The sequence below is a fragment of the Amphritea sp. genome (assembly GCF_016744155.1).
Lineage (GTDB): Bacteria > Pseudomonadota > Gammaproteobacteria > Pseudomonadales > Balneatricaceae > Amphritea.
Genome location: NZ_JADGEW010000005.1, coordinates 113,266 through 170,936, shown reverse-complemented (window position 1 = coordinate 170,936; position 57,671 = coordinate 113,266). Strand labels below are relative to the sequence as shown.

55 protein-coding genes (2 of these 55 only partly in view) are annotated in these 57,671 nt (G+C 47.5%); 23 read left to right on the top strand and 32 right to left on the bottom strand.

Features of this window, described 5'->3' with window-relative positions; all coding sequences use genetic code 11:
• Nucleotides 1–95 carry the 5' portion of a 50S ribosomal protein L28 gene (gene rpmB / locus QZZ54_RS06705; protein ID WP_290700598.1) on the bottom strand. The gene continues 142 nt to the left of window position 1, outside the view, so 95 of the gene's 237 nt are visible here — the first part of the coding sequence; it begins with the start codon at nucleotides 93–95; its stop codon lies beyond the left edge, outside the window.
• A gap of 324 nt (nucleotides 96–419) precedes the next feature.
• On the bottom strand, nucleotides 420–1,094 hold the full coding sequence (gene radC, locus QZZ54_RS06700; RefSeq protein WP_290700596.1) for a DNA repair protein RadC: 675 nt from the start codon (nucleotides 1,092–1,094) through the stop codon (nucleotides 420–422).
• A gap of 237 nt (nucleotides 1,095–1,331) precedes the next feature.
• Between radC and coaBC the strand changes: the two genes are divergently transcribed.
• The 6 genes from coaBC to QZZ54_RS06670 are packed head-to-tail and all read left to right on the top strand — an operon-like array spanning nucleotide 1,332 to nucleotide 6,733.
• The gene (gene coaBC / locus QZZ54_RS06695; RefSeq protein ID WP_290700594.1) at nucleotides 1,332–2,540 is read left to right on the top strand and encodes a bifunctional phosphopantothenoylcysteine decarboxylase/phosphopantothenate--cysteine ligase CoaBC; all 1,209 of its coding nucleotides are present in this window, start codon (nucleotides 1,332–1,334) and stop codon (nucleotides 2,538–2,540) included.
• A gap of 3 nt (nucleotides 2,541–2,543) precedes the next feature.
• Entirely contained in the window at nucleotides 2,544–2,999 is a 456-nt protein-coding gene (gene dut / locus QZZ54_RS06690) for a dUTP diphosphatase (protein WP_290700592.1), read from the top strand.
• Nucleotides 3,000–3,046: 47 nt separating this feature from the next.
• On the top strand, nucleotides 3,047–4,477 hold the full coding sequence (locus tag QZZ54_RS06685; protein ID WP_290700590.1) for a phosphomannomutase/phosphoglucomutase: 1,431 nt from the start codon (nucleotides 3,047–3,049) through the stop codon (nucleotides 4,475–4,477).
• Nucleotides 4,461–5,375: an acetylglutamate kinase gene (gene argB, locus QZZ54_RS06680; protein ID WP_290700588.1), complete on the top strand. Its 915-nt coding sequence runs from the start codon at nucleotides 4,461–4,463 to the stop codon at nucleotides 5,373–5,375. The genes QZZ54_RS06685 and argB overlap by 17 nt, the downstream gene beginning before the upstream one ends.
• Nucleotides 5,375–5,965, top strand: a complete 591-nt coding sequence (slmA, locus tag QZZ54_RS06675) for a nucleoid occlusion factor SlmA (RefSeq protein WP_290700586.1) — start codon at nucleotides 5,375–5,377, stop codon at nucleotides 5,963–5,965. Before argB ends, slmA begins: the two co-directional genes overlap by 1 nt.
• The gene (locus tag QZZ54_RS06670; protein ID WP_290700584.1) at nucleotides 5,966–6,733 is read left to right on the top strand and encodes a sulfite exporter TauE/SafE family protein; all 768 of its coding nucleotides are present in this window, start codon (nucleotides 5,966–5,968) and stop codon (nucleotides 6,731–6,733) included.
• A gap of 33 nt (nucleotides 6,734–6,766) precedes the next feature.
• Here the strand turns inward: QZZ54_RS06670 and QZZ54_RS06665 are convergent, their stop codons facing one another.
• The 4 genes from QZZ54_RS06665 to gpmI are packed head-to-tail and all read right to left on the bottom strand — an operon-like array spanning nucleotide 6,767 to nucleotide 11,797.
• Nucleotides 6,767–7,681 (bottom strand): divergent polysaccharide deacetylase family protein, encoded by a 915-nt coding sequence (locus QZZ54_RS06665; protein WP_290700582.1) that lies wholly within the window; start codon nucleotides 7,679–7,681, stop codon nucleotides 6,767–6,769.
• Complete coding sequence (locus tag QZZ54_RS06660; protein ID WP_290700580.1) at nucleotides 7,678–9,015, bottom strand: S41 family peptidase; 1,338 nt, start codon at nucleotides 9,013–9,015, stop codon at nucleotides 7,678–7,680. Before QZZ54_RS06660 ends, QZZ54_RS06665 begins: the two co-directional genes overlap by 4 nt.
• A 53-nt stretch (nucleotides 9,016–9,068) precedes the next feature.
• Nucleotides 9,069–10,211: a peptidoglycan DD-metalloendopeptidase family protein gene (locus QZZ54_RS06655; protein WP_290700577.1), complete on the bottom strand. Its 1,143-nt coding sequence runs from the start codon at nucleotides 10,209–10,211 to the stop codon at nucleotides 9,069–9,071.
• 35 nt (nucleotides 10,212–10,246) lie between these two features.
• Complete coding sequence (gene gpmI, locus QZZ54_RS06650) at nucleotides 10,247–11,797, bottom strand: 2,3-bisphosphoglycerate-independent phosphoglycerate mutase (protein ID WP_290700574.1); 1,551 nt, start codon at nucleotides 11,795–11,797, stop codon at nucleotides 10,247–10,249.
• A gap of 266 nt (nucleotides 11,798–12,063) precedes the next feature.
• On the opposite strand from gpmI, the gene QZZ54_RS06645 reads away from it, so the two are divergent.
• From QZZ54_RS06645 to secB, 3 genes are read left to right on the top strand one after another with little or no spacing between them, the layout of a single operon-like run.
• Nucleotides 12,064–12,477 carry a rhodanese-like domain-containing protein gene (locus tag QZZ54_RS06645; protein WP_290700572.1) on the top strand — a complete coding sequence of 138 codons (414 nt, stop codon included), beginning with the start codon at nucleotides 12,064–12,066 and terminating at the stop codon, nucleotides 12,475–12,477.
• A 2-nt stretch (nucleotides 12,478–12,479) separates the two neighbouring features.
• Entirely contained in the window at nucleotides 12,480–12,734 is a 255-nt protein-coding gene (gene grxC, locus QZZ54_RS06640) for a glutaredoxin 3 (protein ID WP_290700643.1), read from the top strand.
• Nucleotides 12,735–12,759: 25 nt separating this feature from the next.
• Entirely contained in the window at nucleotides 12,760–13,248 is a 489-nt protein-coding gene (gene secB / locus QZZ54_RS06635) for a protein-export chaperone SecB (protein ID WP_290700569.1), read from the top strand.
• A gap of 313 nt (nucleotides 13,249–13,561) precedes the next feature.
• Here secB and trmL read toward each other — a convergent pair whose 3' ends face one another.
• The 4 genes from trmL to glnA form a co-directional block, all read right to left on the bottom strand.
• Nucleotides 13,562–14,026, bottom strand: a complete 465-nt coding sequence (gene trmL, locus QZZ54_RS06630; RefSeq protein WP_290700566.1) for a tRNA (uridine(34)/cytosine(34)/5-carboxymethylaminomethyluridine(34)-2'-O)-methyltransferase TrmL — start codon at nucleotides 14,024–14,026, stop codon at nucleotides 13,562–13,564.
• A 54-nt stretch (nucleotides 14,027–14,080) separates the two neighbouring features.
• Nucleotides 14,081–15,505, bottom strand: coding sequence for a nitrogen regulation protein NR(I) (gene glnG / locus QZZ54_RS06625; protein ID WP_290700641.1), 1,425 nt, complete (start codon nucleotides 15,503–15,505; stop codon nucleotides 14,081–14,083).
• Nucleotides 15,506–15,507: 2 nt separating this feature from the next.
• Nucleotides 15,508–16,569 (bottom strand): nitrogen regulation protein NR(II), encoded by a 1,062-nt coding sequence (glnL, locus tag QZZ54_RS06620; RefSeq protein WP_290700563.1) that lies wholly within the window; start codon nucleotides 16,567–16,569, stop codon nucleotides 15,508–15,510.
• Nucleotides 16,570–16,823: 254 nt separating this feature from the next.
• A complete protein-coding gene (glnA, locus tag QZZ54_RS06615) occupies nucleotides 16,824–18,227 on the bottom strand; it encodes a glutamate--ammonia ligase (protein ID WP_290700560.1) in 1,404 nt (467 codons plus the stop codon).
• A 439-nt stretch (nucleotides 18,228–18,666) separates the two neighbouring features.
• Here glnA and typA point away from each other — a divergent pair, with 439 nt between their 5' ends.
• The 4 genes from typA to QZZ54_RS06595 all read left to right on the top strand — a co-directional run bounded on the left by typA (nucleotide 18,667) and on the right by QZZ54_RS06595 (nucleotide 22,906).
• Entirely contained in the window at nucleotides 18,667–20,484 is a 1,818-nt protein-coding gene (gene typA, locus QZZ54_RS06610) for a translational GTPase TypA (RefSeq protein ID WP_290700557.1), read from the top strand.
• Between the two features lie 103 nt (nucleotides 20,485–20,587).
• Complete coding sequence (gene pip, locus QZZ54_RS06605; protein ID WP_290700554.1) at nucleotides 20,588–21,538, top strand: prolyl aminopeptidase; 951 nt, start codon at nucleotides 20,588–20,590, stop codon at nucleotides 21,536–21,538.
• A 21-nt stretch (nucleotides 21,539–21,559) separates the two neighbouring features.
• Nucleotides 21,560–21,997 (top strand): D-aminoacyl-tRNA deacylase, encoded by a 438-nt coding sequence (gene dtd / locus QZZ54_RS06600; protein ID WP_290700551.1) that lies wholly within the window; start codon nucleotides 21,560–21,562, stop codon nucleotides 21,995–21,997.
• 15 nt (nucleotides 21,998–22,012) lie between these two features.
• Nucleotides 22,013–22,906, top strand: a complete 894-nt coding sequence (locus tag QZZ54_RS06595; protein ID WP_290700548.1) for an AEC family transporter — start codon at nucleotides 22,013–22,015, stop codon at nucleotides 22,904–22,906.
• An 88-nt stretch (nucleotides 22,907–22,994) separates the two neighbouring features.
• Here QZZ54_RS06595 and QZZ54_RS06590 read toward each other — a convergent pair whose 3' ends face one another.
• The 12 genes from QZZ54_RS06590 to gyrA all read right to left on the bottom strand — a co-directional run bounded on the left by QZZ54_RS06590 (nucleotide 22,995) and on the right by gyrA (nucleotide 36,640).
• Nucleotides 22,995–23,276 carry a ComEA family DNA-binding protein gene (locus QZZ54_RS06590; RefSeq protein ID WP_290700545.1) on the bottom strand — a complete coding sequence of 94 codons (282 nt, stop codon included), beginning with the start codon at nucleotides 23,274–23,276 and terminating at the stop codon, nucleotides 22,995–22,997.
• 82 nt (nucleotides 23,277–23,358) lie between these two features.
• The gene (pyrF, locus tag QZZ54_RS06585) at nucleotides 23,359–24,066 is read right to left on the bottom strand and encodes an orotidine-5'-phosphate decarboxylase (protein ID WP_290700542.1); all 708 of its coding nucleotides are present in this window, start codon (nucleotides 24,064–24,066) and stop codon (nucleotides 23,359–23,361) included.
• A gap of 32 nt (nucleotides 24,067–24,098) precedes the next feature.
• On the bottom strand, nucleotides 24,099–25,274 hold the full coding sequence (lapB, locus tag QZZ54_RS06580; protein WP_290700539.1) for a lipopolysaccharide assembly protein LapB: 1,176 nt from the start codon (nucleotides 25,272–25,274) through the stop codon (nucleotides 24,099–24,101).
• 1 nt (nucleotide 25,275) lies between these two features.
• The gene (locus QZZ54_RS06575; protein ID WP_290700537.1) at nucleotides 25,276–25,581 is read right to left on the bottom strand and encodes a lipopolysaccharide assembly LapA domain-containing protein; all 306 of its coding nucleotides are present in this window, start codon (nucleotides 25,579–25,581) and stop codon (nucleotides 25,276–25,278) included.
• A 29-nt stretch (nucleotides 25,582–25,610) separates the two neighbouring features.
• Nucleotides 25,611–25,910 (bottom strand): integration host factor subunit beta, encoded by a 300-nt coding sequence (ihfB, locus tag QZZ54_RS06570; protein WP_290700534.1) that lies wholly within the window; start codon nucleotides 25,908–25,910, stop codon nucleotides 25,611–25,613.
• A gap of 68 nt (nucleotides 25,911–25,978) precedes the next feature.
• A complete protein-coding gene (gene rpsA / locus QZZ54_RS06565) occupies nucleotides 25,979–27,655 on the bottom strand; it encodes a 30S ribosomal protein S1 (RefSeq protein WP_290700532.1) in 1,677 nt (558 codons plus the stop codon).
• A 26-nt stretch (nucleotides 27,656–27,681) separates the two neighbouring features.
• Nucleotides 27,682–28,365 (bottom strand): (d)CMP kinase, encoded by a 684-nt coding sequence (gene cmk, locus QZZ54_RS06560; protein ID WP_290700529.1) that lies wholly within the window; start codon nucleotides 28,363–28,365, stop codon nucleotides 27,682–27,684.
• A 1-nt stretch (nucleotide 28,366) separates the two neighbouring features.
• Nucleotides 28,367–30,580 carry a bifunctional prephenate dehydrogenase/3-phosphoshikimate 1-carboxyvinyltransferase gene (locus QZZ54_RS06555; RefSeq protein ID WP_290700527.1) on the bottom strand — a complete coding sequence of 738 codons (2,214 nt, stop codon included), beginning with the start codon at nucleotides 30,578–30,580 and terminating at the stop codon, nucleotides 28,367–28,369.
• On the bottom strand, nucleotides 30,577–31,680 hold the full coding sequence (hisC, locus tag QZZ54_RS06550; RefSeq protein ID WP_290700525.1) for a histidinol-phosphate transaminase: 1,104 nt from the start codon (nucleotides 31,678–31,680) through the stop codon (nucleotides 30,577–30,579). The genes QZZ54_RS06555 and hisC overlap by 4 nt, the downstream gene beginning before the upstream one ends.
• A gap of 15 nt (nucleotides 31,681–31,695) precedes the next feature.
• Complete coding sequence (pheA, locus tag QZZ54_RS06545) at nucleotides 31,696–32,796, bottom strand: prephenate dehydratase (RefSeq protein WP_290700522.1); 1,101 nt, start codon at nucleotides 32,794–32,796, stop codon at nucleotides 31,696–31,698.
• A gap of 24 nt (nucleotides 32,797–32,820) precedes the next feature.
• A complete protein-coding gene (gene serC / locus QZZ54_RS06540; RefSeq protein WP_290700519.1) occupies nucleotides 32,821–33,903 on the bottom strand; it encodes a 3-phosphoserine/phosphohydroxythreonine transaminase in 1,083 nt (360 codons plus the stop codon).
• A gap of 85 nt (nucleotides 33,904–33,988) precedes the next feature.
• The gene (gene gyrA, locus QZZ54_RS06535) at nucleotides 33,989–36,640 is read right to left on the bottom strand and encodes a DNA gyrase subunit A (protein ID WP_290700516.1); all 2,652 of its coding nucleotides are present in this window, start codon (nucleotides 36,638–36,640) and stop codon (nucleotides 33,989–33,991) included.
• Between the two features lie 244 nt (nucleotides 36,641–36,884).
• Between gyrA and ubiG the strand changes: the two genes are divergently transcribed.
• The 3 genes from ubiG to QZZ54_RS06520 are packed head-to-tail and all read left to right on the top strand — an operon-like array spanning nucleotide 36,885 to nucleotide 39,057.
• On the top strand, nucleotides 36,885–37,610 hold the full coding sequence (gene ubiG, locus QZZ54_RS06530) for a bifunctional 2-polyprenyl-6-hydroxyphenol methylase/3-demethylubiquinol 3-O-methyltransferase UbiG (RefSeq protein WP_290700513.1): 726 nt from the start codon (nucleotides 36,885–36,887) through the stop codon (nucleotides 37,608–37,610).
• A 3-nt stretch (nucleotides 37,611–37,613) separates the two neighbouring features.
• Nucleotides 37,614–38,294, top strand: a complete 681-nt coding sequence (locus QZZ54_RS06525) for an HAD-IA family hydrolase (RefSeq protein WP_290700510.1) — start codon at nucleotides 37,614–37,616, stop codon at nucleotides 38,292–38,294.
• Nucleotides 38,295–38,316: 22 nt separating this feature from the next.
• On the top strand, nucleotides 38,317–39,057 hold the full coding sequence (locus QZZ54_RS06520; protein ID WP_290700507.1) for a YciK family oxidoreductase: 741 nt from the start codon (nucleotides 38,317–38,319) through the stop codon (nucleotides 39,055–39,057).
• Between the two features lie 66 nt (nucleotides 39,058–39,123).
• Here the strand turns inward: QZZ54_RS06520 and rluB are convergent, their stop codons facing one another.
• The 4 genes from rluB to QZZ54_RS06500 form a co-directional block, all read right to left on the bottom strand.
• Entirely contained in the window at nucleotides 39,124–39,969 is an 846-nt protein-coding gene (gene rluB, locus QZZ54_RS06515) for a 23S rRNA pseudouridine(2605) synthase RluB (protein ID WP_290700503.1), read from the bottom strand.
• A 112-nt stretch (nucleotides 39,970–40,081) separates the two neighbouring features.
• Complete coding sequence (locus tag QZZ54_RS06510; RefSeq protein ID WP_290700499.1) at nucleotides 40,082–40,468, bottom strand: H-NS family nucleoid-associated regulatory protein; 387 nt, start codon at nucleotides 40,466–40,468, stop codon at nucleotides 40,082–40,084.
• A 91-nt stretch (nucleotides 40,469–40,559) separates the two neighbouring features.
• The gene (locus QZZ54_RS06505; protein WP_290700496.1) at nucleotides 40,560–41,177 is read right to left on the bottom strand and encodes an L-threonylcarbamoyladenylate synthase; all 618 of its coding nucleotides are present in this window, start codon (nucleotides 41,175–41,177) and stop codon (nucleotides 40,560–40,562) included.
• A gap of 50 nt (nucleotides 41,178–41,227) precedes the next feature.
• Nucleotides 41,228–42,070 (bottom strand): PHP domain-containing protein, encoded by an 843-nt coding sequence (locus QZZ54_RS06500; protein ID WP_290700493.1) that lies wholly within the window; start codon nucleotides 42,068–42,070, stop codon nucleotides 41,228–41,230.
• A gap of 71 nt (nucleotides 42,071–42,141) precedes the next feature.
• Between QZZ54_RS06500 and QZZ54_RS06495 the strand changes: the two genes are divergently transcribed.
• The 5 genes from QZZ54_RS06495 (at nucleotide 42,142) to QZZ54_RS06475 (ending at nucleotide 44,651) form a co-directional block, all read left to right on the top strand.
• On the top strand, nucleotides 42,142–42,705 hold the full coding sequence (locus QZZ54_RS06495; protein ID WP_290700491.1) for a septation protein A: 564 nt from the start codon (nucleotides 42,142–42,144) through the stop codon (nucleotides 42,703–42,705).
• A gap of 10 nt (nucleotides 42,706–42,715) precedes the next feature.
• Nucleotides 42,716–43,015, top strand: coding sequence for a YciI family protein (locus QZZ54_RS06490; protein WP_290700488.1), 300 nt, complete (start codon nucleotides 42,716–42,718; stop codon nucleotides 43,013–43,015).
• A 123-nt stretch (nucleotides 43,016–43,138) separates the two neighbouring features.
• A complete protein-coding gene (locus QZZ54_RS06485) occupies nucleotides 43,139–43,756 on the top strand; it encodes an OmpA family protein (protein ID WP_290700485.1) in 618 nt (205 codons plus the stop codon).
• Between the two features lie 110 nt (nucleotides 43,757–43,866).
• Nucleotides 43,867–44,298, top strand: a complete 432-nt coding sequence (locus tag QZZ54_RS06480) for a DsrE family protein (protein ID WP_290700482.1) — start codon at nucleotides 43,867–43,869, stop codon at nucleotides 44,296–44,298.
• Nucleotides 44,295–44,651 (top strand): rhodanese-like domain-containing protein, encoded by a 357-nt coding sequence (locus QZZ54_RS06475; RefSeq protein WP_290700480.1) that lies wholly within the window; start codon nucleotides 44,295–44,297, stop codon nucleotides 44,649–44,651. The genes QZZ54_RS06480 and QZZ54_RS06475 overlap by 4 nt, the downstream gene beginning before the upstream one ends.
• 343 nt (nucleotides 44,652–44,994) lie before the next feature.
• On the opposite strand, the gene purL is transcribed toward QZZ54_RS06475, so the two are convergent.
• Nucleotides 44,995–48,897, bottom strand: coding sequence for a phosphoribosylformylglycinamidine synthase (gene purL / locus QZZ54_RS06470; RefSeq protein WP_290700477.1), 3,903 nt, complete (start codon nucleotides 48,895–48,897; stop codon nucleotides 44,995–44,997).
• A 113-nt stretch (nucleotides 48,898–49,010) separates the two neighbouring features.
• On the opposite strand from purL, the gene mltF reads away from it, so the two are divergent.
• Together mltF and QZZ54_RS06460 are read left to right on the top strand one after the other, a co-directional pair.
• A complete protein-coding gene (gene mltF, locus QZZ54_RS06465; protein WP_290700475.1) occupies nucleotides 49,011–50,525 on the top strand; it encodes a membrane-bound lytic murein transglycosylase MltF in 1,515 nt (504 codons plus the stop codon).
• 125 nt (nucleotides 50,526–50,650) lie between these two features.
• Complete coding sequence (locus QZZ54_RS06460) at nucleotides 50,651–51,679, top strand: M14 family zinc carboxypeptidase (protein ID WP_290700473.1); 1,029 nt, start codon at nucleotides 50,651–50,653, stop codon at nucleotides 51,677–51,679.
• Between the two features lie 32 nt (nucleotides 51,680–51,711).
• Here the strand turns inward: QZZ54_RS06460 and tadA are convergent, their stop codons facing one another.
• The 5 genes from tadA to guaB all read right to left on the bottom strand — a co-directional run.
• Complete coding sequence (gene tadA, locus QZZ54_RS06455) at nucleotides 51,712–52,206, bottom strand: tRNA adenosine(34) deaminase TadA (protein ID WP_290700471.1); 495 nt, start codon at nucleotides 52,204–52,206, stop codon at nucleotides 51,712–51,714.
• Nucleotides 52,207–52,400: 194 nt separating this feature from the next.
• A complete protein-coding gene (locus QZZ54_RS06450; RefSeq protein WP_290700470.1) occupies nucleotides 52,401–53,468 on the bottom strand; it encodes an acyltransferase in 1,068 nt (355 codons plus the stop codon).
• Nucleotides 53,469–53,512: 44 nt separating this feature from the next.
• Nucleotides 53,513–54,490 (bottom strand): acyltransferase, encoded by a 978-nt coding sequence (locus QZZ54_RS06445; protein ID WP_290700469.1) that lies wholly within the window; start codon nucleotides 54,488–54,490, stop codon nucleotides 53,513–53,515.
• A gap of 412 nt (nucleotides 54,491–54,902) precedes the next feature.
• Complete coding sequence (guaA, locus tag QZZ54_RS06440; protein ID WP_290700468.1) at nucleotides 54,903–56,483, bottom strand: glutamine-hydrolyzing GMP synthase; 1,581 nt, start codon at nucleotides 56,481–56,483, stop codon at nucleotides 54,903–54,905.
• Between the two features lie 131 nt (nucleotides 56,484–56,614).
• Nucleotides 56,615–57,671, bottom strand: the 3' portion of a protein-coding gene (guaB, locus tag QZZ54_RS06435) for an IMP dehydrogenase (RefSeq protein ID WP_290700467.1). Its footprint extends 413 nt past the window's final position; the window shows 1,057 of its 1,470 coding nt (coding positions 414–1,470); its start codon lies off the right edge, out of view; the stop codon is at nucleotides 56,615–56,617.

The following is a 57,671-nucleotide window of genomic DNA, read 5'->3' as shown; positions in this document are numbered from 1 at the left end:
TTTGGCAAAAAGCGACGACGTGTGCGGTTCAGTGCGTGGGAAACATTGTTCCCTGTTACAGGACGTTTACCTGTAACCATGCAAACTCGAGACATGTTAAATACCTTTTAACTTAGTTCATTTAACTTCTATCGGATACTTATTGGATCTGAAACCGTTATCCCAACAATAAACAGGGCGATCTCAATATCCTCAGGCGGAGCGTCCAAATCAAAGACAATAACCCGTACCGGTGGATAGAAGAGCGCGCATTGTACAGAAAGCAAACTCTATTTGCTACATAGCCCCCTACTTTATTTAGGCACTGTACGCACAAACCCTTTCCATTTACTTTTTCGAAGGTGCGAACAAGCCCTTACCTTGGGCAATACCGCTCTATTGCCCGTAGCTCTCCAACTAGGTTTAGCTTTTCTTCATTATCAGATCAAACCCCTTTCAGCCAGAGAAACGCTTACTCCTGCTCCCACCACCATATGATCCAGCAAACGAATATCCACCAATTGCAGCGCTTCCTTTATTCGTAGGGTTATGGACTGGTCCGCCTGACTTGGTTCAGCAACGCCTGACGGATGATTGTGCGCCAAAATCATCGCTGCAGCATTATGGCTCAAAGCCAACTTTACTACCTCCCGTGGATGTACAGCGGCACTGTCGATAGTGCCTTTAAACAACTCTTCATAGCAGATAACCCTGTGCTGACTATCCAGTAGCAAGCAGGCAAACACTTCCCGACTACGATCGCTTAACTGAAGCTGCAGATACTCCCGCACAAGGTCCGGTGACGTCAGGGCAGAATCTCGCTGCAGTTGCTCAGCCTGACAGCGTCGACTGATCTCCATCACTGCCTGCAACTGAACATATTTTGCCGGCCCCAGCCCCAGCTCCTGACAAAACGCTTGCTGATCTGCCCGAATAAGTGGCCGTAAGCCACCAAACCTCAGTAGTAAGTGTCGCGCCAGATCCACCGCGCTCTGACCTTTCACCCCGGTACGTAAAAAAATAGCCAGCAGCTCTCCATCAGATAAACTTGATGCCCCCTGCAGTAAAAGCTTCTCACGGGGGCGTTCAGCCTCCGGCCAGTCAGTAATAGCCATATCCACATCCTTGTGTTGTTTTATTTGCTTCTATTAACGATTAGATCAGGTATGAATAAGCCCCATCTGCTCTCTGCCTACAATCGAATAGCCTGCTGCACAGAGAACTTATTCACGTCTTTCTTAGCGATATCATTTTAACGAACTTAGTGTAGACCAACTTCAGGAATGTAACTCAATCATAGATAGTGGTATCTTATGCCTCCCGAATTACTGCAGATATAACAGTTACCTTGTATGCAGAGACTTACTAACAGACAGATCCTTTTAGGCATCACCGGCGGCATCGCTGCCTATAAAAGTGCAGAATTGACCCGACTCCTAAAAGGCGCAGGGGCTGATGTCCAGATCGTAATGACACCCGCCGCAACAGAATTTATCACACCGCTGACAATGCAAGCCTTGTCCGGAAACCCAGTGCATCTACACTTACTGGACCCGGAAGCAGAGGCAGGCATGGGCCACATTGAACTAGCCAAATGGGCTGACATGGTGCTAATCGCTCCTGCCAGCGCCGACTTTATGGCACGAATGGACAGCGGCCAGGGCAATGATCTGCTGACGACGCTTTGTCTGGCTACCGAAGCCCCCATAGTGTTGGCTCCGGCCATGAATCAAGCGATGTGGCGTGATCAGCAAACCCAGAAAAACGCAGCCAGTTTGCAAGCTAAAGGCGTTCGTCTTTTGGGCCCCGGCGTAGGCGAGCAGGCCTGTGGTGATACTGGCCCCGGCCGAATGCTAGAACCTCTGGAAATTGCCGAGCAGACAGCCGCTCTATTTGACCGGGGATTACTCAGCGGCAAGCAGGTTTTCATCACCGCAGGTCCTACCCGCGAAGCACTAGACCCAGTTCGCTACATCAGCAACCACAGCTCTGGAAAAATGGGCTATGCGCTGGCTGAAGCTGCGGTCGATGCCGGGGCACTAGTGACCCTGATCAGTGGCCCGGTAAACCTGCCAGCACCCTCTCGCTGCAAACGCATCATGGTACAAAGTGCCGAAGAGATGCTTGAAGCCTCTTTGCAGGGTATAGACCAATGCGATATTTTCATCGCTTCAGCCGCTGTGGCAGATTATCGCCCGGTATCGGTAGCTGAGCATAAGATGAAAAAAGGCAATGAAGAGATCATGGAGCTACATCTGGTCAAAAATCCGGATATTGTCGCTACCGTCGCAGCTCAACAAAACAAGCCCTATACCGTCGGTTTTGCCGCCGAGACCCGTGATGTGGTCAGCTATGCTCAGGGAAAACTTGAGCGCAAAAATCTGGACCTAATTATCGCCAACGATGTATCCCGCAGCGATATAGGATTTAACAGTGACGATAATGCTGTCACGGTTGTCAGTCATCAAGAAGTTAAACAACTACCTCTGAGCAGTAAACGTCAACTGGCAAGTAAACTCATTGAAATCATCGCAGCGGCTGAGCAGAAAGGGGACAACTAAAAAATGCAGAAACTTCAGGTTAAATTGCTGGATCAGCGTATCGGCAATAAATTCCCGCTGCCCCACTATGCGACTGAAGGTTCAGCCGGACTAGATCTCAGGGCGTGTCTTGATCAACTTATAACGCTTGAACCGGGACAGACTGAACTATTACCCACAGGCATCGCTATCCACATTGAAGATCCGAGCCTCTGCGCCATGATCCTGCCACGTTCAGGGCTGGGGCATAAACACGGCATTGTGCTGGGCAACCTCGTTGGTCTGATCGATTCTGATTACCAGGGACAGCTGATGGTTTCTTGCTGGAATCGTAGCCAAACAGCCTTTACGGTAAACCCGGGAGAACGTATCGCTCAACTGGTTCTGGTCCCTGTGGTTCAGGCTACATTTGAAGTGGTTGAAGAGTTTAGTGATAGTGACAGAGGCGAAGGCGGTTTCGGCTCCTCCGGCCGTCACTGAGAATCATCAAATTTTCTTAAAGCATCTAATAAGGACTACCTGATCCGGTGAGCATCAATCCTGCTATCTTTCGCGCCTATGATATCCGGGGGATCTACCCTCAGGATCTTAATGACGAAACAGCTCAGCTGATCGGCCAGGCGATCGGTAGTGAAGCCCTTAGCCGTAATCAGACTTCAATCTGTGTCGGCTATGACGGCAGGCTGTCCAGTCCGGCACTGAGTCAGGCATTAATAAACGGTTTATTGAAGAGCGGCGTATCCGTTATCGATCTGGGAATGGTACCCACTCCCGCCCTCTATTTTTCTACCCACGCTTTAGAAACCGGATCAGGCGTGATGATTACCGGTAGCCATAACCCGGCCGACTACAACGGTTGCAAAATAATGCTGGGCGGACACACGTTGTCTGGTAATGAGATAACCGAGCTCTATCAGCGAATAACTTCAAAAAAACTTTCGCAAGGGGCAGGAACACTGACGCATCAGGACATTTCAACGTCATATCTCGACCGAGTCCTTAAAAACCGGCGCCTTAAACGCCAAATTAAAGTCGTGGTGGATTGCGGCAACGGTGTTCCTGGCCCCTGGATAGTCCAACTACTAGAAACCTTTGGTTGCCAGGTCACCCCCCTTTATTGCGATATTGATGGCCACTTTCCAAACCACCACCCAGATCCAGAAAAGATGGAAAACCTGTCCGATCTGATCAATCAAGTACAACAATCAGACGCTGATATTGGTCTGGCACTAGACGGCGATGGTGATCGACTAGTCGTGATAGATAATCAAGGTCAGGTTATCACCCCGGATCAATTGATCTGCCTGTTCGCACAAGATCTGCTTAAGCGCCACCCAGGCGCTGATATAGTCTACGACGTAAAGTGCTCTATCAACCTTCCACGGTTGATTAATCAATTGGGTGGCCGGGCAGATATGTGGAGCTGCGGTCACTCAATGATCAAGAATCGAATGCAGCAGACTAAAGCCCTGTTCGGTGGTGAATTCAGCGGGCACCTGTTCTTTGCCGAACAGTGGTATGGCTTTGATGATGGTTTGTATGCAGCAATTCGACTGCTTGAGCTACTGAGTAACACCGATCAGTCAGTTACTGAACTTTTCAGCCCATTTACACCGCTACCCTCCACCCCGATGATTCATATTCCGGTCAGTGACGAAAGTAAATTCCAGGTAATTGAACAGTTCAGTCAACTCAATTTCGCCCCGGCAAAGGTCTATACAATAGACGGGCTCAGGGTCGAATATCCCGACGGATGGTTTGGTATAAGACCCTCGAACACCACGCCGATGCTGACCCTTAGAATTGAAGCTCTGACCCCTGACGCCCTGATTCGCATAGGTGCGCTTCTAGAAGAAAAACTAAAACTTATAGTTCCTGACTTGCAAATTCCTGAGTTAGCGTTTACAAACTACACAACCTCCATAGATAGAGAAGATACTAATGCCACTGTCACGTAAAGCTGCGATCAATACCGCAAACGTGCTAAGCGAAGCACTGCCTTACATTCAACGTTTTTCTGGTAAAACCGTGGTCATCAAATACGGCGGCAACGCGATGATTGATGACAAGCTTAAAGACAGCTTCGCCCGCGATATTGTGATGATGAAACTGATCGGCATTAATCCGATTGTGGTTCACGGTGGCGGCCCTCAGATCGGCGAACTGCTCGATAAGCTCGCGATAGAGTCTCACTTTGTTAACGGTATGCGAGTCACTGACTCGAAGACCATGGACGTCGTCGAGATGGTACTGGGCGGCATGGTCAACAAAGACATCGTTGGCCTGATTAACCGCAACGGCGGTAAAGCGATCGGCCTGACCGGCAAAGATGGCATGCTATTAGGCGCCCGAAAGCTGATAGTAAAGCATAAGACTCCAGATATGGTGGCTCCTGAAATTATCGATATCGGCCATGTGGGCGAAGTTGACCACGTTAACACCAGCGTTCTCGACATGCTCAGCAACTCTGATTTTATACCCGTTATTGCTCCTATTGGTGTCGGCTCTGACGGTGCGTCTTACAATATTAATGCTGACCTTGTAGCCGGTAAGGTCGCCGAAGTTCTGCAGGCAGAAAAATTGATATTACTGACCAATATCAGCGGCCTGATGGACAAAGAAGGCAACGTTCTTACCGGTCTATCGACGGCTGAAGTCGATGACCTGATTGAAGACGGCACTATCTATGGCGGTATGCTACCAAAAATTGACTGCGCTCTAAGCGCTGTAAAATCTGGTGTTACCAGCGCCCATATTATCGATGGCCGGGTAGAACATTCCTGCCTACTGGAACTCTTCACCGATGAGGGTGTAGGTACTCTGATCTCCAATCACTCTCCGAAGGCATCAAACTAATGGATGTTCAGGAAAAACCCTCACGCCGGGAGCAAATTTTGCAATCCCTGGCGATGATGCTGGAAAATGATCCGGGTGCGCGGATCACCACGGCAGCGCTGGCTAAGCATGTCGGCGTATCGGAGGCGGCGCTATATCGCCACTTTCCGAGTAAGGCCCGAATGTTTGAAGGCCTAATTGCTTTTATCGAGGACACCGTGTTCAGCCGGATTACTATCATCACCGGTTCTGATGCTAATGCTATGAAACAATGTGAGCAGATCCTCACCCTGTTACTGGCGTTTGTTGAAAAGAACCCAGGCATGGGGCGAATTCTCACCGGAGACGCTCTGTCTGGAGAAACTGATCGTTTGCGACAGCGAATCAACCAGTTCTTTGAACGCGTGGAAACCCAGTTAAAACAGATCCTTCGTACCGCTGAACAGACGGAAGGGTTGCGAACTGAACTCCCTGCTGGTGCGACTGCTAATCTTATGTTGGCATGCGCAGAAGGAAGGATACGACAGTTTGTACGCAGCGAATTCAAAGCCCGCCCGACGACAAACTGGGCCGATCAGTGGAGTGTGATTGCCGCTGCAGCCAGTCGCTAAGTGATTACTGAACAACTCAGCCTTCTACTAATTTCGTTACTGGCTAATGGCCTGTCAGCCATGGCCGGTGGCGGTGCAGGTTTACTGCAACTACCTGTTCTCCTATTTCTCGGACTTAGTTTTAGTAGCGCATTGGCAACCCACAAAATCGCTAGTGTAGCGCTCGGGGTCGGCGCAACACTACGTCATCTGCGAGAGAAATCTCTGGATTTGCGTTTCTGCCTATTCATCCTTGCCTGTGGTCTTCCCGGAGTCGTCTTAGGAGGCATACTTATCCTCCGATTGCCGGAAAGCCTGACCATCTTTTGTCTCGGCATTCTCACAACAAGCCTGGGCATCTATTCAATATTTAAACCCCAATTGGGTTTATCCCAACAATCCCGCAACCGGGATCTCCGAGGCTTATGCCTGGGAGGTACCGTACTTTGTCTGATCGGAATTCTCAACGGCTCCTTAACCTCAGGCACTGGGCTCTTTGTCACCATCTGGCTGGTACGCTGGTTTGGTCTGGATTATAAGACTGCCGTCGCTTACGTTTTGATTTTGGTAGGACTTTTCTGGAACGGTTCCGGAGCCATTACCGTCGCACTACAACAACCACCTCACTGGGAGTGGTTACCAGCCCTAATAGCCGGCGCAATTATTGGTGCCTATACCGGCACCCATATTGCTCTAAAAAAAGGCAATTCAGCGATAAAGAAAATCTTTGAGACTCTGACCATTCTAGTGGGAATCAAGTTGATAGTAGATGGACTGCTGCTACTGTAAAGCTTGGTTAAGCGCTTTTTAGAAAACTAAGAATTAGTTCGATTCTAACTGAGCATTACCGTTTTGGCGGGCCAAAGCCGTCTGGCAGCGTCCTTCATTTTGATCACAGACACTCTCTAACTTACGATCTGCTTGCTGAGCTTCAACCAGCCTTCTGGCTTCTGCCTGCTGAAACAAAAAAGCACTGGGTGACACCAACTGGATTCCCAACTCGCCAATCTTAGGCAGCGCATGCTTAAGATATTCAATAGTCACAGGGTATGGATGACAGATCAGAACAGCAAAGCCCTGTTCACGCGCCAGCTTTAGCCCATAACGAAATTGCTTATCAACAAAAGCCGTTGTCTGTTCGTGATCAAGAAAAACATCCCGCATAAGCCATGGGACTCCCTGAGAATAAGCAGATTTCCAGGCCATAGTCTTGGTGGTGGTTTTACTATCGAGAAAGAACAACCCCTGCTCTGCAAGAACCTCCATCACCCAGTCCATTTTCTGACGCCTTTGCGTCAACAAACTTCCCATGTGATTATTAACCCCGGCAACATAAGGAACCGCTTCAATATTCCCACGCAACATTTTTTTTAATTGCTGATGGGTCATATCGTCGGTCAGACCTCCCGGACCTAGCTTCAGGTGCGCAGTATTCGCCATAGGAGCATGCAACATAACCTCTTTACCCTGACCATAAGCCATCTCAGCCAGCGCAACACTGTGAGGCGTATGCGGCAATACCGAATAAGCCACTGGCCCAGGCAGATTGATGGCAGCAATACCCTGCTCAAGATTATTCCCCACATCATCAACAATAATAATCAGACGGGATGACTCCGTATCAGCGGCTACCGGCTGAACGATGACAGTCAGTAAAATAGCACTCCCAAGAACTCCGGAAATAAACAGATCAAACAGCCGAAGGCAGCGTCTCACTGAACTCTCAATACGTTTCACTGAACGGCGCTTTCCATTTCAGGCTGTTCGACTGCGGCAAACGGCTTAATAATTGATAACGCCTTGAGCAGATTGAAGGCCTCATAAAGCTGAAAGTCTTTTTCTGCCAGAGAGGTTCGAAGCTGGGCATCAGTATCAACATCCTCAGGCCCGTTCTCAAGGTGACCACTAAGATCACGTTCCTTAAGGTAATTGCCAGACTCTTTGAGACTGATATTGGCGTCAGCTACATAGATATCAGGCACAATACCCTGAGCCTGAATAGAGCGACCATTCGGTGTGTAATAACGTGCAGTCGTTAATTTCAATGCCCGCTTTTTTGTAAGCGGAAGAATTGTCTGCACAGAGCCTTTACCGAAGCTATCTACACCCATAACTATAGCCCGAGCATGGTCCTGAAGCGCTCCGGCTACAATTTCAGACGCAGAAGCTGAACCTTGGTTGATCAAGACAACAAGCGGCAAACTGCTATCCACTAATGTTTTCGTGGTGGCGTTGTAGCGTAGCTCTGAATTTTCCACCCGGCCCTGAGTGTAAACAATCAAGCCCTGATCAATAAAGCTATCACTGACCTCAACCGCCGCACGTAATACCCCACCCGGATTGTTTCTCAGATCAAGAACCAGTCCTCTAAGGTCCGATTCGTCTTGAAGTCGCTCAATCGCTTTTAACAGATCCTTACCCGTATTCACCTGAAACTGGGTAATACGCAGATAACCGATGCCGTCGTCCAGCATCCGCTGTTTAACACTGGCCACACGGATCACATCCCGCACCACCATAATCTCCAACGGTTTATCTTGGCCTTCCCGGACGACTGTCAACAGCAGCTCTGAACCAGGCTTACCCCGCATCAGCTTGACCGCATCGCCAAGTTCCATCCCCTGAACCGACTGGTCCCCCAGTTTGATAATCAGATCACCCGCTTTAACGCCGGCCCGATACGCGGGAGTATCATCTATAGGAGCAATAACCCGTATAAAACCGTTTTCCATGCCCACTTCAATACCCAGCCCACCAAACTCTCCACTGGTGTGACTCTGCAAATCAGAAAAGGCATCCGCCTCAAGATAGGCAGAGTGGGGATCAAGCCCCGCTAACATACCCCGCACTGCACTTTCCAGCAGCTCGGCATCGTCAACAGGCTCAACATAGGAATTTTTAATACGCTCAAATACTTCGGTAAACAGACGGATCTCTTCCAGCGGAATACTCTTAACCTGTTCTGCCTCAGATACAGCGTCTGCTGCAAACAGCGCAGTTGCCGATCCGCTTAGCACACAAGCTAGCAACAGAGGTTTAGTAAGGCTGGAAAGCTGTTGCTTCAGCGTCATGACTCATCCTTTTATTACATCTGTTAAATATTGAAATAGCATAACCGCTACGGCTACCTTCTCGCTAGCCATTTCAGCGGATCTGTAGAATTTCCTTTATATCTCAAAGCAAAATATAAACCCGGCTTGGTACTACCGCCACTGCTGCCTACGGTCGCCAGTTGATCTCCACCGGAGACCCACTCACCCACTTCCCGTAGCAACGACTCATTATGACCATATAAGCTCATATAACCGCCACCATGATCTACTATGGTCAACAACCCGTAACCACGCAACCAATCGGAAAAGACTACTCTGCCATGATGTATCGCTTTGACCGGCTGACCCGAGCGCTGGGATAGCAGTATCCCTTCAAAACGAATGCCACTACTTTTACTACCAAACCGGCGACTTAAACTACCTTTCGCCGGCCAGGGTAAGCGTCCTTTTAACTCTCGGAAAGAACGGTCATTACCCCCCAGGGATATCTTTTCAATGGAGGAGCGAATCTGGGTCAGAAGCTGTTCCAGCCGCTGCTGATCAGCCTGCAATGATTTCAGTTGCTGACTTCCGCTACTCAGCTTTTTTTCCAATTTACTCAGTACAATCCGACGCTCTTTACGAACCAACTCAAGATCATCTGAACGAGCTTTCAACAGATCCCTGCGATCAAAGATATCCTGTTGAGCAGAACGAATATCATTCTCCGCCTGTTCAAGCTGAATCAGTCCTTCACGAAAATTCTGCAACCGTTGGCTCAGGGTTTGATTAATTCGATCGTAATATTGCAGCATCCGGGATACCTGTTCAGGATCTCGCTGATTTAATAACAGCTGCAGGCGGGGCTGGGTTCCGGTTTTGTACTGCTGGCGCAGCTGCTCTTCCAAGCGAATAGCTTCCTGTTTGAGCGACTTAAGCAAAGGAGCTTTTTTCCGCTCAAGTTTTTTTAAACGAGCTTCAGCCCCTTTCAACTGTTTATTCAGTCGCAGGATTTCCTGAGCTAACTCACCGATCGATTTATCACTGCGGCGAAGTTTCTGTTGCACCGACTTACGCTCACCTTTTAAAGCCCCCAGTGTATTAACCAGCTCAGAGATGCTTTTTTTAAGCGAAGTGATTTGTGTTTCTGTTGCCTTTTCCTGAGCGGCAAACACAGGCATACAAAGGCTCAGTAACAGCGTTGTCAGAAATACGGTTAACAATTTTTTCTGCATATATAGAAAGGCCGTTCAATGAACGGCCCGAATCCTTATCCTAATTGTATTAATGACCGACCGGTCATTTCCGCCGGTTGCTCCAGCGACATCAGACTAAGCAACGTCGGCGCCAGGTCGCAAAGCGAGCCATCTGCCAGTTTTACTTCGGCTTTACGGGGTCCGTCATACACTAGGGCGACTGGCCAGATGGTATGCGCCGTATGCGCCTGCCCGGTTTTTGGGTTGACCATCAATTCAACATTACCGTGATCTGCTGTAATCAGAGTTTCACCATCAACCGTTTCCATCGCTGCCAAGACTTCAGCAATACATTTATCGATCACCTCAACTGCTTTAACCGCCGCAGCGAAATTACCGGTATGTCCGACCATATCTGGATTGGCAAAATTACAAACAATCAGATCGTACTTACCGCTGGTAATTGCCTCAACCAGTTTTTCAGTAACTTCAGGAGCACTCATCTCTGGCTTTAGATCATAGGTTGCCACATCCGGCGACGGCACCAGAATTCTATCTTCTCCCGTATAGGGCTGTTCTTCGCCACCGTTAAAAAAGAAAGTAACGTGGGCATACTTCTCTGTTTCGGCAATCCGCAATTGAGTCTTACCCTGCTGAGCAAGAAAATCCCCTAAGCTATTAAACAACTTAACCGGAGGATAAGCACAACTTGCATCAATGTCGGATGCATACTGAGTCAGCATGACAAAATCAGAAAGTTCAGGAACTGCGCTACGGGTAAAGCCATCAAAATCACGATCAACAAAAGCCCGGGTGATCTCTCGGGCACGGTCTGGCCGGAAATTGGCGCAGATAACGGTATCGTTATCACGAATCAACCCTTTCGGCTGACCGTCTGTACCAATAATAGTAGTTGCCTGAACAAATTCATCATTTTCATCACGCTCGTAAGCGTTGGCCAGCGCATCCAGAGCAGAGGTTTCATAACAGGGCGAAAGACCTTTGGTCATAGCATCGTAAGCTAGCTGCACCCGATTCCAACGATTATCACGATCCATGGCGAAATATCTGCCAACAACCGTTGCAATAGCACCCCGGCCTAACTCATTAAATTTGGCTTCAGCCGCTTTAATTGATGACTCAGCACTGCGCGGGGGCATATCCCGACCATCCAAAATAGCGTGGAGATAAACCTGTTTAGCGCCTCGCTTAACCGCCATCTCCAGAAGTGCAAACATCTGTTCTTCGTGGCTATGTACACCACCCGGCGACAAAAGACCTGTTACATGAACAGCCCCATCAGCGGAAATCGCTTTGTCTATCGCCTCAATTAGCACGGCATTCTCAAATAAAGCGCCCTCTTCTACCGCTTTGTTGATACGGGTAAAGTTTTGGTAGACCACCCGGCCAGCACCAATATTCATATGTCCGACTTCGGAGTTACCCATCTGCCCATCTGGCAATCCTACAGCCAACCCTGATGTTGCTATTCGGCTATTAGGCGCTTCGGCCATCAGCCGATCCCATGTGGGAGTATTAGCGGTCGCCAGGGCACTGGATTCAGTCTGTTCTACACCAAGTCCATCAAGAATAATTAACGCTTTCGGGGCACGCAGGTTAGTCATAGGGATCTTTTCATTTTGAGTGATTGCAGAGACTGAACATTTTACTGAGAAAACACCCAGATGGCGAATTCCGCTCTACTAATCCCACTCACAACAACAGAATATTCAGTTTGCTCATAAGATCGTTGTGATTGACAAATTTTCATCAGGAATTCACCTCAGAGCTGTTACCAGTTTCGTTCCGGCAAGGTATACTTACCGGCTTCAAAAACTCTCACCGCGATCCACTTTAGATTAAAGGGCTCGCAACTGGCCGGATATTGATAATGGAACAAGTGCTCGAATTCATCGACAACAATTTTATGATTGTGGCAGCCTGGGCTCTGACTTTGGCAATGTTGCTGTGGACAGAACAGAACAAGGCTGGCAAATCCGTAGGCACCCATGAAGCCACCCGGTTGATCAACAAAGAGAACGCCATCGTTCTCGATATCCGTCCTAAGAAAGAGTATTCCACCGGCTATATAACTAATGCGATCCACATCCCTGCGAGCGATCTGGACAACCATCTTACAGAGCTGGAAAAGTATAAGCAGAAGCCCATTATTGTCGTCTGTAATATTGGCCAGACTGCCGGTGCCACATCCAAGAAACTGAAAACACTGGGCTTTGAAAATGTTGTCCGCCTTTCCGGCGGGATGACAGAATGGAAGGCCCAGAGCCTACCGGTTATAAAATAACGATGCCGACTATCACTCTCTACAGCAACAACTGGTGCCCTTTTTGTCGGCGCGCTAAGATGCTGCTTGACCACAAAAGCGCCGCGTATAACGAGATCAACATTGACGCAGCACCCAGCGCCCGTCAGGAAATGATTGAGCGAAGTGGGCGTACGTCAGTACCGCAAATTTTTATAGACGAACTTCATGTCGGTGGGTGCGATGATCTATTTGCCCTTGAACAACAGGACAAACTAGACCCGCTATTAGCCGACTAGACAACCCTTAAAGGATAATAAAACCATGGCTGAGAACGAACAGAACACTCAAGAACAGCAAGCTCCACAGTTTGCAATTCAGCGCGTTTACCTGAAAGACGCTTCTTTTGAAGCCCCTAATTCACCACAAATATTTACTAAACAGTGGCAGCCAGAGATCAACCTGGATATGAATACTGCCACTGCTAAACTGGATGAGACCGTTTTTGAAGTAATACTGACCCTGACAGTTACTGCAAAAAATGATGGCGACACCGCATTCTTGGTTGAACTTCAGCAAGCAGGCATCTTCACTGTTTCCGGTCTAGCCGATGCTGAACTGCATCACACCCTGGGAGCCTTCTGCCCAAGCATCCTGTTCCCTTATGCACGGGAAGCGATCGACAACCTGGTAAACAAAGGCAGTTTCCCTGCTCTGATGCTGTCACCGGTTAACTTCGATGCATTGTACGCTCAGCAAATGCAACAGCAGCAAGCTGAACAGGCAACAGCTGAAGAAGCGCCGCAGCACTAAAATCCGCGCACACATCTTTTAGAAAATCCGGTAGCAGAATTGTTATCGGATTTTTTTATGCCTTTAAAATGTGCGCGAGTAGCTAGACGCGGCTGCGCCACTTGCTCGTGGCTAGAAAAAGCAAGAAAACTCGACCACACCAAGCCCGAACAGCCTTTATGATTCTAAGCTAGAGGTTGGCGCAACACCTAACCCCTCGGTTCAGCGGAGCATTGCAGCTCAGGAGGAGATTAAGCGGGACTGACTAAATCCAGCTGCGGCTTTCATAAAAATCAGCTTGGCTTAGATTTATCGCTGAGAGCTCGTTAATCTCTTATGTATTCCCACCAAAATCCAACTGACGCCAGGCTTCATAGACCATTACGGCCACGGTATTGGAAAGATTCAAACTCCGGCTATCGGCATTCATCGGCAACCTAAGACGCTGATCCGCTGGCAGACTATCAAGGACCTCCCCCGGTAATCCACGGGTTTCCGGACCAAACAACAGCACGTCTCCTGCAGAAAAAGCCACACTCGAGTAGTTTTGGCTACCTTTTGTCGTCAACGCCCAAACCTTGCCTTGATCAAGCTCTGACAGACAACTATCCAGATCTGCGTAGCGCTTTACCTGAGCAAACTCATGGTAGTCCAATCCGGCACGTCTCAATTTTTTATCATCGAAGTCAAAGCCGAGCGGTTCAATCAAATGCAACTGAAAACCAGTATTGGCACAGAGGCGTATGATATTTCCGGTGTTAGGTGGTATTTCGGGTTGGTACAGCACAACATGAAGCATAAAAAAATCCCTGACTCTCACGAGGCAGGGATTATAGCTGAAACAGAGGCAAGATTACTCCTCTAACGTTTCCGGGACACTATCCATTCCCAGCTCTTTAATTTTTCGGGTCAATGTATTTCGGCCCCAGCCAAGCAACAAAGAGGCATCCCTGCGACGACCAGCCGTCTGCTTTAGAGCAGCTTCGATCATGATCTTTTCAAATGCTGGAACTGCGGTATCCAGTATTCCAGAGCACCCCTGCTGAAGTTGTTGTTCTGCCCAGTTTCGTAGCGCTTTCTCCCAGTTAGACGTAATTACCTGCTCTTCCCCGGTTTGCTCCAGCAACTCCGGCGGCAGATCGCTGATCAAAACTTCCCGACCGGACGCCATTACCGTCAACCAACGACAAGTATTTTCAAGCTGACGGACATTCCCCCGCCACGGCAAACTACAGATAAATTCTTCCGTATCCGGGTGTAATAATTTCGACTCAACATTCAGCTCTTCAGCTGAGGTCTGAAGGAAGTGGCGAGTCAAACGGGGGATATCTTCCCGACGCTCAGCCAGCTTAGGGATATGGATTCTAATGACATTAAGACGATGAAAAAGGTCTTCACGGAAGCGACCTTCCTGCACCAGCTTTTCCAGGTCCTGGTGAGTTGCCGCAATAATCCGCACATCTACTTTAACCGAAGTATGCCCACCGACTCGGTAAAACTCCCCCTCCGCTAACACACGTAACAAACGGGTTTGGGTATCTGCGGGCATATCACCAATTTCATCAAGAAAAAGCGTGCCACCATCAGCCTGTTCAAAACGCCCCGGGCGAGCAGCCGCCGCACCGGTAAAGGCCCCCTTTTCATGACCAAACAGTTCTGACTCAATCAAATCTTTAGGAATCGCCGCCATATTCAACGGAATAAAGGGCGATGCTGAACGAGGACTGTGCTGGTGCAACGCATTTGCAACCAGCTCTTTACCGGTACCAGAGTCACCATTTATCAATACCGTTATATTTGACTGTGACAGGCGACCTATGGCCCGAAACACCTCTTGCATCGCAGGTGCTTCGCCGATAATTTCTGTTTGAGCTTCAGGCTCTTCAGCGCGTTGCTCCTGCTGTTCACGGGCATGTTCAACAGCTCGAAGCACAAGCGCAGAAGCCTCATCAATATCAAAAGGCTTTGGCAGGTATTCAAAAGCACCGCCTTTATAAGAAGCGACAGCACTGTCCAGATCAGAGTGAGCCGTCATAATAATGATAGGTAGCTCAGGATGCTCATCAGTCACCCGCTCTAAAAGCTCGAGACCATCAATACCTGGCATGCGAATATCACTGACGACTACATCCGGAACCTCACGCTGAAGCTGCTGCAGCATACTGTCACCACTCTCGAACAGCGTGACTTTGACACCCTCTCTGGACAGTGCTTTATCCATCACCCAGCGAATAGAACGATCATCATCTACAATCCATACAGATGCAGCCTTAGTCATCATTATTGCTCCAGGGGTATTAGAAGTTGAAAACAGGTTTTACCGGGTAAACTATCGCATTCGATCAGGCCCCGGTGCTGCGCCAATACAGATTGCGCAATGGATAATCCAAGCCCAGTACCCGCCGCACGACCACTCACCATCGGATAAAATATTTTTTGCAGAATTTCTTCAGGAATTCCCGGCCCGTTATCCGTAATTTCAACACAGCAAACCAGGCGATGCATCTCTGCACCCAAGGTTAAATTTCTTACGACACGGGTACGTAACAGTATCTGTGGATCTTCAGTACCCGCTTCCTGCAATGCCTGCATACTATTGCGCATAATATTCAACATCGCTTGGATTAACTGCTCCCGATCACCCATAAATTCAGGCAGACTTGGATCATAGTCTCGCTGCATGTTGATATCACCACCACTTTCAGCACTTACAAGACTACTAACATGCTCCAGAATCGCATGAATATTCACCTCTTCCAGACGCGGCATTTTGTGAGGGCCTAATAACCTATCGACCAGATTGCGGAGTCGGTCAGCCTCTTCGATAATTACCCGGGTATATTCATGCAGAGACTCATCGGGCAACTCTCGCTCGAGTAACTGCGCAGCACCCCGCAAGCCACCCAACGGATTTTTAATCTCATGAGCCAATCCACGCACAAGAGAAATCACGGTCTCATGGTTACTAAGTAACTCTTCTTCTCTGGAGATTCTAATCAGCCGATCCCGAGGAGTCAGTTCAATCAAAACCAGGCGGCCATATTTCTGAGGCATAGGATTCACACTATAATCAATAGTGATTTCCTTCCCTGCCAAAGTCACCAGCTTAGCTTCACGCTTAGTAAAAGGATGACCCTTTTCCAACGCCCCAGCCAGAGCGTTATGATCATCATCAACCATAAACCACTCATCGAAAGGCAACTGCCGTAACCGTCGCGCACTGGCTTCCAATAACATCTCTGCTGATGGATTCATATACACCAACTCAAGCTGACCATTCACCAGAACAGTCGCTGTCGCCAGGTTATCCAGTATGTGTTTATGCAGTTCCAGTGTGTTCATTTATGACCCTAGGTCTCAAGAAAGCGGGCATCCCAGTTTTCTTTCCAGAAAAGTAACAATTAACTAGTAATAGCAAGAAGCAAACCAACTCGGGGAAAATCAACAAATAAGCATAGTTTCGAGGATCTATAGCTGTTCAATAGAAGTTTGGCCGTCTACTTAACCATAGCATGCGCACCAAATTAGTGCGCAGATTTTTGACACATAAAAAAAGCCTCCATAAAGGAGGCCTTTTTACTCGCTAATCCGAGAGATTAAACGGAGTAGTAAAGATCAAACTCAATCGGGTGAGTCGTCTGACTTACTCGCTCACACTCTTCAGTTTTCAAAGTAATATAAGCATCGATCATGTCGTTGGTGAATACACCACCGGCAGTCAGGAACTCACGATCATTATCCAGAGCAGCCAGCGCTTCTTCAAAAGAAGCAGCAACCGTTGGAATAGCCAGCGCTTCTTCAGCAGGCAGATCATAAAGATCTTTATCCGCAGCATCGCCAGGGTGGATCTTATTCTGAATACCGTCAAGACCAGCCATCATCAGTGCGGCAAAGCACAGATAAGGGTTAGCAGAAGGATCAGGGAAGCGAGTTTCGATACGGAACGCCTTAGGATTAGTCACGTATGGAATACGGATAGAAGCAGAACGGTTACGGGCAGAGTATGCCAGCATAACAGGTGCTTCAAAACCTGGAACCAGACGCTTGTATGCGTTGGTAGACGAGTTCGTCAGAGCGTTTAGCGCTTTAGCGTGCTTGATGATACCGCCAATGTAGAACAGAGCCGTTTCACTCATACCTGCATAAGCATCACCGTGGAAGATGTTTACGCCATCTTTAGACAGAGACTGATGAACATGCATACCAGAACCGTTATCACCTACTAGCGGCTTAGGCATAAAGGTCGCTGTCTTACCGTATGCATGAGCTACGTTATGTACACAGTACTTCAGAACCTGTACTTCGTCAGCTTTAGCTGTCAGCGTATTTGGCCCTACACCGATCTCACACTGGCCCGCAGTTGCAACTTCGTGGTGATGAACTTCGATAGTCAAACCCATAGCCGACATCGCATCGCACATAGCAGCACGCAGATCATGCAGAGAATCAACCGGTGGGACTGGGAAATAACCACCCTTAACCCGTGGACGGTGACCCGTATTACCACCTTCATAGCTATTGTTAGTGGACCATGAAGCTTCTTCAGAACCGATAGTGTAACCACAGCCACTGATATCAGCATGCCATTTAACTTCATCAAACACGAAGAACTCAGGTTCAGGACCGAACAAAGCGCTATCAGCGATTCCGGTAGACTTCAGATAAGCCTCTGCTCGTTTAGCAACAGAACGTGGGTCACGCTCATAACCTTGGCCGGTTGTAGGTTCTACAATGTCGCAACGAACGATAATCGTAGTATCTTCAGCAAATGGGTCCATAACAGAAGCAGAATCGTCTGGCAGCAGAATCATGTCTGACTCGTTAATACCTTTCCAGCCACCGATGGACGAACCATCAAACATCTTACCTTCATCGAAGAAATCTTCATTCACTTCAGTTACAGGGATAGTGACGTGCTGCTCTTTACCGTGAGTATCGGTAAAACGCATATCAACCCACTTAACATCATGCTCTTTAATCAGATTAAGAGTCTCTGACATTTGACTTTCTCCACTAGATTATATTGCCAGACACTTGCCTGTTATGTACTGCGGCTTTTTTACCAAGCCGACCAACAAGCAAGCCATTATTCCGTTTTTATAAGGCAAAGGGCATGCCAGCTTATCTTAACTCCCTAAGCCCGCACTACAAGTTAGCCAGACCGAACGTTATCGTTCAAACAGCCCAACCAAATTAGTGCACCAATTAGGGGAAACGCCCCAAAATAGCGCAACATATATATTGTTGCCATAACTCAATGCATGCCGCCTCAAAAAGGTGCCAACATAATACTCCATCAAAATGGACTTATCCTCTAAAACAGAGCAACAAACCAGAAAAAAAACTATTTTCATCTTTCTCTACACAAGAAAGCCACCGCTACGACTTAACTCATGTATAATGCGCGCCTTATTATATAGTCTGCACAGGTTCCCAGACGTGATTGAACAATTAAGAAACATCGCCATCATTGCCCACGTTGACCATGGTAAAACTACTCTGGTTGATAAACTTCTTGCACAGTCCGGAACCCTGGGCCGTCGTGACGAAGGCACCGAACGAATCATGGATTCGAACGACCAGGAAAAAGAACGTGGTATTACCATCCTGGCGAAGAACACCGCCATTGAGTGGAATGACTACCACATCAACATCGTAGACACTCCGGGACACGCCGACTTCGGTGGTGAAGTTGAACGAGTTCTGTCTATGGTTGACTGTGTTTGCCTGCTAGTTGATGCGGTTGACGGCCCTATGCCTCAGACGCGCTTCGTAACTCAGAAAGCATTCGATCAGGGCCTACGCCCAATCGTTGTAGTCAACAAGATTGACCGTCCTGGCGCACGTCCAGATTACGTTATTGATCAGGTTTTTGAACTGTTTGATAGCCTGGGTGCAACCGATGAGCAACTAGACTTCCCAATCATCTATGCGTCTGCCCTGAACGGTATTGCTGGCATAGAGCCTGATCAGATGGCTGACGATATGACGCCGCTGTTTGAGGCCATTATTGAGCACGTTGATCCACCAAAAGTAGATATCGAAGGTCCTTTCCAGATGCAGATTTCTGCACTGGACTATAATAGCTACGTCGGTGTAATCGGTGTTGGCCGTATCGCCCGCGGTACAGCCAAGCTAAACCAGCCAGTTAAAATCATCGATGTTAACGGCAAGGTACGTAACGGTAAGCTCCAGAAAATCATGGGCTACCTTGGCCTTGATCGGATTGACGTTGAATCCGCACGTGCAGGCGACATTGTCTGCGTTACTGGTATCGAGGTGCTTAACATCTCCGATACTCTGTGCGATCCGTCACAAGTAGAAGCACTGCCACCATTGTCTGTTGATGAACCAACCGTATCGATGACCTTCCAGGTTAACGATTCCCCGTTCGCTGGACAGGATGGTAAGTTCGTCACCAGCCGAAACATCAAAGATCGTCTGGATCGCGAACTGATCCATAACGTTGCACTGCGTGTTGAGCCAGGCGAGTCACCTGAGAAATTCCAGGTAGCGGGCCGTGGCGAACTCCACCTGTCAGTACTGATTGAATCTATGCGCCGTGAAGGCTTCGAGCTGGGAGTTTCCCGTCCTGAAGTAATTCAGAAAGAAGTTGATGGAGAGATCCACGAGCCGTTCGAAACCGTTCTAATCGACGTTGAAGAACAGCACCAGGGAAGCATCATTGAAGAGCTGGGCAAACGTAAAGCTGATATGACCAATATGGAAGTTGATGGAAAAGGACGTGTACGTCTGACCTTCCTGATGCCTTCTCGCGGTCTGATCGGTTTCCGTTCTATGTTCATGACGATGACTTCCGGTAGCGGCATCATGACTTCTGTATTCGACCACTATGGTCCAGTAAAACAGGGCGAAGTGATCAGCCGTACTAATGGCGTTCTGGTTTCCATGGTATCCGGTAAAGCACTGGCATACTCTTTGTGGAACCTACAAAGCCGAGGCCGTCTCTGCGTAGTCCCTAACATCGATGTTTATGAAGGTATGCTGCTGGGAATTCACAGCCGTAACAACGACCTTGCAGTTAACCCGATCAAAGGTAAGCAGCTGACAAACGTCCGAGCTTCAGGTACCGATGAAAACATTCAGCTGACACCGTCAATCAAGTTTACCCTTGAGCAGGCGCTGGACTTTATCGAAGACGACGAACTGGTGGAAGTAACACCAAACTCAATCCGTCTGCGTAAGAAGCTGCTGACTGAAAACGCACGTAAGCGTCAGGGACGCTCAGGTAAATAAGCGCTTGTAGCCTTACGAAACCTCGCGTGTAAATAGCCCGGACAGCGACCACTGTTCCGGGCTATACTCCCGGTGTCTGGATCGACTCTTTAGGACACCATCGATGAATACCCTTTATCCTGATATCAATCCCTATAAACAGCACCAGCTTGCTGTTGATGGAACTCATACTCTCTACATAGAAGAGAGCGGTAACGCTCAGGGAATCCCTGTTCTGTTTATCCACGGCGGCCCCGGTGGCGGCACCAACAGCTTCAATCGCTGTTTTTTTGACCCCGAAAAATACCGAATAATTCTCTTTGATCAACGTGGCTGCGGCCAATCTACTCCCCATGCCAGCTTGGCGGGCAACACCACTAAGAACCTAATTGCTGATATTGAAGTAATCCGTGAACATCTGAACATCGACCAGTGGTTACTGTTCGGTGGGTCATGGGGCTCAACCCTGAGCCTTCTTTACGCAGAAGCTTACCCTGAAAGGGTTCTTGGAATGATCCTGCGAGGTATATTCCTTTGCCGCGAGCAAGATATTCACTGGTTTTATCAGCAAGGTGCCAGCGCAATATTCCCCGACTACTGGCAGGATTACCTCACAGAGATACCTGTTGATGAACAGGGTAACATGCTCACTGCTTACTACCAGCGCCTGACCTCTGACAACGAAATTGCCAGAATGTCCGCGGCTAAAGCCTGGTCTGTATGGGAGGGACGCTGCTCTACACTCGACCCTAATCACGACGTAGTCGAGCATTTTGGCGATCCCCATGTCGCCCTTGCCATGGCTCGTATAGAGGCACACTACTTTATCAATCATGCATTTATCGAACCCGATCAGATTATCCGTAACGCTGGCAAAATAAAGAACATCCCAACGGTTATCGTCCACGGCAGGTATGACATGGTGTGCCCCATTGAGCAGGCCTTTGCTCTTTATGAGGCCCTACCTCAGGCAGAACTTCATATCGTAAGAGATGCCGGCCACAGTGCTCTGGAACGAGGAATAACCGACAATCTGATAAAAGCGACTAAACAATTTGCTTTATCAAGAGCATAAGCAAGAGGCTAGGGCAGAACATTGAAGGCTCTGATACAGCGGGTTCAATCCGCATCGGTTGATATTGAAGGACAACGCAAGGGTGAAATAGGCCCAGGCATACTGCTTCTGCTAGGGGTGGAAAAAACCGACACAGAAGTAAGCGCGGATAAATTGCTACAGAAGATTTTGAATTACCGTATTTTCGCCGACGCCGAAGGTAAGATGAATCTCAACCTGCAGCAACGTGAAGGAGGATTATTGATCGTATCTCAATTCACGCTGGTTGCTGAAACCACCAAAGGACTTCGACCCGGTTTTTCCAAAGGAGCCAGCCCGGCTCACGGCGAAGCGCTCTACGACCACTTTGTCCGACAGGCTCATATGCTCCACCCTGATATCGCTACCGGTCAGTTTGGAGCTAATATGCAGGTAAACCTGACCAACGACGGACCTGTGACCTTCATTCTCGAAAGCTAATTAGATGGATAGCTAATGGATAGTACTGCCCTAGCGCTGGCCGAACGAATATTTCTGACTGTGTTCCCGCTGTTCGCAATTGTTCTCTGCGGATACCTTTATGGACGCTATAAAAAGCCAGACATGGCACTGGCTAATCAACTGAATATGGACATCTTCGTTCCAGCGCTGATCTTCTTTGTCCTGTCCGATAAATCTTTCGACCTAGTCAGGTATCAATCTCTGGCAATGGGCGCTGCTCTGGTGATACTAGGTTCGGGACTACTACTCTGGCCCTTTTGCCGCCTTTTGAAAGTACAGGCAAAAACATTTCTGCCACCCATGATGTTCAGCAACAGCGGAAACCTGGGCCTACCCCTGATCATTCTGGCGTTTGGCGAACACGCACTACCTGCCGCAATTATGCTGTTCATCGTCGAGATGACGCTACATTTCACGTTGGGCATCTATATGATGGATCACAAAACCAACCCCTGGCGGCTACTGCGGATGCCCATCATCATCGCCACCATCGCCGGTTTAAGCTGGAGCAGTCTCAATCTGACCGTGCCTGCCTCTATAGCCTCCGCACTGGATATGCTGGGGCAGATATCGATCCCTCTGTTACTGTTCACTTTAGGTGTCAGGCTCATTACTGTCGATTTTAGCGCCTGGCGTATTGGCGTAACCGGTGCTCTACTCTGCCCTTTAGCAGGAATATTGGTCGCTTATGCCGCGCAACAGCTACTGCATCTAAGCCCTGATCAATTTGCTTATCTCATTATCTTTGGCGCATTACCACCTGCCGTACTCAACTACATAGTGGCAGAGCAATATAATCAGGAGCCAAAACAGGTTGCTTCAATTGTACTACTTGGCAACATGGGCGCTCTGTTCTTCATCCCAGCCACATTAGTCTTTGTACTCTAAAGTCAGTACTACAAAATCAGCACTATAAAAAAGGCTGCCGATGGCAGCCTTGGGTATAAAGGTTTACAACCTCAACGTTTTTTAAGTACTACTGTGAATCCTCAACAGCGATCACTTGCAGATTTTTAGTGACAGTTGAGCTACCTATCCCCTTCACCTTAGCCAGGTCATCAACTGTTTTAAATGGCCCATTGGTTTCGCGAAAATCAACAATCGCCTGAGCCTTCGCTGGCCCAATACCCTGCAGCATCTCTACCAACACATCAGTTGGCGCCGTGTTGATATTCACCATAGGCCCAGCTAAAACATTAAAAGGCAATGTCAGACAGAGGGTCAGTAAAAACGTTTTAATTAATGAATTCCATTTCATCGTTGTTTCCTTTGTTTAGCTAAAAAAAGAGCCGGTAAAAATACCAGCTCTTAATAAATAGCACAATTTTCAAAGGTGACAACTAGCGTGCCGCAAGGATCTCAGCTTCAATACTCTTTAGAGCCTCTACCGGCATCGCTGCGCGGGTAATTGGACGACCGATAACCAGATGCGTACTGCCTGCATTAATCGCTTCACCGGGTGTCATAATACGCTTCTGATCGCCGACTTCAGCATCTGCCGGACGAATTCCCGGGGTTACTAGCTGAAATTCTGGTGTAACAATTTTTCGTAATGGAGTAACTTCCTGAGCGGAACAAACAACACCGTCAAGCCCACTATTCTGAGTCAGAAGCGCAAGTCGTTTCACATGTTCTAATGGCTCAATATCTAAACCAATATCTACTAGGTCCTGACGCTCCATACTGGTCAGAACGGTGACCGCAATTAGCAATGTCTCAGACCCATTGACCTGATCTAATTCATTGCGCGCCATCTCCATCATCCGACGACCGCCTGACGCATGAACGTTAACCATCCACACACCCATTTCAGCCGCCGCCCGAACAGCCTTGGCAGTTGTATTGGGAATATCATGGAATTTCAGATCTAAAAAAACCTCAAAACCTTTCTTATGCAGCGCTTCGACTACTTTAGGCCCAGCTCGGGTAAACAGTTCTTTACCCACTTTGACACGACATTTTTCAGGATCCAGCTGATCAGCCATACTCAGGGCGGATAGCTGATCCGGATAATCAAGCGCAACGATAACCCGTTTAACATCATTCATTCAGTTATATCTCATACAGATTATGGCCCAGGCTACTCACCCTCAAGACCCTGGATCGGTTTGACTGTCCCCCAGCTCTGACAGGAGGGACATTGCCAGTGCAGCGATTTTCCAGAAAAACCACACCGCTGGCAATTATACACAGGCTTACTCAGCTGCAACTGCCCAGTAAGCCCCCTCAACACCATAAGGCTTTCATTAGCCCCTTTAGACGCATGAGCAATATACAGATCTATCAGCTGATTAAAACCTTTAATGGAGGGGCGATGCTTCAACTGATCAGTAATAAAAGCCCCGGCAGGATACGCACCATCACGCTCAAAAATACAATCGGCCACAGCCAGCATAATAGTTGTCGAAGGGGTTTTAATCAGCCATTGTTTCATCAGGCGCTCAAACTCAGGCAGCTGGTTAATCTCTCGGTAACACTGCTTCAAACGTTTAATGGTTTCTGACAGAAACACAGGATCTTGACTGACAACCCGCTTAAACTCTTTAATTGCAGCTTTCCAATCCTGCTGCTTCATCGCTATATCAGCGAGTAATAAACTGGCACGTACCGCTGATTTATCATAGGTCAAAGACATTCTGAGTTTTTCAGTCGCATGACGATAACGCTGCTGCTGAATCAACCCTTCCGCCAACTCACAACAGTAATGACTGAGTTCAACCTCAATCCCCTGTAACTCTGATTTCATCAACTGATTTGCCAAATCTAACGCCTGCTGCCACTCCTGCTCTTTTTCATAAAGCCGAATCAACAACGACATAACCTTTTGATGAATATCAGGCCCCGGACGTTGAGCTTTAATCTCTAACAACAGATTTTCAGCGCGATCAAGTAAGCCTACGGCAAAATAGTCCCGGGCCAACGCCATCTGTATACGCAGAAAATCATGCCGTGAAAGATCAGAACGCGCCAGCAAACTTTGATGAATTTGTATTGCTTGCTCCACATCACCTTTCTTTCGAAACAGCTTTGCAAGTGCAATATGTGCAGGAATAGTTGAGGAATTAATCTCTAGCGCACGGATAAAGCTTTCGATCGCTTTATCCGTATTCTCGCTTAACAGGTAATCGAGTCCCTGAAAATACTCTTGCTGAAGAGATTGCTGTGCAGGCTTCTTACCCGTTGCCTGCCAACGCCCCAGAAACCAGCCCGCAGCTATCGCAATAAACAGCGGTATAATAAACAGGTATTCAGACATCTCAGGCAGGGCGATTCAAAGAAGCTGTGCGCAGCTTATCCAGCTCTTTATCGGCAGCATTAATCTTACGACGAGCAGATTTCAGCTTAAGCTTTAATAGCATAACAAACAAACCACTCACCAAAACACCAGCAACGCCGCCAATAACAAAGCTCGCCATTAGCCATAAGGAAAGGCTCGCTTCAGGCAGAGTTACAAAAAACAGATTAATAGATACAAGCTCTGTATTCAGCGTAGCAAAGGTCCAGCCACAGAATAGAAATGCAATACAAAGAATCAGTACCAGTAGCGTTTTCAACCAACGCATTATTTACCCCTTATTAGTTGTTTCGTCTTTCAAGAACGGCCGTTATTCAGGCTATCATTTACCTGCTCACGAAGCTCTTTACCGGGCTTAAAATGCGGTACATATTTAGCATCCAGAGATACTGAATCACCGGTCTTTGGATTACGTCCTACCCTTGGTGCACGAAAGTGCAGGCTAAAACTGCCAAATCCCCTGATCTCAATCCGATCTCCCTCCGAAAGAGATTCAGTCATATGGTCCAGCATAGTTTTAACAGCTAGCTCTACATCTTTGATAGACAGCTGTTCATTCTGGTCTATCAAACGCTCGATCAGTTCAGATTTAGTCATGGTCACCCCCTGACATTATTGGCTTGGAAAATATCCACACCTCATCAGACTCAATATGTTTCATAATTCTATTTCTTATCCAGCTGAGCTTTAATCAGATCACCGATAGTCATCGGCCCTGAAGACTCAACCTGATGTTGCTTAATTACTTCCAGTGCTTGTTTTTCCTGCTGCTTCTCTAACTGCTTTATTGAAAGAGCTATATTTCGGCTGCGCCTGTCAATATTTGTAATCAGTACATCAATAACACTATCTGTACTGAAGAGTTTGTTCAAATCATCTATCCGCTCAAAAGAGACTTCCTGTGATTTAACAGTACCTTCTATCCCTTCAGCTAACTCTAAGGTCAAATATTTCGGTTCCACCTTAATAATTTTACCGCTGACGACTTTACCCTTCTCATTGGCAGAGGCAAATTCTGAGAAAGGATCGCTACCCAACTGCTTTATTCCTAGCGAAACACGCTCTCGCTCAGAGTCCACCGCCAGAATAACCGCGTCAACGGTATCACCTTTCTTATAGGCCTTCACAGCCTCTTCACCATCCATATCCCACGACAGATCAGAGATATGAACCAAACCATCAATACCGCTTTCAAGGCCAACAAAAACACCGAAGTCAGTAATCGACTTAATCATTCCGGAAACTTCGGTACCTTTAGCATAGGTCTCTGCAAAGGCATCCCATGGGTTAGCTTTACACTGTTTCATTCCCAGAGAGATACGTCGACGCTGATCATCTATAGTCAGAATCATAACCTCAATCTGATCACCAACCTGTACGACCTTGGACGGATGAACATTTTTATTTGTCCAATCCATCTCAGAAACATGTACTAAACCTTCAATGCCAGTCTGAATTTCCGCAAAACAACCATATTCAGCCAGATTACTAACCTTAGCTGAAACTTTGGTACCCACCGGGTTACTGCTCTTAAACTCATCCCAGGGGTCAGCAGTCAGTTGCTTCATACCCAGTGACACACGACCTTTCTCACGATCATAGCGCAGTACTTTCAGATCAATCTCATCGCCAACACTTAACAGCTCGCTCGGATGCTTAACCCGTTTCCAGGCGATATCAGTAATATGTAGCAAGCCGTCTACACCACCCAGGTCGATGAAAGCACCATAGTCTGTCAGGTTCTTAACCAGACCTTTAACGGCCATACCCTCGTCCAAGGTAGCCAGTAGCTTATCCCGCTCTTCATTATAGGCGGTTTCAAGTACGGCTCTACGGGATACAACGATGTTATTGCTTTTAGCATCCAACTTAACCAGCTTGAATTCTAATTCTTGATTTTCTAAATGAGAGGTATCGCGAAGCGGACGAATATCGACCAGAGAACCCGGTAAAAAAGCACTGACTGAATTTACACCGACGGTAAAGCCGCCACGTACCTTGCCAGTAATACGACCCGTAACAATTTCATCATTCTCAAGCGCATTTTCAAGCACTTGCCAGGCTTCAGCACTTTTGGCTTTATCACGGGACAGTTGCGTCTCGCCAGAGCCATCTTCGAGGGAAACCAGTGCAACCTGCACCTGATCACCGACGGCAATGCTTAATTCACCATTATCATCAAGGAACTGACTACGAGGAATAGCACCTTCAGATTTAAGTCCTGCATGGACAACAACAAAGTCGCCGTCAATGGCGACCACATCTCCGGTTATGATTGAGCCCGGCTGCATATCCAGCTCTTTTAGGCTCTCTTCAAACAGTTCCGCAAAACTATTACTCATACCGGCTAAACCTCGTATTTTTGCCGTTAACGCAAACCCTTATGTCTCGCCTGATCCAGTACAGATGCTAAAACCTGCTCGATACTTAATTCGGTAGTATCAAGGGAGATAGCGTCCGTAGCCGGCTTTAGAGGCGCTACTTCACGGTTCATGTCACGCGCATCCCGAGCCTGAATATCCACCAATATTGCCTGAAGACTAGCACTCAGTCCCTTATTTATCAACTGGTTATACCGACGATCTGCACGCTCTTCAGCGCTGGCTGTCAGATACACTTTCAACTGAGCCTGCGGAAACACCACCGTCCCCATATCACGGCCATCGGCAATCAGACCCGGTTCTGAGACAAATGCCCGTTGGCGTTCCAGCAGCGCTTCCCGCACAGGACCTAATGCAGCAACGATAGATGCGTCGGCTCCACACTCTTCCGTACGGATAATATTGGTCACTTCCTCACCTTCAAGAATGATTAAAACCTCATTCTGATTAGCAGGTGTTTCAAACTGAACATCAAGGTGTGCAGCCAGAACGACCAGCGCATCCTCATCATCAAGCGCCACTCCATGATGGCGGGCAGCCAGAGCGACCAATCGATACAGTGCGCCACTATCCAGCAAATTCCAGCCCAACTCTCTTGCCAGCAAACTACAAATTGTTCCCTTTCCTGACCCGCTAGGACCATCAACCGTAATAACTGGGAAATTTCCCATGCTATTTCTCCTCTTTGCGAACCTGGATACCTACCTGCTGAGCCAACTCAACAAAGTTAGGGAATGATGTCGATACATTCGCACACTCACGGATCTCGATAGCCCCTTTAGCTCTGAGTGAAGCGATAGTAAATGACATGGCGATCCGATGATCATCATGACTTTCAATAACACCACCACCCATTTCACTTCCCCGGATAATTGCACCATCCGGTGTACCTTCAATATCAGCACCCAGGACTTTCAGCCCATCGACCATCGCCTGAATACGATCACTCTCTTTTACCCGCAGCTCTTCAGCACCGGCTAAAACCGTTTCACCTTCTGCACAGACCGCTGCAATAAACAGTGCAGGAAACTCATCAATAGCGAGGGGAACCTGGTCTTCAGGTATCTTAATGCCTTTCAACGGCGCATAACGAATTCGGATGTCAGCCACTGGCTCACCGCCCACTTCCCGCTCATTAAGTAGCTCAAGGTTACTACCCATCGCCCGCAGAATATTGATAACACCGATTCGGGTTGGATTTATACCAACATGCTCCAGCGTAATATCTGAATCCGGACAGATAGCCGCAGCAACCATGAAGAATGTTGATGAGGAAATATCCGCAGGCACATCAATTTTAGCCGCGGTTAATGAACCACCACCGGACAGAGACACCTTATTTTTATCTACATCAACCTGATAACCGAAACCGCGCAACATCCGCTCTGTGTGATCCCGTGTCGGCGCGGGCTCAATGACCGACGTCTCGCCTTCAGCATAAAGACCGGCAAGCATGACACAAGATTTCACCTGAGCACTGGCCATCGGCATTTCATAATTGATCGCTTTAAGCTGTTGTCCGCCTTTAATTCGCACAGGAGGACAACCATTCTCACCGGTTTCAACCACTGCACCCATCAATCTCAACGGTTTAGCAACACGCTCCATCGGTCGCTTGCTCAGAGAAGCGTCGCCGCTCAACTCAGAGTCAAAAGACTGACCGGCCAACAATCCAGACATTAATCGAATTGTGGTACCGGAGTTACCTACATAGATTGGCCTGGGTGGCTTCTGCAAACCATTGATACCCACCCCGTAGATTTTCACTTCACCCTGATGAGGCCCTTCTATGACAACCCCCATATCGCGAAAAGCCTGAAGCGTTGCCAGACTATCTTCCCCTTCAAGGAAGCCGGTCACCTCAGTAACACCATCCGCCAATGATCCCAGCATAATTGAGCGATGGGAGATCGATTTATCACCAGGTGCTCTAATGCTGCCCTGTACTTTACCGCCCGGCTGGGCAAAAAATGTAGTTTCTTTAGTTGTCATATTTTGAGTGTAGGCTGAGCCTGATAATATTTTTGTAAAATGCTCGCGAGATGCTTTTGCTCGGGTAAAAATCCCAAGCATCGCACGACTGTCTTCGGACTCAATGGCTGATCGCAGCCGATTCAATCCGGTCGAAAATTCGTCAATCTTTTGTAGTATGGCCTGTTTATTTGCCAAACCAACATCATGCCACATCGTTGGATCACTGGCGGCAATTCGGGTAAAGTCCCTGAAGCCTCCCGCAGCATAACGGAAAATATCGGTACAATCCTGTTCCTGAGCCAGCGTATCAACCAGAGAAAACGCCAGCAGATGAGGTAAATGACTGGTGGCAGCCAACACTTCATCATGCCTCTCAACATCCATCCGTAATACTTGTGCACCAACCCCCTGCCACATTCTTGAAACCAGCGTAACGGCTTCCGGATCACTCTGTGGCAGTGGCGTTATAATGACCTTATGATGCTCAAAGAGTGTTTCATCTGCAGCTGCAACTCCGCTTTTTTCTAATCCAGCAATAGGATGCCCGGGAATAAAACGCTGTGGAACCGAACCAAACAGAGCTTCAGCTGCTCTTACTACGTTACCTTTTACACTGCCAACATCGGTTATGATCGTTTCGGGGCGTAGTGCAGGCTTAATGTCAGCCAGTACAAACTCCATCGCTTTTACCGGTACCGCCAAGACAATGAGATCGGCCTGCCTTACCTCATCGAGAAGATCGGAAGCGATATTATCAACCACGCCCAAACGTAAGCCTGTTTCCAGTTCATCCGCGTCCCTGTCATAACCGACGACGGTTTTACAGATCCCTCGCACTCGCAACGCCTTAGCCAGAGAGCCGCCAATCAGACCCAGACCAATAACCAATACCCGCCCCGTCAGGAAACTCACTTTTTTAACACCTTAGCGAAAGCCTCCAGACAACGACTATTCTCGTCCGGCAACCCAATTGTCACACGTAGATGATTTGGCATTCGATAGTTAGCAACCGGCCTTACAATCACCCCTTCGAGTAATAACGCATCGTAGAGTGAAGTCGCGTTCTGACCACAATCAATCGTAATAAAATTACCTACTGAAGGTATCCAGTTTAACCCCAGCTTAGCAAAGCCCTGCTCCAACTGAGCCATTCCGGCAGTATTATTACTGACGCTTCGCAACAAGTAAGCTGAATCGTCTAACACTGCCGTTGCCGCTGCCAAGGCGGGAACATTAACATTGAAGGGCTGCCTAATCCGGTTCAGCAGATCTGTAATCTGCGCATTAGCCACCGCATAGCCCATTCTAAGAGCCGCTAATCCATATGCTTTTGAAAAAGTACGGGTAACAATCAGGTTAGCAAACTCGCCAAGTAATTTTAGGCCACTTCCGTAGTCTGCTTCAGTCACATACTCGGCATATGCCTCATCGAGAACAACCACAACCGATTCAGGCACTTTCGCCATGAAAGCCCTAAGAGCCTCAGCACTGAAATAAGTACCGGTCGGGTTATTAGGGTTTGCCAGATAAATCACCCGGGTTTTGTCAGTTACCGCTGCAGCCATCGCATCCAGATCATGCCCCCAATTCAACGCAGGCGTCACGACAGCCTTTGCGCCTAAAGATTGGGCCACTAGCATATAGACAACGAAAGAGAATTCAGAGTAGATCACTTCATCACCTGGCAATACAAAGGTCCTGCCAATCAGATCAAGCACATCATTCGAGCCATTTCCCAGAGTAATTGTCTCTGGCGTAAAACCATACCGCTCTGACAACACCTGTTTCAATCGAAAGCCGCTGGCATCGGGATAGCGGCAAGCGTCATTTAGACTAGCGGCAGCTGCGTCCATTGCTTGCTGACTTGGCCCCAGAGGGTTTTCATTACTCGCCAGCTTAATACTATTGGTGATACCTAGCTCTCGCTCCAACTCTTCAACCGGCTTTCCCGGCTGATATGGATGAAGCCCCTGTATACCGGGTGTAGCCAGTGCATAAAAATCAGATGCCATTAGATTGATTCCTGGTCAGAGTACAGCTACCGGATAAGAACCCAATATTTTAAGTTCTACTGTGTCCGACTCCAACTCCTGCAATACTTTCTGTATATGCGAGTTTGCTGAATGCCCCTGAAAATCAATATAAAAAACTGAATGGGAGCTTTCTGCACTGGCAGGACGGGTTTCAATGCCGGTAAGGCTAATTTCGTGTTTATGAAAGTGCTCAAGAAGCTCGTAAAGCGCGCCAGCCTTATCCCGGACAGTAACCAGAATAGAGGTTTTGTCCTGGCCGCTTTCGCCTACATCCTGATCACCGATAATCAGATAGCGGGTGCTATTATCTGACTGATCATCAATGTTTTTTGAAACAATATTTAACTGATAAAGATCTGCAGCCAGTTCGCTGGCGATAGCTGCTGCACCCGGACCTTGCTGCAACGCCATGCGCGCTGCTTCAGAATTACTGCTGACAGGCACTCGCTCAGCAGAGAGGAAATGATTATCCAGCCAGCTTCGACACTGCGACAGCGTCTGTTGAGGCGAATATATATGAGTAATGCCGTCCAGCCCTTCGGCACCTGCACGAAGCAAGTGATGATGAATATTCAGTTTCACTTCCCCGCAGATCGTCAGCTGAAAGCGTTTAAACAGATCCAGGGTATGGCCGACCATTCCTTCAGAAGAATTTTCAATCGGCACCACACCATAATGCGCACCACCGGCTTCAACTTCGCGGAAGACTTCATCACTATTGCTAAATGGAATACAGTGAGCCGAATGACCAAAATGTTTACTGGCAGCCTGCTGAGTAAAATTCCCTTCTGGACCTAGAAAAGCAACATGCATCGGCTTTTCAAGAGCTAGGCAAACCGACATCACCTCACGGAATAACCGAGCAACTTCCTTATCCGCCAGCGGACCCTCGTTTCGCGCCATAACACGGCGCAGAACCTGAGCCTCACGTTCAGGACGATAAAACACCGCGTCCTGCGGGCCTTGATGCTTTTCCTTAACTTCCGCAACTTCCTGCGCGCAACGGGCACGGTCGTTCAACAGTTGATGAATCTGTTTATCGATTGAATCGATCTGATCGCGCAGAACCTTAAGCTCTTTTTCCTGATCACTCATTCTAACGACCTCTGCAATTTCGGCTCAGCCGTGACGTTGTGAAAAATCCTGCATAAATGCGATCAAAGCATCTACACCCGCTTCAGGTACAGCATTATAGATACTCGCCCGCATACCACCAACAGACCTATGGCCTGGGAGATTCAGCAAGCCCTTTTCTTCCGCCTCAACGAGAAACTGTTTATCCAAATCCGCGTTAGCCAGAATAAAAGGTACATTCATCCAGGAGCGAGCATTATGCGTCACAGGATTTGAGTAAAACGGATTTTCATCAATTACCGCGTAAAGCTTCTCCGCCTTACGACGATTAACTTTAGTAATCGCCTCAACGCCACCCTGAGCTTTCAACCACTTAAACACCAAACCTGCCAGATACCAACCATAGGTCGGTGGGGTGTTAACCATAGAACCCGCATCGGCGGTCATTTTGTAGTCATACAATGATGGCGTGCCTGCCAATGTATCGCCAAGCAGGTCTTCCCGAACAATAACCACCGTCAGACCAGCCGGGCCAATATTTTTTTGCGCGCCAGCATAGATCATTCCAAAACGGCTCACATCAATCGGACGTGACAATATATTAGAAGAGAGATCGGCTACCAGCGGTACATCACCGGTTTCTGGAATATAGTCAAACTCGACACCCCGAATCGTCTCATTCGGAGTGTAATGCAGGTAGGCAGCATTTGGATTGAGCTTTAACTCATCCTGTCGTGGAGCACTGGTAAAGTTATTCTCTTCTGAGGTAGCAACCACATTTACTTCACAGTAACGTGATGCTTCTTTAATCGCTTTTTTAGACCAGTCACCGGTATTGATATAGTCTGCCGTGTTTTTACCACGCAGCAGGTTCATCGGAATCATACTGAACTGGCTGCTAGCGCCACCCTGCATAAACAGAACCTTATAGTTATCAGGTATCTGCATCAGATCACGCAGATCCTGTTCTGCCTCTTCAGCCACGCCAACAAACTCGCTACTACGATGGCTCATTTCCATAATGGAAAGTCCCAGACCGTGCCAGTCAAGAAGTTCTTCCTGAGCCTGCTTTAATACATCTACCGGTAACGCAGAAGGTCCGGCGCTGAAATTATAATTACGTGTCATTTGGAATATTCTGTAAAAAATTCTGTAAAACTGTCAGAGAGAACTGTGCGACCCGGGCCGCACAGACTCTCAAACTTACGGATGATTACTCTTCGGTATCATCTTCTGATGGTTCAGACGCCTGATCCGCTGCAGACTCAGGCACTGAAGCAACGTCACCTTCTTCGCCTTCAACAACTTCACCTTCGATCAGATCATCTTCAGACTCTTCAGGCTCTTCGATCCGTGCAACACCTACCAGATTTTCATCATCGGCCACCCGAATCACTCGTACGCCCTGGGTATTACGACCCAATACCGAAATCTCTTCACCGCGGGTACGAACCAATGTGCCCTGATCACTGATCAGCATCACATCATCGCCTTCAAACATCTGCACTGCACCGATCAGCTCACCGTTACGGTCTGTACATTGCATCGCAATCACCCCCTGACCGCCGCGACCATAGGTCGGGAAATCAGTAATCGCAGTCTGCTTGCCAAAACCATTAATACTAGTGGTCAGAATTCGGCCATCTTCCTGCGGAATGATCAGCGAGATAACCTTGGCATCGTTCTGCAGTTTAATACCACGAACACCACGAGCTGTCCGGCCCATAGGCCGCACATCATCCTCAGGGAAACGGATCGATTTACCCTGACTGGAAACCAGCATAACCTCAGCGGTACCATCAGTAATCGCAGCGCCAATCAGGGTATCACCCTCATCCAGAGCTAGCGCGATAAGTCCGGTAGAGCGCGGCCGTGAGAAATTCGTCAACGGCGTCTTCTTCACCGTGCCATCAGCGGTTGCCATAAACACATAGTGTTCATCGGCATACTCATTCACAGGTAGTATGGTGGTGATACGTTCATTTTCCTGCAACGGCAGGATATTGATAATTGGCCGGCCTCTGGCTGCACGGCTCGCTTGCGGGATTTCATACACTTTCAGCCAGAACACTTTACCCATATTGGTAAAGCAGAGAATAGTGTCATGGGTGCTAGCGATCAGCAGCTTTTCAATGAAGTCTTCATCTTTAACCGCGGTAGCAGATTTACCCTTACCACCACGTCGCTGCGCCTGATACATAGTCAGAGGCTGAGTTTTCGCATAACCACCATGGGAGATAGTGACAACCATATCTTCTTCGGCGATCAAATCAGCTACGGTGAAGTCCTGCTGGGATGCGATAACGTCTGTGCGACGCTCATCGCCATACTCTTCGACAATTATTTCAAGCTCTTCGCGGATAACTTCCATCAAACGCTCAGCACTGTTCAGGATAGCCAGAAGCTCAGCAATACGCTCCAGCAACTCACGGTATTCAGCAATCAGCTTGTCGTGTTCTAGACCGGTCAGGCGGTGCAGACGCAGCTCAAGAATAGCTTGCGCCTGTGCAGGTGACAGATGATAGATCCCATCATGCATACCGTACTGAGCTTCAAGATCCTCTGGACGACAAGCATTCTCTCCCGCCCGGGATAGCATCTCAGTCACATCACCCGGCTGCCATGGAGTAGCAATCAATCGTTCTTTAGCTTCAGCGGGTGTAGGAGAGCCTTTAATCATCTCGATTACGGCATCAATGTTGGCCAGCGCGATCGCCAGACCTTCAAGTATATGGCCTCGTTCCCGAGCTTTGCGCAGTAAGTAAACCGTACGACGGGTAACCACTTCGCGGCGATGACGAACAAAGCATTCCAGAATGGTTTTCAGATCAAGGGTACGCGGCTGGCCATCGACCAGCGCAACCATATTGATACCGAACACGTTCTGCAGCTGAGTTTGAATAAAGAGGTTATTGACTACAACCTCAGATACTTCACCCTTGCGAAGCTCTATAACGATACGCATGCCATCCTTATCGGACTCATCACGCAGCTCGGTTATTCCTTCTAATTTTTTATCTTTAACCAGCTCAGCGATCTTTTCGATCAAGCGAGCTTTGTTAACCTGATAAGGGATCTCAGTAAAGATAATCGACTCTTTACCATTCTTATCATTGGTTTCTATGTGATATTTAGCACGTATATAGATCCGGCCTCGACCGGTCTGATATGCCTGAAGAATACCAGCACGACCATTGATAATGGCGCCGGTTGGAAAATCTGGCGCGGGGATATAGTGCATCAACTCATCAATGGTGAGATCGGGATTATCGATCAGAGCGATACAACCACGTACCACTTCACTCAAATTATGAGGAGGGATATTGGTCGCCATACCTACGGCGATACCAGCAGAACCATTAACCAGCAAAGTCGGAACTTTAGTTGGCAGCACTTCTGGGATGTGCTCGGTTCCATCATAGTTAGGAACGAAATCTACCGTTTCTTTATCGAGATCTGCCAACAGCTCGTGGGAGATCTTCGCCATACGGATCTCGGTATAACGCATTGCTGCAGCAGAGTCACCATCGACCGAACCGAAGTTACCCTGACCGTCGACCAGCATATAACGCATCGAGAATGGCTGAGCCATCCGCACGATAGTATCGTAAACCGCACTATCACCGTGGGGGTGATACTTACCGATTACGTCACCTACCACACGGGCAGATTTCTTATATGCTTTATTCCAGTCGTTACCCAGCTCGCTCATCGCGAATAACACCCGACGGTGTACCGGTTTAAGACCATCTCGTACGTCTGGTAACGCACGCCCTACGATCACGCTCATTGCGTAATCCAGATATGACTGCTTCAGTTCATCTTCGATGTTAACTGGCAGAATCTCTCTGGCTAAATCACCCATAATAGCTCTGGCTATCCTTGAATCTGACTGCTGAGAATTTAGTGGCCCAACTCGCCCTAAAAGCGGTGAACCTTAAGCGCCCGAGTATACCATAAAGAAGCCGTAATACTCCCGTAAAATTAAGGTGTTGCCCCCCTACATCCAAGTTCTTTTCAGAACCGCAGCAGACATCCTGTATTCGCTCCGTTAGCGATGTTAGAATGTCGCACAATTTCTACCAGACACTAGCCTTTGGCAGCATAATATGACTGATTCCCAGAACAATACCGGCGCAAACATTGACCCTCAGGAAATTGCTAAATTTGAAGAACTAGCGAGTCGGTGGTGGGACCGAGAAAGTGAATTTAAACCTCTGCATGACATCAACCCCTTAAGAGTTGATTTTATCGACCAGCTTGCATCACTAAATGGCAAGAAAATACTTGATGTTGGCTGTGGCGGCGGAATTCTGTCAGAAGCAATGGCCCATCGCGGCGCAGAAGTCACCGGCATCGACATGGGCGAAGCCCCACTTAAAGTTGCCAAGCTTCATGGCCTGGAAAGCGGGGTCAGCGTGTCTTACCGACAAATAACCGTTGAAGAACTCGCAATGGAGCAACCAGGAAGCTACGACATCGTCACCTGCATGGAGATGATGGAGCACGTACCCGACCCCTCCTCTATCGTGGACGCTTGCAGCCAACTGGTAAAACCCGGTGGCCATGTATTTTTCTCAACCCTCAATCGAAACCCCAAAAGCTACATGATGGCAATTGTCGGCGCTGAGTACCTACTGAAGCTAGTACCTAAGGGTACCCATGATTTCAAGAAATTTATCCGTCCATCAGAGCTGGCTAGCTGGATTCGCCAAAGCGGACTGCAAAGCAAAAAAATCACCGGCTTAACATACAACCCGCTAAGCAAAAGCTACAAACTTAACGACCAAGATGTCGACGTAAACTACATGGTTGCTACCCGGAAGCCAGGATAAACCATGAACCACCCTCTGCCAGCTGCCGTCCTATTTGATCTGGACGGCACTCTGATCGATACTGCCGCTGATTTCCACTATGTAATCAACCTACTATTGGCAGAGCATCAGCAGCCCCCCATGAGCTACAAACTCCTTCGCGAGCAGGTATCTAATGGCGCTCGAGCAATGGTTAGTGCTGCCTTTAACATTGAAGAGCAGAATCCTGAATTCGCAGCACTTCTCAAACGCATGCTGGACCTTTATTTACAGCACTTAACAACCAAAACTAAACCCTTCCCGGGTATCACAGAACTACTGAACTGGCTTGGAGATAAACAGATCCCCTGGGGCATCGTCACCAATAAGCCGGAAGTTTATACCACCCCTATCATGCAAGGGTTAAACTTTCACCCAGCCGCCAGCACTGTTATCTGCCCGGATCACGTCAGTGAAAAGAAACCCCATCCGGAAGCATTATTCCTGGCCTGTAAAGAGCTAGGCGTTGAACCCGGAAAAACGGTCTATATCGGCGATCATCGTCGTGACATCGAAGCCGGCCTCAGAGCAGGCATGCAAACGATTGCCGTCAGCTATGGCTATCTGGATCAAGGGGAAGACATTAACAGCTGGAACAGCCATTTCCAGACAGATCATGCGAAGAACATTCGCCCGATCCTGGAAACAATCTACAGCCACGACTAAGCCAAACAGTAAAGGAGCACCTATGTTCGACTATCAGGCACCGGAAAATCTTCTTCAGGGCAAAATAATTCTGGTTACCGGCGCCGGCGAAGGCATCGGACGAGCGGCTGCGTTGAGCTACGCAGCACACGGAGCAACCGTCATTCTATTAGGACGAACAGAAGAGAAACTAGACGCTATTTACGATCAGATAGAAGCCGCAGGTTATCCACAGCCCGCAACCGTCACCCTGAATCTGGAAACGGCCGGCGAAACCGACTTCGATAACCTGGCCGCTACACTGGAACAAGAGTTCGGCAGACTAGACGGCATCCTGCACAATGCCAGCATTGTTGGACTTCGCACTCCAATTGAAAGTTACGACCCAACGGTTTGGCAGCAAGTCATGCAGGTAAACGTCAACAGTACCTTTATGCTGACTCAAGCCCTACTATCACTAACTGAAAGCTCTGAAGACGCGTCCGTAATCTTTACCTCATCCAGCGTTGGCCGGACCGGCAAAGCGTTCTGGGGGGCTTATGCGGTTTCCAAGTTCGCCACGGAAGGGATGATGCAAGTTCTGGCTGATGAACTAGAGCACAATCCGAACATTCGAATCAACGCCATCAACCCTGGTGCAACCCGAACCAATATGCGAGCCAGCGCCTACCCCGCTGAAAATCCGATGGACAACCCGGCTCCAGCTGAAATTATGCCGTTATATCTATACCTCATGGGGCGCGACAGCCGTACCCTGAACGGCAAGTCCCTCAACGCCCAGTAAGCACCCGATATAAAAAAACGCAGCTTAAGCTGCGTTTTTTTGTATCACTAGATAATCATGAACAGATCAACGGTCAGAACGCTTCGGCCCAACCTCTCGACGAGTCCGCTGTCGACGTACACGACGATCCGCTTCCTCAGCCTCTTTCACTGTCGGCGCTTTATTCTTTTTCTGCTTCATATCCAACATACTCGAAAGCATATTGATCTCTTTTTGTGACAACTCTTTCCAATGACCAGCTTTCACTTCACTCGGCAAAAAGAACGGCCCATATCGAACCCGCTTCAATCGACTGACCTGAACATCCTGTGATTCCCAGAGTCGTCGCACTTCACGGTTTCGGCCTTCCATGATGCAGACGTGATACCACTTGTTAGCGCCATCTCCATCAAAGAACTGCACATCAGAAAAACGCGCCATACCATCATCAAGCAGCACACCCGCCTTAAGCCGGGCGATCATCGCCTCGTCCACATTACCCAGAACCCGCACTGCGTATTCCCGATCAATATTTGCAGAAGGGTGCATCAGGTTATTCGCCAACTCACCATCGGTAGTAAACAACAACAAACCGGAGGTATTGATATCCAGACGACCGACCGCGATCCAGCGCCCTTGCTTCAAAGGCGGCAAGTGATCAAACACCGTCGCTCTACCTTCAGGATCGTGACGGGTCGCAATCTCACCTAAAGGCTTATTGTAGACCAACACTTTACGATCGCTATCCCGATCGAACACCATTTTATGTGGTCGCCCGTCGACCTCTACCGCATCCCGAATCGAGATTCTGTCGCCGAGCGTTGCCACCTGATCGTTTACTGAAATACGACCAGCTTCAATCCAACGTTCCATCTCACGACGTGAACCCAATCCGGAACGCGCCAAAACTTTTTGCAGTTTTTCGTCAATCATCGACGCATCCTCGTATGAATTTTTATTTATAAAACTCTGTATATATGAAAAACAAAAAAGCTCTTCGATAGAGCATCGAAGAGCTTTTCTTAATTCTACCGGAAAACGCTTATTAAATTAAGCAATCTTCCTTAGTTTTCCCTGCTGCAAATGCCGCCTGAAAAGCAGCCGGCGTACGACCACGACCAGACCACTGATGCAGCTCACCATTTTCGTCAGTTACCTGATACTTAGGGGCAACTTTCTTCTTAACAGGCGCATCAACCAACGTCATCAGATCATTCAGATCCACACCAGCTTCCAGCATACTCTGCTTAATCGCTTCAATCTTCTCTAGGCGCTCCTGTTCATTTGCTAACAGCGCATTTTCTTGCTCAAGCTTCTCTTCCAGAATCTCGTTAAGATCAGCGATCGCTTTTTCAATATCAGCGCTAGCCAATACCTGGCACTGTTTACGAAGAGAGTTCTTTCGAGTTAAAAGTTTTACAAAATCGGTCATTATTAATCACCAACAAAAAAGGGTTTGGGGAACAAAAAGGAATTATTGTTTAATAATTATTATTTTTCAATGAAAATAAAAAAATTAATTATTAAAAGGTAGAAATATCACCGGCCCCTTCACGAATAACAACTGGCACATCATCTACCAAATTAATAACCGATGTCGCCTCCATTCCGCAATAACCCCCATCAATAACAAGATCAACCTCATGCTGCAAAACATCCCGAATCTCATAAGGGTCTGTTAAAGGAAGCTCTTCACCTGGCATTATTAATGACGTACTCATGATAGGCTCACCTAATGCTTCCATTATATGTAGCGCTATATTATTTTCCGGAATCCTCAATCCAATGGTTCGCCTTTTAGGATGCAATAAACGTCGCGGAACCTCCGTCGTCGCATTCAATATAAAGGTGTATGCACCCGGCGTATGAGCCTTCAACAAACGATAAACAGAATTATCAACTTTAGCATAGGTACCAATTTCTGATAGATCCCGGCAAACCAGTGTAAAGTTATGTTTATCATCTAATTTACGAATACGCTTTATTTTTTCCAGCGCAGACTTGTCACCTAAATGACAACCCAGTGCATAGGCACAATCAGTAGGATAAACAACTACCCCACCCTTCTTGATTATATCAACAGCCTGACTAATCAGCCGCTGCTGAGGATTATCCGGATGAATCTGAAAAAACTGGCTCACAATAAAACCTTTTACTAAAATATATAAGAGTAATTCTACTTAATTACAGGTTAATGCTGAAGCAATTTAGAGAGTACGTGAGCATTATTACTGCTATAACCTGGATACTTTCCAATAGCGGTCCAGTGAAACTGTTTTTTGTGGAAGTCGCTACCAGCAGATATCATCATTTCATACTTAGTCGCCAATTTATCTAGCTGTAAAGTATGACCCGATTCAATTCCAGGATAACTAATTTCAATTGCATCCCCTCCCTGCTCGTTAAAGCTTTCAATCATTATCCGCACCTTAGTAAAGGTCATATTATATTTTGTTGGGTGAGCCAAAACAGCCACTCCTCCCGACTGGCGTATAATATTAATTCCCTGCTCCATAGTCGGCCACTCTACTTTTACATCGCCAACTTTTCCTGCGCCCAGATAACGATTAAAAGCCTGTGCTTCGTTATTAACCACTCCAGCTTCAACCATCGCCTGTGCAAAATGAGGCCGACCAATCTGACCTGTACCCGCTAACTCAATCACTCTTGGAAGAAGATCTGGAATGTTACGTTTGACCAATTTCTGTGCAATTAGACCCGCTCTTTCCAACCTAAGCTTATCCAGCCCCTGCAGATACTCACCTAATAAAGAGTCGGTTTCATCAAATCCAAGCCCGATGATATGAACCATACCTCGCCCCCAGCCACAAGTCAGCTCAGCACCAGACAACACCTTAACAGAGCTATCCACAGCAGCCGCTCTGAGCTCCTGAACACCAGCTACTGTATCGTGATCGGTCAGAGCAAACACTTTTACCCCTCGTTCAGCAGCAATCTGTAGTAACTCAGCAGGCGTAAGTTCTCCGTCTGAGTAGCAGGAATGACAATGAAGGTCACTATAAGGCAATTCCACACCGTCTCCGGGTTTATAACTTAACTCGCTCACTCTATAATCAACCCACTTCTAACTACTAAAATGTTGTCATGAAACTACTTTTAGATTTTCTGCCGGTTATTATCTTCTTTATTGTCTACAAAAGCACCGACGATATTATTTTGGCAACCGCCATTCTCATTCCTGCCACTCTTGTACAGATACTCTACACCTGGATCAAGACCCATAAGATAGAGATGATTCAACTGGTGACTCTAGGGCTAGTCGTAGTACTAGGCGGGGCCACTATTATTTTTCAAGACAAGACTTTTATTCAATGGAAACCCACCGTGGTTACCTGGCTATTTGCAGTAGCATTTCTTGGCAGCCAGTTCATTGGCGATAAAACCATCATACAGAGGTTAATGGCAGGCGCTATTGAGATGCCTGCACAGGCATGGAAGCAATTGAATATAGCCTGGATAGTTTTCTATCTCATACTAGGGGCAATAAACCTGTACGTAGCCTACACTATGAGCGAAGAGACGTGGGTTAACTTCAAACTATTTGGCATGTTAGGACTGACTGTGGTTTTTATCTTGCTACAAGGTTTCTATATATCAAAGCATATTGAACCTGATGCGAACGAAAGCAATAACGAAAACGAAAATTAGGGATTAAAGAATGTTCTACGCCATTATCAGCGAAGATAAGCCCGGCACGCTGGAGCAACGTCTGTCAGCCCGACCTGAGCACTTAGCACGCCTTGTAGCACTACGCGATGAAGGCCGCCTTCTAGTCGCAGGGCCGCACCCGGCAATCGACAGCGAAGACCCAGGTCCTGCTGGCTTTACGGGCAGTTTGGTTATCGCAGAATTCACCTCTCTTGAGCAAGCCCAAAGCTGGGCCGACAAAGATCCGTATATTAATGCGGGTGTTTATCAACAAGTGGTGGTAAAACCATACAAAAAAGTTTTACCATAGTGTCGCTTTTTAGGCTTTAATTCCTGTATGAGGGATGCTCAGAGTCGCTCTGTTTAACTTAGGTTCAGGTTGAACTGGTATAAATAGCTACACTAGACAATGAATACACAAATAAGGATGTATATGATGAAGAAACTTGCACTCACAACAGCTCTGGCTCTGACAATGGGAATTTCTGCAGCAGCTCAGGCACACCCTAACCACGCAGGTTACGCTACCAACTCTGCCGACACCGTCTGGAAAACAGGATACGGTGAGTGCTGGCAGACCGGCTACTGGAGTGAAGACGACAAAACCGTAGAGTGTGGCGCAGATGCAAAAGCACCAGCACCGGAACCAACTCCAGCACCAACAATGGTCATGAAGATGATTGATGCTGAAGAAAGTCACATCATTCACTTTGCTTCCGACAGCAGCGAAGTAACTAATGTAAGCGCTATCGTAAGCTATGTTGGTTCACTGGCTAAGTTGAGCTCTATTGAATTGAAAGGCTATACCGACTCTGTTGGTAGCAGCGCATATAACGATGCTCTTTCTCAGCGTCGCGTAGAAGCTGTTGATGCTGCACTGACTGCTGCTGGTATCGATACTAACGGTAAAGTAGTATCTCACTCATATGGTGAAGCAAACCCAGTTAAAGAATGTACAGATGCTGGCGCTTCACGTCAGAGCTGCCTGGCTGAGAACCGTCGCGTAGAAGTAACTATCAATGGTCAGAAGCAGATCCACGTTCAGCAGTAATATCTGCTAATAACTTTCTGTTAATACAACAGTAAAGTCTAATATAAACCGGTGCCGGCAGTATCCTATACTGCAGGTACCGGTTTTTTTTGTATTGCGAAGTAATTACCATGAAAGTAACAACCCTGCTACTGAGCTGTTTATTGCTAACCTCAGCCTTTAACTGCTCAGCTGAACAATATCCATTCCAGAAAGTGGTCTACCACGTCAACTATCATGACGAGAGCAGAATCAACGAAACTCTGGTAAACGTCTCCAACCACCTCGAAGCCCTGGGCGACGACAATATTGATATCAAAGTAATGGTTCACGGAAAAGCGGTCGAATTTCTTATGGAAGCCGTCGAGGATGACGGAAAGCAGATCCAGTTAGATGCGTTACGATTACGGGGAGTTCAGTTTCTAGTCTGTGGTAACACCCTGAACGGATACAACATTACCTACGAAGATCTTTATGAAGTCGAAACAGAAGATGTGGTACAGGCAGGCCTTCCCGCAATCGTCGACCTGCAACAAAAAGGTTATATATACGTCCGCCCATGAATAGGCTATCAAACCTACCTGACTGGTTAAGCTGGCTGCCTCTGGGGAAAGTCCCCTCTATTCATCCGGAGCAAGCAGTACTATCCATCAGCCAATACTTATTTGTCGATGTACGCACTCGTCAAGAATACCAAAAAAGTCACATATCTGGCGCAATATCCCTCCCTCTCCACCAGCTTAGCAGCGCCCGTATCAAGCAACTACCTGGTGACAAGCCCATTATTTGCATCTGCCTGTCAGCCCATCGCAGCAAGCCCGCCACTCGCAAACTTATAAAAGCAGGACTGGACACTCGAGAACTTGAGGGAGGCATGCTGGCTTGGTGGAAACTTAAACTCCCTACGGAAAAATAATTGCTGCTCGTTGCTCGTTGCTCGTTGCTCGTTGCTCGTTGCTCGTTGCTCGTTGCTCGTTGCTCGTTGCTCGTTGCTCGTTGCTCGTTGCTCGTTGCTCGTTGCTCAGAATTATCATCCCCTGCCCAACCAACTCACCAACTTTCTTACAAAGTTTTAATCTATCTGGTATTTCTACCCTTAATAAAAAAGGTTTTTATCGAGCAACGAGCAAGTTGCGGTTTTTGCAACGATCGAACAACGAGCTACGGCGGTCAAGGCCTTTTGCAACATTCGAACTACGAGCTACAGCTCTTAAAAATAAAAAAGCGCCCGAAGGCGCTTTTTTTTATGAGTAGAACTATTAACCAACCCAAACACGGGCGTTACGGAACATCCGCATCCAGGCGCCATCCTCATCCCAATGATCGGGTGCCCAACTGTTAGTGACTGCACGGAATACTCGCTCAGGGTGGGGCATCATCAGGGTAACCCGGCCATCAGCAGAGGCAATACCGGTGATACCATCGGGTGATCCGTTAGGGTTAGCCGGATAAGTTTCTGTTACCTTGCCAAAGTTATCCACATAACGCAGCGCAACTGCACCAGAATTTTCCAACGCCGTTAGCTGTGATTGACCGGTAAACTCAGCTCGCCCCTCACCGTGCGCAACTGCGATCGGTAAGCGAGAACCAGCCATCCCCTGAAGAAATACAGAGTTACTTTCCTGAACTTCAACCATCGCCACACGTGCTTCAAATTGCTCAGACATGTTACGTACAAAATGAGGCCAGTGTTCAGCACCCGGAATCAGCTCATGTAGGTTAGAGAGCATCTGACAACCATTACAGATACCCAATGCAAAAGTATCTTGCCGATTAAAGAACGCCTCGAACTGGCTACGTGCTGTAGCGTTAAACAGAATAGATTTAGCCCAGCCTTCGCCTGCGCCCAATACATCACCGTATGAGAAACCGCCACAGGCAACCAGACCTTTAAAGCGGTCCAGTTCTACCCGACCTTCAAGAATATCACTCATATGAACATCAACTGCAGCAAAACCGGCACGGTCAAAGGCAGCGCCCATTTCGATCTGCCCGTTTACACCCTGCTCTCGAATAATTGCCACTTCAGGACGAACACCTGATTCAATAAAGGGTGCAGCAACGTTGTCGTTCTGATCAAAGCTCAACTCTACATTCAGACCGGGATTTTCTTTCTCCAGTAGAACATCGAATTCCTGCTGAGCACATTCAGAGTTATCCCGCAGCGCCTGCATTCGGTATGACGTTTCGGCCCACCAGCGTTGTAATTGAATACGAGATTCCGCGTAGATCTCTTCATCATCAAAATGAATCCGCACTTCATCATCCAGATTCACAGAACCGATCACTTTAGTAATCTCACCCAGACCCGCAGCATTTAATTCAGTCAACACGGTTTGCAGATCATCGCGTTTAACCTGAACCACTGCACCCAGCTCTTCAGCAAACAATGCTGCTGCAAACTCAGAACTATCGGCTGACAGCATGTCCAGATTGATATCAACACCCACGTGTCCAGCAAACGCCATCTCGGCAACAGTGGTAAATAAACCGCCGTCTGACCGATCATGGTAGGCCAACAGCAAAGCCTGTTTATTCAGTTCCTGGATCGCACCGAAGAACGCCACCAACTGGCCCGCCTCGTCGACATCGGGTACATCCCGGCCTACTTCGCTATAAACCTGAGCCAGCGCTGACAGACCCAGACGATTCTTACCATTACCCAGATCCAATAAAATCAGATCAGTTTCACCTTGATCAGTACGAAGCTGAGGCGTCAGAGTCTTACGCACATCCGTAACCGGAGCAAAACCAGTAATTATCAGCGAGGTCGGTGCAGTAACCGATTTATCTTCACCGTTATCGTTCCAGACGGTACGCATAGACATAGAGTCCTTACCCACTGGAATGGTAATTCCCAGTTCTGGACAAAGCTCCATGCCGACTGCTTTTACCGTGTCATATAGCTTTTCATCTTCGCCCGGATGACCTGCAGCGCACATCCAGTTCGCAGACAATTTGATATCAATAATATCGTTAATCTGTACACCAGCCAGGTTAGTAACTGTTTCGCCTACAGCCATGCGACCAGAAGCGGGAGAATCAACCAGAGCCAGAGGAGTACGCTCACCCATCGCCATCGCTTCACCGGTATAAGTATCAAACGAAGCAGTAGTCACAGCACAGTCAGCCACCGGCACCTGCCAGGGACCGACCATCTGATCACGGGCGACCTGACCAGTAATCGAACGGTCACCAATGGTAATAAGGAAAGATTTAGAAGCCACGGCTGGAAGTTTCAGTACCCGCTCAACGGCCTCTTTAATATCAATAGAAGTTGCATCAAATGCGGGTACTTCGTAGCTGATACGTTGAACTGTACGGTGCATCTTTGGTGCTTTACCAAACAGCACGCTCATCGGCAGATCAACAGGTTTATTCTTGAAGTGAGTATCACCCAGTGTCAGATGCTCTTCTTCAATTGCGGTACCCACAACAGCATACGGGCAACGCTCGCGGGCGCAGATAGCTTCGAAACGTTGCATGTTTTCTGGATCAACCGCCAGAACATAACGCTCCTGAGCTTCGTTACACCAGATAGCCAGTGGTGACATACCCGGTTCGTCATTATTTACATTTCGCAGTTCAAAATCACCGCCGCAGCCACCATCTTTAACCAGCTCAGGGAAAGCGTTTGACAAGCCGCCCGCGCCAACATCATGGATAAAAGCAATTGGATTAGCATCGCCCTGCTGCCAGCACTGATCAATAACTTCCTGACAACGTCGTTCAAGCTCAGGGTTATCACGCTGTACAGAGGCAAAATCAAGATCTGCAGAGGAGGTGCCCGATGACATAGAAGAGGCTGCGCCACCACCCAGACCGATCTGCATAGCAGGCCCACCCAGACAGATAAGTTTTGCACCGGCAGAGATCTGCCCCTTATCTACATGGTCAGTTTTGATATTACCGAAACCACCAGCAATCATGATCGGCTTATGGTAACCACGCATCTCCTCACCCGCAGCACCATTCACCTGCTGCTCGAAAGTACGAAAGTAACCGTTCAGCGCCGGACGACCAAATTCGTTATTAAATGCCGCGCCACCTATAGGACCTTCAAGCATAATATCCAGTGCAGAAACAATCCGTTCAGGCTTACCATAATCCGACTCCCAAGGCTGAACAAAGCCAGGAATCTTCAGATCAGACACAGTAAAGCCAGTCAAACCCGCTTTCGGTTTAGAACCTTTACCGGTAGCACCCTCATCCCGAATTTCACCACCGGAACCGGTGGCAGCACCTGAATGAGGCGCAATGGCCGTTGGATGATTATGAGTTTCAACCTTGATCAGAATTTCGATACTTTCCTGATTGTAGCCATATTCTTTAGTGGCTGGATCAGGGTAGAAGCGCCCGGCTTCTGAGCCCACCATTACCGCAGCATTATCGGAATACGCGGATAGAATATTCTCACCACCCAACTCATTGGTATTTCGAATCATGGAAAACAGAGATTTATCCTGCGACTCTCCATCTATATCCCACGAAGCATTAAATATCTTATGACGGCAGTGCTCAGAGTTTGCCTGAGCAAACATCATCAACTCAATATCGGCAGGATTACGGCCCAGTGCGATAAAGCTATCCACCAGATAGTCAATCTCATCATCAGCCAGCGCCAACCCTAGCTCCGTGTTCGCCGTGACTAATGCACCCCGGCCACCCGCCAGTATATCGACCAGAGTCAGTGGTGCCGGCTGATCTACCCGAAACAACTCTGATGCATCATCAACAGTGTTCAGCGCAGCTTCAACCATCCGATCATGCAACTCAATTTTCAGCAGATTCAGCTCAGCATCGGTTAACGCCTGAGAAGACTGCACAAAATAGGCAGTTCCACGTTCCAGACGTTTAATGCTCTGCAAGCCGCAGTTCCGGGCGATATCAGTTGCTTTTGAAGACCAAGGAGAGATGGTTCCCGGACGGGGCACAACTAAAACCAATTGACCTGAAGGCTCTTCCACTTTAGCGTTAGGGCCGTAGCAAAGAATACGCTCCAGCGTGCTGTGCTCCTGATCGGAAAGACTCGTTTCCAGGTCGACGAAGTGCATATACTCACCGTAAACACCGGTGACATGAGCAATTCGGGATTTCAGGACAGACAGCAGCTTATCGTGACGAAAAGCAGAAAGAGCAGGCGCTCCACGCAGTACCAGCATGTTAGTTTCAAGCCTCTTGAGTATGCCTAACAGATAGGTTTTATGTAGGAGAAAAGTAAGGTCGAATTTTACTGAAATAGCGGATTAGATACCAGAAAAAGCCCAATTTTCTTATGCGAATAAATATATTTCACATTAAAGAGCTACTTTTCCTACTGATCGCGGCGTCTCTGTTCGCCGCACTGCTGCTTTTTAGCCAAAGCCAACGCACTCAGCTAGACGCTATTCAGAAGACCGGTGTACTTCGGGTCGTTACCCGCAATACCTCAACTACCTATTATCAAGATAACAACGGTCAACCGACCGGCTTCGAATACGAACTCGCCAAAGCCTTTGCCGACTACCTTGGTGTTGAGCTTGAACTGATAGTACCTGATACTTTTGGTGAGATTTTCACTCTGATAAAAAACCGTAGCGCTCACATAGGCGCTGCAGGTTTAAGTATAACGGAGGCACGCAAACAGAACTTCCGCTTTTCTCCCGCCTATGCTTATTCTACTCCCACCCTCATTTATCGTGTCACCCAGGGCAAGCCCGCGCCTAAAAACCTGAGCGACCTTGAAGGTAAAACAATCAAGGTTATCGCCAATAGCAGCCATAGTGAGCTGCTTAACACACTACAAAAAACTCACAGCTTTCTGAAGTGGGAGGAAACGTCTACCAATGGCGTTACTGAATTGCTTGAAGATGTTTACGAAAAAGAACTCGATTACACCGTCAGCGATGATTTGATATTTGATGCCCAAAAATCCTACTTTCCCGGTCTGAAAAAATCGATTGTACTCAGCAAGCCTGAGCCTGTTGCCTGGATCTTGGTCAAACAGAATGATCAAAGTTTGCAACGTGCACTGAGACGTTTTTTTGAACGCCCCAGCACACAAGAACTTTTAGTCACCCTGAAAAAGAAATACCTCACCCGGCAAACCCGCTTGGGCTATGTCGACATAGAAACCTTTCGCAAAGACCTGGAAACCCGCTTCTGCAAACTTGAGCAATACTTCATGATAGCCGAACAGGAAACCGATATTGACTGGCGCCTACTCGCCTCAATTGCGTATCAGGAATCCCATTGGAACCCAAAAGCCGTTTCACCCACCGGGGTAAAAGGGATCATGATGCTAACCAATGCCGCCGCTAAGGAGGTCGATGTAGAAGACAGAACTGACCCAATACAAAGCGTCATAGGTGGAGCGCATTATCTGGCAAAGGTGATGAAAAAAATCCCTAAGCGAATACAAGGGGATGATCTTATCTGGTTTTCACTCGCCTCCTACAATGTTGGTTATGGTCATCTTGAAGATGCTCGCATCCTAACCTCGAGAGCAGGTAAAAATCCGGATAAGTGGAGTGATGTGAAACAGTTCCTTCCATTGCTCACTCAAAGAAAATACTACTCCACTGTTCGCCACGGCTATGCCCGCGGTTATGAGCCAGTGCTCTATGTTAAAAACATTCGCAACTACTTTGACCTGCTGGACTGGGAGCTTAGAAAAGCGCGTATTGAAGCGGCTAATCCCCCGCTTAGCCCAGCAGAAAATGAAGGTGAAATTTTTATGCCCGACGAGATTGTTGATAAGAAAGAAGATGCAGTAAAGGGCATGGTGGAGACGATACCTTCCACATTGTAACCAGCCCTCAAAAAACATAGCCAACCTATCTCACACAGCGTTCGCACAAAAAGGCGAGAAGATTAGCCATCTAATAGATACTATTTATTAGCTTCATCTCCACATATCAACAAAATCAATTTACAATGCAGACCAACACCATTCAGCTGAGTAAGCTCTTCCTGATGTTTCTACGATTTCTGCATATTATTGTTACCGCACTCAGCCTCTGCATAACCCAGGCATGCCACGCCGAGCCTGAAGATCCACTCAGTTATTATATAGAAGCGCTTGAGTCGCCAAAGAATACTAAGCTGGCAATAGCGACCCAATCCAAAGAGCCCACTATTCCCCATAAAGACATTGTAGAAATCTGCAACCGGATCGGTAAAAAGCTAGGTAGCGTCTCGACTAAAGATTGCCTAAAAGCTAAATTTGACCCTCCACGATTTTATTCCAACCGAGGCCAGCCCTTGTTGGAAAAGCACTTCCCCGCCAACCCTGAACGTAGAGACGCCCCCCGTATCCTGTTTCTGGGCGGCATACACGGCGATGAATATTCCAGCGTCAGCATTTCATTCAAATGGTTGAAAAAACTAGGGGAAAATCATAGTGGGATTTTTGACTGGCACTTCATGCCTCTTACCAATCCGGACGGTCTGTTACAAAAGAGATCGACTCGAGTTAACGCCCACGATGTCGACCTCAACCGCAACTTCATACCGGCTGAGACATCTATTGACCCCCTCAAACACTGGCAAACTTACGCTAAAAAAAGAGCGCGATATTACCCTGGAACAAAGCCTCTCAGCGAACCGGAAACCAATGCAATCCATCAACTTATTGATGAATTGAATCCAGATATTATCGTTTCTGTTCACGCCCCTCACGGCATTTTAGATTACGATGGCACCATCACCCCACCCAGAAAACTAGGCCCTCTGCACCTTAAGCAACTGGGTACCTATCCTGGTTCACTCGGTAACTATGCCTGGTTTGTTAAACAGATTCCGGTGATGACCATTGAGCTCAAACACGCCGGAATCATGCCCAAGAATAAAGATATCGACCGAATGTGGGTCGATCTGATCCACTGGATAAAACTGCGTACCGAAGGGGATGGAACTCTGCTAGCACGAAAAGAGCCAAGCCAGGAATCAAAACCAGCGCTCTGAGGAGGCTAACGGCCAGCGCTACCAGTCTAATTCTATGTAAGCTTACCGGCTTTTTTCTCTGACTTTTTCTCTGCCCGGCGACGGCGAAAAAAAGCACTGATTACATCACTGCACTGTTGCGCTAAAACCTCGCCCTCATATTCCGGCCAATGATTTAACCAGTCCTGGTCAAATAACTGCGCATTACTCACCACCGCACCGGCCTTCGGCTCAGTCGCACCAAACACCACCCGGCCAATCCTGGCATGGATAATAGCACCTGCACACATAGCACAAGGCTCAATGGTGACATAGAGGGTTGCGCCGCTAAGTCGATAATTACCAATCCGACTGGCAGCATCCCTCAGCGCCATAATCTCCGCGTGGGCAGTAGGATCATGACCGGAGATAGGTCTATTCCAGCCCTCACCAATCACCTGACCATCAAGAACCACAATAGCACCCACGGGCACTTCATTGGCATCTGCAGCTTTTTGAGCAAGCTGTATCGCTTGCTCCATCCGCTGAATATCGTCTTCTTTATTCATAAGTCTCAATATAACAAAAAGCCCGCAGAAGCGGGCTTGTCCAATTTCAATCTACACACCTATTCATACTCAATAGTGACGTGTGGCTTACAGCTTAAGTTTAACTACCTGTCACAAAAATACTATGCATATCACGTAAAACCTCTTACTAACCCGCTTTCACACTGGCTCATACTACAAATCAAGAATCAAAACTATTTTGATTTACACGCTATCGATAAAGAGTCGCTTTCTAGCTTGGCTGCTTTAACGTAGTGCGAAGTACGCTTAAGGTACCGCTTTTCTATTACATGCCATGACAGAAACGCCATCATTCCAGTTAATACGATACTACACAACAACCCAATGTAAGGATTCCTGTCATAAAACCCTAGATGCTCAAGCAACTGAATGGTTGGAAAGTGATAAAGATAAATCCCATAAGACAAATCACCAAATTTCCCAACACCGACAGCAAGCAAGCTTGTATTTGCAATTGCAACTACAAACAATGGGTACACAATCATATTGACAACTTCCGCGCTGCGGCTGTCTAGCTGTGACTTAACCCCTACGTAATAAATTAACGAAAACACAATAATAGCAAATACATGAAATTGTCTAAATTTGACGAAGCTAAGCACACTACCCAATGCGAAGTAAGGAAGCTGTCCCGGAAATTGAATTGCCAAAACAGCACCCATCGGATGATTGAAATAATCAGAAAAATATACGAACCAAGTAACTCCAGCGATTAGCGCTACTATAAACCCCTGGGTTTTGCCTATACGCGCATACATGAAACATAAAACTGGAACAATAAAATAAAGCATCACTTCAACCTTAATAGTCCAAAGCGAACCATTAAGTGCCTGCATTTTATTGTCTAGCAACGCCCCTGGTAACGTGGGTTGCAAGAAATTTAGAAACATGAGATTCGATACGGCATATTTGGCACTTTCGATGCTCATCACAAACTCACCTGTTTGCATAGTAGTTGTGATTGCGCCAACGATAAGGCAATAGATAATTACTGCTACATATGCAGGGTAAATTCTTCTAATTCTTTTCTCTAAATACTCTAACCAATTTGCACTTGAAAAATAGCTCTTCGTAACCAAGTATCCGCTAATTGCAAAAAAACCTTTCACCGCAAAACCAGAATCAAAGTATTGCGTTACCCAGTCCAATTGCTCGGCATTTGCCAGAACAGAAGTATGTGCAATTAGTACTATAAAAGCCAAAAGAAAGCGCACTTCGTCAAAGCAATTTATTTTATTCATTTCTCAACGTTCGGTTTGTACGTGAAAGGAGCTGGATTGGTCATTCATTTAGGATATGCTGAAAATTTTCTACTAAGGAAGTCAGTAGTCGGCTTCTCAAAAAGCGCGAACATTACTACACCAGCAAGAACACTTACCATAAGACACATTAATGATAATATATCATTATTAATGTCAAAACTTGTCACACTCACCAATTTATAGAATATTGGAAGAGTCAGTATCTGTACCAGATAGATACTGTAAGAAGCATCCCCTAAATAACGAAGAACAGGATGATAAACCTGTTTCGCATGCACCGCGCCTAACACGATCAAAAAAGAAGGCACTCCCCAAATCAACTCTCTATCTAAATCAAGCTGCCTAACATTCTGATTTATAGTTAAGAGCAGTAACGCAGCTCCCACAAGCAAACACAACACTGCGAAATTCGTACCTAATCTCTTATTATTAAATACATACGCAACTAACATCCCAGCAAAAAACTCAAAGACTATCAGCTGAGAAGAAGCAAAGGAAACAAGCCCTAGTAAGAGGAACACAAAAAAATATATTTTCTTCCAAGTATCAAAGAGCAGAGCGGCCCCAAACACAGTATAAAAGAGCATTTCCCATTCCAATGTCCACCCTACCAAAACAATTGGAGTCTCCCCAGTAAACAGGCTGGAAACGAATAAGTAAGAAGCAAAAGCTCTTTCCGCTGTTACTATTAATTCTCTAAAAGCATTTGGAGCGACTAGGAACGCTAATATCACTACAGTTGTAAGTAACCAATACGCAGGAAGAACACGAATCAGGCGTGATTTATAAAACGCTACCACACTCCGCTTTCTTTTCATCTGTATATGCAACATCATAAATCCCGATATTACAAAAAAAACATCTACTCCATTTGCGCCCCAGCCTTCTAATACGCTAAACAAATGAGTCGGCTGCCCATAGCTTTCTGCTGTACCAATTATATGAAAAAAGACGACATTAATTGCGGCAAATGCCCTAAGCACCTGAAGATTTTCAATCACTTTCTCTATATCCTATCTTCCGCTAAAGCGCCTTTCAACACTCCAACCATAAAACCAGATCCTGCGCACATTACCTTAACCTTCCTAAGCGCTTCTAAGCACTCAAGCTTTTCTTCTTCAATCATCTGCACTTAGAGTTACCCCATTTCAGTTTTATTCTTCATCATATCAACTCACTGCTGCTCTGTTTCAGCTAGCACTCCAAACTATTTCAATCATGCCTTACTACCATCGCGCCGCACTGAAAACAGTAGTATAGAAAGCGTAAAATCATGCAAATTTATTATGTATTAACTTATCAATCTAGTCATCGTGTTGATTGGAGGGGTAGAACCTTATCACCTTCTCGAGCCATAATCTTCAATATAAAAAAAGCCCGCAGAAGCGGGCTTTTCGATCAAGTTAGGGAGAGTTATTCCCACTCAATAGTCGCAGGTGGCTTAGAACTTACATCGTAAGTTACCCGTGATACATGAGGAATCTCATTGATAATCCGACCAGAGACTGTTTCCAGCAACTCATAAGGTAGGTGAGCCCAGCGAGCGGTCATGAAATCGATAGTTTCAACAGCACGCAAAGCAATTACATATTCATAGCGACGTCCGTCACCGACCACACCAACAGATTTGACCGGCAGGAATACCGCAAAAGACTGGCTAGTCTTGTGATACCAATCAGCACGGTGCAGCTCTTCTAAGAAAATTGCGTCTGCATCACGCAGAATATCAGCATATTCTTTCTTAACTTCACCCAGAATACGCACACCCAAACCCGGCCCTGGGAACGGATGACGATAAACCATATCGTAAGGCAGGCCTAGTTCCAGACCGATCTTACGCACTTCGTCCTTAAACAACTCACGCAGCGGTTCAACCAGATCCATCTTCATGTCATCCGGCAAACCACCGACATTATGATGGGACTTAATCACATGTGCCTTACCGGTTTTCGCACCTGCAGACTCAATAACATCGGGATAGATAGTTCCCTGCGCCAGGAAGTTTACATCCTGCAACTTGGTTGCTTCTTCATCAAATACTTCGATAAAGGAGTTGCCGATAATCTTGCGCTTAGCTTCAGGATCACTTTCGCCCTTCAAGCGACCCAGGAACAGGTCTTGTGAGTCAGATCGAATAACAGTAACACCCATGTTATTCGCGAACATCTCCATTACCTGATCGCCTTCATTCTTACGCAGCAGACCGTTATCAACAAACACACAGGTCAGCTGATCACCTATCGCTTTATGAAGTAGCGCAGCCACAACAGATGAATCCACACCACCTGAAAGACCCAGCAGAACTTTCTGACTACCGACTTGCTTTTGCACTTTTTCGATCAGATCAGCAATAATATTTTCGGCGGTCCACAGGGCATCACAACCACTGATTTCACGCACGAAACGCTCAAGAATACGTCCGCCTTGCTTGGTGTGGGTTACTTCTGGGTGAAACTGAACACCGTAGTAGCCCTTACCTGGATGACACATAGCCGCAATTGGCGCGCTTTCAGTACTGGCGATAATGCCAAAACCTTCTGGCAGAGTACCGACCTTATCACCATGGCTCATCCACACATCCAACAGCAGGGAACCATTGTTAGCAATGTGATCTTCAATACCTTCCAACAAACGGCTAGGGCTATCCTCCAACCGCACCTTTGCATAACCAAATTCACGCTTATCTGAAGTTACAACCGTCCCGCCCAACTGCTCAGCCATGGTTTGCATACCGTAGCAGATACCCAACAGAGGCACTTCAAGATCAAACACAATCTCAGGCGCACGAGGTGAGTCACCTTCAGTAACGGACTCCGGGCCACCGGCCAGAATAATACCCTTAGGGCTGAATTCACGAATAGCTGAATCTTCCACATCCCATGGAAAGATCTCACAGTAAACTCCGATCTCACGTACACGACGGGCGATCAATTGAGTGTACTGAGAACCGAAATCCAGAATCAGAATTCGTTGAGCATGAATATCTTTAGACATTTCGATGACTCCGAAATCATCGCCAATACCCGTTCAGGCTTCTCTGGCGATTGGCTGTATTAGCAGCGTGTTAAAAAAGAAAAAGTGGGAGGGCCGAAGCCATCCCACCTGTTTTATCTATTAAGAAGCGATTATCCAACGCGATAGTTTGGCGCTTCTTTGGTAATACTTACATCGTGCACATGGCTTTCTGCCATACCGGCACTAGTGATACGAACAAACTCAGGTACGGTACGCATAGTCGTGATATCCGGGCTACCGGTATAACCCATGGATGAACGCAGACCGCCGACTAGCTGGTGAACAACACCACCCATCGGACCTTTACAAGCGACACGACCCTCGATACCTTCAGGAACCAGCTTCTCAGCACCCTGAGAAGCATCCTGAAAGTAACGGTCAGATGAACCAGAACTCTGAGCCATCGCTCCAAGAGAACCCATACCGCGGTAAGACTTATACGCACGACCCTGGAACAGCTCAACTTCACCAGGCGCCTCGTCGGTACCCGCCAGCATAGAACCAATCATCACAGCTGAAGCACCCGCAACGATCGCTTTAGACAGGTCACCGGAGAAACGTACACCGCCATCAGCGATACAAGGTACGCCATATTTTTCTAATGCCGCAGCAACGTTTGCAACTGCACTGATTTGCGGAACACCAACACCTGCAACAATACGAGTCGTACAGATAGAACCTGGACCGATACCCACTTTAACACCATCAGCTCCCGCTTCAGCCAGCGCAATCGCCGCACCTGCCGTGGCGATATTACCGCCAATGACCTGAACTTGTGGATAAGTAGACTTCACCCAGGCAACACGATCGATAACACCTTTAGAGTGACCATGTGCTGTATCAACAATAATGACATCAACACCCGCTTTAACCAGCGCATCAACACGCTCAGCAGTTTCAGCACCGGTACCGACAGCAGCGCCAACCAGCAGCTGACCTTTACTGTCTTTTGCCGCGATAGGATGGGTCGAGGCTTTGTTCATATCTTTTACGGTCATCATACCGCGCAGACGGAAGGCATCATCGACGACCAGAATTTTTTCAATACGGTGTTTGCGTAACAGATTACGTACATCATCAGGATCAGCGCCTTCAACGACTGTCACCAAACGCTCTTTAGTGGTCATGATAGAGGCAACAGACGCATCAAGTTTCTTTTCGAAACGA

Coding starts and splice junctions, on each gene's coding strand:
- radC (WP_290700596.1), bottom strand. CDS start 1,094: ATGGCTATTACTGACTGGCCGGAGGCTGAACGCCCCCGTGAGAAGCTT.
- coaBC (WP_290700594.1), top strand. CDS start 1,332: ATGCAGAGACTTACTAACAGACAGATCCTTTTAGGCATCACCGGCGGC.
- dut (WP_290700592.1), top strand. CDS start 2,544: ATGCAGAAACTTCAGGTTAAATTGCTGGATCAGCGTATCGGCAATAAA.
- argB (WP_290700588.1), top strand. CDS start 4,461: ATGCCACTGTCACGTAAAGCTGCGATCAATACCGCAAACGTGCTAAGC.
- slmA (WP_290700586.1), top strand. CDS start 5,375: ATGGATGTTCAGGAAAAACCCTCACGCCGGGAGCAAATTTTGCAATCC.
- QZZ54_RS06660 (WP_290700580.1), bottom strand. CDS start 9,015: ATGACGCTGAAGCAACAGCTTTCCAGCCTTACTAAACCTCTGTTGCTA.
- QZZ54_RS06655 (WP_290700577.1), bottom strand. CDS start 10,211: ATGCAGAAAAAATTGTTAACCGTATTTCTGACAACGCTGTTACTGAGC.
- gpmI (WP_290700574.1), bottom strand. CDS start 11,797: ATGACTAACCTGCGTGCCCCGAAAGCGTTAATTATTCTTGATGGACTT.
- QZZ54_RS06645 (WP_290700572.1), top strand. CDS start 12,064: ATGGAACAAGTGCTCGAATTCATCGACAACAATTTTATGATTGTGGCA.
- grxC (WP_290700643.1), top strand. CDS start 12,480: ATGCCGACTATCACTCTCTACAGCAACAACTGGTGCCCTTTTTGTCGG.
- secB (WP_290700569.1), top strand. CDS start 12,760: ATGGCTGAGAACGAACAGAACACTCAAGAACAGCAAGCTCCACAGTTT.
- trmL (WP_290700566.1), bottom strand. CDS start 14,026: ATGCTTCATGTTGTGCTGTACCAACCCGAAATACCACCTAACACCGGA.
- glnG (WP_290700641.1), bottom strand. CDS start 15,505: ATGACTAAGGCTGCATCTGTATGGATTGTAGATGATGATCGTTCTATT.
- glnL (WP_290700563.1), bottom strand. CDS start 16,569: ATGAACACACTGGAACTGCATAAACACATACTGGATAACCTGGCGACA.
- glnA (WP_290700560.1), bottom strand. CDS start 18,227: ATGTCAGAGACTCTTAATCTGATTAAAGAGCATGATGTTAAGTGGGTT.
- pip (WP_290700554.1), top strand. CDS start 20,588: ATGAATACCCTTTATCCTGATATCAATCCCTATAAACAGCACCAGCTT.
- QZZ54_RS06595 (WP_290700548.1), top strand. CDS start 22,013: ATGGATAGTACTGCCCTAGCGCTGGCCGAACGAATATTTCTGACTGTG.
- QZZ54_RS06590 (WP_290700545.1), bottom strand. CDS start 23,276: ATGAAATGGAATTCATTAATTAAAACGTTTTTACTGACCCTCTGTCTG.
- pyrF (WP_290700542.1), bottom strand. CDS start 24,066: ATGAATGATGTTAAACGGGTTATCGTTGCGCTTGATTATCCGGATCAG.
- lapB (WP_290700539.1), bottom strand. CDS start 25,274: ATGTCTGAATACCTGTTTATTATACCGCTGTTTATTGCGATAGCTGCG.
- QZZ54_RS06575 (WP_290700537.1), bottom strand. CDS start 25,581: ATGCGTTGGTTGAAAACGCTACTGGTACTGATTCTTTGTATTGCATTT.
- ihfB (WP_290700534.1), bottom strand. CDS start 25,910: ATGACTAAATCTGAACTGATCGAGCGTTTGATAGACCAGAATGAACAG.
- rpsA (WP_290700532.1), bottom strand. CDS start 27,655: ATGAGTAATAGTTTTGCGGAACTGTTTGAAGAGAGCCTAAAAGAGCTG.
- cmk (WP_290700529.1), bottom strand. CDS start 28,365: ATGGGAAATTTCCCAGTTATTACGGTTGATGGTCCTAGCGGGTCAGGA.
- hisC (WP_290700525.1), bottom strand. CDS start 31,680: ATGGCATCTGATTTTTATGCACTGGCTACACCCGGTATACAGGGGCTT.
- pheA (WP_290700522.1), bottom strand. CDS start 32,796: ATGAGTGATCAGGAAAAAGAGCTTAAGGTTCTGCGCGATCAGATCGAT.
- serC (WP_290700519.1), bottom strand. CDS start 33,903: ATGACACGTAATTATAATTTCAGCGCCGGACCTTCTGCGTTACCGGTA.
- gyrA (WP_290700516.1), bottom strand. CDS start 36,640: ATGGGTGATTTAGCCAGAGAGATTCTGCCAGTTAACATCGAAGATGAA.
- ubiG (WP_290700513.1), top strand. CDS start 36,885: ATGACTGATTCCCAGAACAATACCGGCGCAAACATTGACCCTCAGGAA.
- QZZ54_RS06525 (WP_290700510.1), top strand. CDS start 37,614: ATGAACCACCCTCTGCCAGCTGCCGTCCTATTTGATCTGGACGGCACT.
- QZZ54_RS06520 (WP_290700507.1), top strand. CDS start 38,317: ATGTTCGACTATCAGGCACCGGAAAATCTTCTTCAGGGCAAAATAATT.
- rluB (WP_290700503.1), bottom strand. CDS start 39,969: ATGATTGACGAAAAACTGCAAAAAGTTTTGGCGCGTTCCGGATTGGGT.
- QZZ54_RS06510 (WP_290700499.1), bottom strand. CDS start 40,468: ATGACCGATTTTGTAAAACTTTTAACTCGAAAGAACTCTCTTCGTAAA.
- QZZ54_RS06495 (WP_290700491.1), top strand. CDS start 42,142: ATGAAACTACTTTTAGATTTTCTGCCGGTTATTATCTTCTTTATTGTC.
- QZZ54_RS06490 (WP_290700488.1), top strand. CDS start 42,716: ATGTTCTACGCCATTATCAGCGAAGATAAGCCCGGCACGCTGGAGCAA.
- QZZ54_RS06485 (WP_290700485.1), top strand. CDS start 43,139: ATGATGAAGAAACTTGCACTCACAACAGCTCTGGCTCTGACAATGGGA.
- QZZ54_RS06480 (WP_290700482.1), top strand. CDS start 43,867: ATGAAAGTAACAACCCTGCTACTGAGCTGTTTATTGCTAACCTCAGCC.
- QZZ54_RS06475 (WP_290700480.1), top strand. CDS start 44,295: ATGAATAGGCTATCAAACCTACCTGACTGGTTAAGCTGGCTGCCTCTG.
- purL (WP_290700477.1), bottom strand. CDS start 48,897: ATGCTGGTACTGCGTGGAGCGCCTGCTCTTTCTGCTTTTCGTCACGAT.
- mltF (WP_290700475.1), top strand. CDS start 49,011: ATGCGAATAAATATATTTCACATTAAAGAGCTACTTTTCCTACTGATC.
- QZZ54_RS06460 (WP_290700473.1), top strand. CDS start 50,651: ATGCAGACCAACACCATTCAGCTGAGTAAGCTCTTCCTGATGTTTCTA.
- tadA (WP_290700471.1), bottom strand. CDS start 52,206: ATGAATAAAGAAGACGATATTCAGCGGATGGAGCAAGCGATACAGCTT.
- QZZ54_RS06450 (WP_290700470.1), bottom strand. CDS start 53,468: ATGAATAAAATAAATTGCTTTGACGAAGTGCGCTTTCTTTTGGCTTTT.
- guaA (WP_290700468.1), bottom strand. CDS start 56,483: ATGTCTAAAGATATTCATGCTCAACGAATTCTGATTCTGGATTTCGGT.